Here is a 41,551-nt window from a genome sequence, read left to right on the forward strand (position 1 = left end):
GGGCCCCGTGAAGGCGTTCATGGACCACGGGGTGGACTTCGTCGTGGAGAAGGACCTCGGCTCCCTCGTACGCGGCATGAACGCGCTCACCGGGGACGGCCTCATAGACGAGGACGCCCTGCGCCGCGAGATCACCGCCCGCGACCGGGAGATCGCCAACCCCTTCACCAAGGACCTCCAGATCACCGCGATCCGGGGCGCCCGCAGCTACCTCGGCGACAAGCTGATCCGCACGGCGACGCCCCACCGCATCCTCGACCCGAAGGCCGGGCCGCTCATCGCCGTACGGCTGAACATCCTGACCCGCAAGTCGCTCGGCGGTCTGGAGACCGACCTGTCCTCGCGCGTCCTGACCGGCGACGGCACCGTGCTGCCCGGGGTGTACGCGGCGGGGGAGGCGGCCGGCTTCGGCGGCGGCGGGGTGCACGGCTACCGCTCGCTGGAGGGCACCTTCCTGGGCGGCTGCATCTTCTCCGGCCGGGCGGCGGGCCGGGCGGCGGCGAAGGCCGTCGGCTGAGGGCGGCCGGCTGAGGGCGGCCGGCTGAGGACGGTCGGATGAGGGCGGTCGGCTGAGGGGTTCTCGGCACCGGACGCGTCCGTCCGGTGGGGTTCCGGGGGCGGAAGCGTGGACGGACGCCCCGATCCGGGCATGGGAAGAAGATGCCAGGAGTAGCCGAACCCGTCATCAACCTCGTCCGGCGCACCACGGAGCCCGTGGCGGCGCAGACCCTGCGCTCCACGGGCGCCGCGGTCATCGCCTATGCCGTGGCGACCGCGACCCTGACCGAGCCCGCCCCCCTGACCGCACCGCTGACCGCGCTGCTCGTCGTCCAGGTGACCCTCTACGCCACCGTCAACATGTCGGTCAAGCGTGTGGTGGCCGTCATCGTCGGCGTCCTCATCGCGAGCGGCTTCAGTTCCCTGGTCGGCATTTCCTGGTGGAGCCTGGGGCTGACCATCTTCACGGCGCTGATCATCGGCCGACTGGTGCGGGTGAACGAGTTCGTCCCCGAGGTGGCGATCAGCGCCATGCTGGTCCTCGGCGTCACCTCGCAGTCCGCGCGCTCCAGCATGGCCTGGGAGCGCGTGTACGAGACGCTGATCGGCGCCGGTGTGGGCCTGCTGTTCAACCTGCTGTTCGCCCCGCCCGTCTGGGTGCAGACCGCGGGCGCCTCCATCGACGGGCTGGCCCGCGAGATGGGGCGGATGTTCCGCGACCTCGGCAGCGACCTCGCCCGCCCGGTCACCGTCGCGGAGGCGGCCGACCGGCTGCACCGGGCCCGCCGTCTCGACCACGACATCGTGGAGGTGGACGCCTCCCTGCGGCAGGCCGAGGAAAGCCTCATGTACAACCCGAGGGTGCGGCAGGGGCTGCTGCACCGCGTGGTGCTGCGGACGGGCCTGGACACGCTGGAGATCTGCGCCGTCGTCGTCCGGGTGCTGTCCAGGACGCTGACCGACCTCGCCAAGGACCGGGGCGACGCACCCCAGTTCCCGGCCGAGGTCGCCGCCCACATGACGGAGCTGTTCGAGCAGATGGCGGGGGCCATCGAGAGCTTCTCGCTGCTCATCACGACCCCGGTCGCCGCCAGCGCCGAGGAGGCCGAGGACCGGCTCACCGACGCGCTCGACACCAGCCGCCGGACCCGTGACCTGGTGGCGGACATGCTGCTGGCCGCCGTCCAGGAGCACCCCCGGAAGTGGCAGCTGCACGGGGCGCTGCTCGCCGAGGTGGACCGCATCCTGGACGAGCTCGACATCGAGAAGCGCGCCGAGCGCCTGGGCCAGGAGCTCGACCGCCGTTCGGCCGTGCTGCACGAACGCTACCCCCGGCTGCTCGCGTTCCGCCGCCGCCTGGGCCTGGTGAAGGGCGGGGGGCGGGAGAAGGACACCCCTTAGCCAGGGCCTGTCCGGCGGCCCCGCGACGCCTGGCACGCACCCTCGCCGCACGCCCGGATCACCCGAGCCCGTCCAGTACGAGGGTGATCCGGGCGCACGCCGGGAAGTTGGTGTCTCCCCTGTCCGAGCGGAGCCGGGAACCCGGGGACACACCGGACGCCGCGGGCTGATCCACGAAGATCCGCAGGACAGGCCCTGGGCGTATCACCCGGTGAGGAGCTAGGCGTGTCGCCCTGTGAGGCCTGCCGCGTCGTCCGGACCGATGCGCTCGACCACCCGGAACCGCTCGGCGACGATCATCGTCTCGTCGTCCACGGTGAACTCCGGGTCGCCGAGCGCCTCGCGCATCTCCTCGCTGTGCCAGAACCGCTCGTGGCCCGCCCGCCACTCGGCGACCGACGCATAGCCCTCGCCCTCGTCCAGCGCGTGCTGGAGGTCCACGTCCGCCAGCCGCAGCACCCGTACCCCGGTCACCTCCAGTACGGCGATCTCCCGGCCGTCCGAGTCGATGAGGGCGGACCGCTCACCGACCGGAGGCAGCTCCTCCTGCTCGATCTCGTACTCCACGAGCAGTCCGGAGGTCGACACCTTCCGCCCGTCCAGGACCGCGGCGACCAGCTGGTCGCGCAGCGGCCCCGGGAAGGCGAGCAGAAAGGGCTTGAGCGCTTCACGGTTCGGCATGCCGCCAGTCTGGCACCCGGGGCCGCCCTGCCGGCCACGGCCGGGCCCGCGCCTGCCCGGCGAGACGCCCCCGGCGCACGGGCACATCGGACGAGCCGGCGCGCGGCCGGCCGGGAAGCTCAACGCCGGGCAGAAGCTGTACGCGGCCTGGATCGCCGGGGCGGTGCTGGTCATGGCGGGCACCGGGCTGCTGATGTGGTCCACCGGATTCGCCCCGCTGGTCCGGCGCACCGCCGCGGCCTTCGTCCACGACCGGCTGGCCCTGGCGGCCGGCCTGGTGCCGGCCGGCCACATCGCCCTGGCACACGCCGACCCGGAGGCACGCCGCGGCATGCGCTCCGGGTCGGTGGGCCGGGAGTGGGCCCGCCGCGAGCACCCGCTGTGGGTGCCCGGTGAGCGGGCGGGGGACCGGCTAGAGGATCAGTGACAGCAGCAGGATGAAGACCAGCGAGGCCACGGAGATGATGGTCTCCATCACCGACCAGGTCTTCACCGTCTGGCCCACGTCCATGCCGAAGTACTCCTTCACCAGCCAGAAGCCGGCGTCGTTGACATGGCTGAAGAAGAGCGAGCCCGCGCCGACGGCGAGGACCAGCAGGGCCGCGTGCGAGGTCGACATGTCGGCCGCGAGCGGGGCGACCAGGCCGGCCGCCGAGATCGTGGCCACGGTCGCCGAACCGGTCGCGAGCCGGATCGCGACGGCGATCAGCCAGCCGAGCAGCAGGGCGGGGATCGACCAGTCCTCGGAGAAGTCCAGGATCATCTGGCCCACGCCCGCGTCGATCAGCGTCTGCTTGAAGCCGCCGCCCGCGCCCACGATGAGCAGCACACCGGCGATCGGGGCGAGGGACTTCTCCACCGTGGTGGAGAGCCGCGCCCTGGTGAAGCCGGCCGCCCGGCCCAGCGTGAACATGCCGACGATGACGGCGGCGAGGAGCGCGATCAGCGGCGACCCGATCACATCGGTGACCTTCTGGAGCCCCTGCTCCGGGTCGTCCACCACGATGTCCACGAGCGCCTTGATCAGCATGAGCACGACGGGCAGCAGGATCGTGGCCAGGGTGGCACCGAAACCGGGGCGGCGCTCCAGGTCCTCGGAGGGGCGCTGCGGGATCATCTTCTCCGGCGCCTTGATGTCCACCCAGCGGGCGGCGTAACGCGAGAAGACCGGGCCGGCCAGGATCACCGTCGGGATGGCGACGACCACGCCGAGGGCCAGCGTGACGCCCAGATTGGCGTCGAGCGCGTCGATCGCGACGAGCGGGCCGGGGTGCGGCGGGATGAGGCCGTGCATCACGGACAGGCCGGCCAGGGCCGGGATGCCGATCCGCATCAGGGAGTAGTTGCCGCGCTTGGCGACCAGCAGCACGACCGGGATCAGCAGGACGATCCCGACCTCGAAGAAGAGCGGCAGGCCGATGATCGAGGCGATGAGGACCATCGCCCACGGCATGGCCCGCTTGCTCGTCCGCGCCAGGATCGTGTCCACGATCTGGTCGGCGCCGCCGGAGTCAGCGAGCAGCTTGCCCAGGATCGCCCCGAGCGCGATCAGGACGCCGACACCCGCGACGGTCGAGCCGAGGCCCGCGGTGAAACTCGCGATCGTCTTCGCCGGCGCGGCGCCGGCGAACGAGCCGAGCGCCAGCGAGCCGATGGTGAGCGCGAGGAACGCGTGCATCTTGAACTTGGTGATGAGCAGGACGATGACGGCGATGCCCGCGAGGACGGCGATGCCCAACTGCGCGTTGCCGGCCGAGGTGATCGGTTCGGCGGCGTCCGCTGCCAGCATCTCGACGCTGAGACTGGTCACGGTGGTGATCCTTAGCTGTCGAGCCGGCGCAACGCGGCGACGGCTCGCTGGGTGATTTCTTCGGGGGTGCCGGAGACGTCCACGGCGACGCCGGCCTCGTCGTCCTCCAGCGGCTGGAGGGTGGCGAACTGGGAGTCGAGGAGCGCGGTCGGCATGAAGTGGCCCTTGCGGCCCGCCATCCGCTCCCCGATCAGGAACCGGTCACCGGTCAGGTGGAGGAAGACGGCGCCCGGGGCCTCGGCGCGCAGGCGGTCCCGGTAGGAGCGCTTGAGCGCGGAGCTGCTGACGACCCCGCCGAGCCCCGCCCGGCCGTGCGCCCAGCGCCCGATCGCGTCGAGCCAGGGCCACCGGTCCGCGTCGTCCAGCGGGGTGCCGGCCGACATCTTGGCGATGTTGGCGGGGGGATGGAAGTCGTCGCCCTCGGCGTACGGGACGCCCAGTGCGTCGGCGAGCAGGGGACCGATCGTGGTCTTGCCGGTCCCTGCCACGCCCATCACCACGACGACGTGGGGGGTGCTCATAGCGGTGCCTCGCTGTCTCTTCGATGTCTCCCTCGACATCGGTCCGTCGCGCCACTGAAACCTATACGTACGACTTATTCAAGAGGATGTGACATAAACGTCGTACTTAATGGCCTCGGGGGTGGCCCCGTACCCTTGGTCCATGACCACACCTGCCCAGGGGCTCCACACGCATGTCCTGGACACCCTGGGCCTGGAGATCGCCGCCGGGGAGCACCCGCCCGGGCAGGTCTTGCGCACCGACGAGCTGGCCCAGCGCTTCGACGTCTCGCGCACGGTGGTCCGCGAGGTGATCCGGGTCCTGGAGTCCATGCACCTGGTCGAGTCCCGCCGCCGCGTCGGCGTGACCGTACGGCCGGCCGAGGCGTGGAACGTGTACGACCCCCAGGTCATCCGGTGGCGGCTGGCCGGCGCCGACCGCCCCCGCCAGCTGCGCTCCCTCACCGTGCTGCGCTCCGCGATCGAGCCGGTCGCCGCCTCGCTCGCCGCCCGCCACGCCACCCCGGAGCAGTGCGCCGAGCTGACCGAGCGGGCCCTCGGCATGGTCGCCACCTCGCGCGGCCAGCAGCTGGAGGGCTACCTCGCCCACGACATCGCCTTCCACCGCATCGTCCTCAACGCCTCCGGCAACGAGATGTTCGCGCGCCTGGGCGACGTGGTCGCCGAGGTCCTCGCGGGCCGCACCCACCACCAGGTGATGTTCGAGGACCCCGACCCGGCGGCCGTCACCCTCCACGTCCGGCTCGCCGAGGCCGTGCGCGCCGGGGACGCGGCCGCGGCCGAGCGGCTGACACGGGAGATCGCCGTCGGCGCCCTGCACGAGCTGGACGTTCTCGCGCCCTGAGGCCGCCCGCCGCCCGGCACCGCGTACCGTTGCCCGTGATCGATCCCGGCCACGAACCGGGAGCACCGGTCTCAGTGAAGAGTCGGGAAAAGGGAGTTCACGGGAATGCCGCAGCACGTACAAGGGGTCATCGCGCCGGGGAAGAACGAACCGGTCCGCGTCGAGACGATCGTCATCCCGGACCCGGGCCCCGGTGAGGCCGTGGTCAAGATCCAGGCGTGCGGCGTCTGCCACACCGACCTGCACTACAAGCAGGGCGGCATCAACGACGAGTTCCCCTTCCTCCTCGGCCACGAGGCCGCGGGTGTCGTGGAGTCCGTCGGCGAGGGCGTCACCGACGTCGCCCCGGGCGACTTCGTGATCCTCAACTGGCGCGCGGTGTGCGGTCAGTGCCGCGCCTGTCTGCGCGGGCGCCCCTGGTACTGCTTCGACACGCACAACGCGAAGCAGAAGATGACCCTTCTCGACGGCACCGAGCTGTCCCCGGCCCTGGGCATCGGCGCCTTCGCCGAGAAGACCCTCGTCGCCTCCGGCCAGTGCACCAAGGTCGACCCCGAGGTCGCCCCCGAGGTCGCCGGGCTCCTCGGCTGCGGCGTCATGGCGGGCATCGGCGCCGCGATCAACACCGGCCAGGTCGGCCGCGGCGACTCGGTCGCCGTCATCGGCTGCGGCGGCGTCGGCGACGCGGCCATCGCGGGCGCCCGGCTGGCCGGCGCGGCCCGGATCATCGCCGTGGACATCGACGACCGCAAGCTGGAGACCGCGAAGTCGATGGGGGCGACCCACACCGTCAACTCCCGCTCCGCCGACCCCGTCGAGGCCATCCGCGAGCTGACCGGCGGCAACGGCGCCGACGTCGTCATCGAGGCCGTCGGCCGCCCGGAGACGTACAAGCAGGCGTTCTACGCCCGCGACCTGGCCGGCACCGTCGTCCTCGTCGGCGTCCCCACTCCCGAAATGCAGCTCGAACTCCCGCTGCTCGACGTCTTCGGCCGCGGCGGCTCGCTCAAGTCCTCCTGGTACGGCGACTGCCTGCCGTCCCGCGACTTCCCGATGCTGGTCGACCTCCACCAGCAGGGCCGCCTCGACCTCGCCGCGTTCGTCACCGAGACCATCGGCCTCGGCGACATCGAGCAGGCGTTCGGCCGCATGCACGACGGCGACGTGCTGCGCTCCGTGGTGGTGTTCTGATGGCCGCCCGCATCGACCACCTCGTCACCTCCGGCACCTTCGCCCTCGACGGCGGCGAGTGGGACGTCGACAACAACGTCTGGATCGTCGGCGACGACACCGAGGCCGTCGTCATCGACGCCGCCCACGACGCCGCCGCCATCGAGGAAGCCCTCGGCGGCCGTACGCTGCGCGCCATCATCTGCACCCACGCGCACAACGACCACATCGACGCCGCCCCCGCGCTCGCCGACGCCACCGGCGCGCCGATTCTCCTCCACCCGGACGACCTGCCGCTGTGGAAGCAGACCCACCCGGACCGGGCCCCGAACGGCGAACTGGCCGACGGCCAGCAGATCACCGTGGCCGGCACCACGCTGACCGTCCTGCACACCCCGGGCCACGCCCCCGGCGCGGTCTGCCTGTACGCCCCCGAGCTGGCCACGGTCTTCACCGGGGACACGCTCTTCCAGGGCGGGCCCGGCGCCACCGGCCGGTCCTTCTCGTCCTTCCCGGTGATCGTGGACTCCATCCGGGACCGGCTGCTCACCCTGGACCCGGCGACCGAGGTGCGCACCGGCCACGGCGACTCCACCACCATCGGCGCGGAGGCCCCGCACCTGGACGAGTGGATCGCGAGGGGCCACTGAAGGGTTCTACCGACCCGGCCACGCGGAGAGCCGCAGCCCGCTCTCGAAGCGGCGCGGCTCTCCCGTGACCGGATCGGTGAACTCCAGCACCCGGGCCAGCAGTTGCAACGGACGCGAGAAGTCACCGGGTGCCGGGTCCGGCTCGGTGACCGGGTACACCGGATCGTTGACGAGCGGCAGCCCCAGGCTGTTCATGTGCACCCGCAGCTGGTGCGTGCGCCCGGTGGCGGGCAGCAGCCGGTAACGGCCGAGCCCGTCCCGGTGGTCCAGCAGCCCGATCCGGCTCTCGCTGTTCGGCTCGCCGGGCTCCTCCCGCGCCGCGAGCACCCCGCGCTCCTTCACGATGCGGCTGCGCACCGTACGCGGCAGGACGAGCCCGGAATCGTACGGGGCCACCGCCTCGTACTCCTTGCGCACCAGCCGGTCCCGGAACAGCGTCTGGTACGCCCCGCGCTCCCCGGGCCGCACCACGAACAGCACCAGCCCCGCCGTCAGCCGGTCCAGCCGGTGCGCGGGCTGCAGCTCCGGCAGGCCCAGATCGCGGCGGAGCCGGGCCACCGCCGTCTCCGTGATGTGCCGGCCACGCGGCATGGTCGCCAGGAAGTGCGGCTTGTCCGCGACCACCAGATGCGCGTCGCGGTACACCACCCCCACCGGGAACGGCACCGGCTCCTCCGGCGCGAAGTCGCGGTGGAACCAGAGGTAACGCCCCACCGCGTACGGCTCGTCGCCGGTGACCGGCCCCTCCGCGAAGACGAAGCGCCCCTCCGCGAGCATCGCCCCCACCCGGTCCGCACCGATCGCCCCGGCGAACCGGTCGAGGAGATGATCCCGGACCGTAGCCCACCGCCCGCCCGGATCGGCCGGCAGCCGCACCCGGACCGGATCGACACCGTCACGCTGGGAAAGCGGCGACACCGGCGCCTTCGCCCGCCCCCTCACCGGGGCCCCCGGCCCGGCACCGCAAAGCTGATGGTTCTCATGGTGCCGGGCATCCTTTCACGGAGGCGGGCCCGCTCAGGACCCGGGGAACGTCAGCTTCTGCGGGCCGCAGCCGATCCGTTCCGCCTCCGCCGCCACGTAGGCGGGAAGCAGGTCGCGGGTGAACGTGAAGCGGCTGCCCTTGCCCGCCGGGCGCAGCTGCTCCAGGACGAACATCACCGGACCGGTCTGGCAGACCGCCTTGAACACCGCCCGGTTCCCGCCCGCCTTCCCGTAACCCCGGGTGCCCTTCACGGGGGCGCCCGAGTGCAGCGCGTCCGACGAGTAGATCTCGGCCAGCACCGGGTCGGTCACCGTCGTCAGCCGCACGGCCTTCTCGTCGGAGTCGTACCCGGCCTCGCAGACCCGGGCCGGGCCGCCCTCGCCGCTGACGCGGGTCTCCCGCAGGTCCTTCCGGTACGCCGCCGGCAGGGCGAGGCCCTCAATCCCGCAGAACGCGGACGGCCGGGTGCCGTCCCACTCCACCGGCTCCGCCAGGCCGCGGGGCTCCCGGTACGTGCCGGAGCAGCCGAAGTCGTCGATGACGCCGTTGACCGCGTCGATCAGCGCCCCGGTCAGGGCCGCCCGGTCCCGCGCGGCGTACTCGGACGACATCTCGAAGTCCGCCCGGCCCATGCCGATGTCCACCACCGTGGGCCCGGTGAACTCGTCGCGCCCGGTGCACGCCTGCGGCAGCGCGATCCAGGCCCGCGAGGACGAGGCCATGCCGGGCAGCCCGTCGCCGAGCGACACCATCCCCGAGGACAGGAACTCGCGCGGCCAGTCCTGCGCGTCGGTGCCCCGCAGCCCATCCAGCCGGCGTACGTTCACCGTCACCTGGCGGCGCGCCCGGTCGCCCTCGTAGCTCGTGATGCGGCACTGGCCGTACACACCGGTGTCGCCCATCGGGTCGTCGTGCAGCGACTGCTCCTCCACCTCGGTCCTGCGGTCCCCGAACAGGGCGTCCATGGAACCGGAACCGAGCGAGTCCCAGCAGGGCGCGGACGACGAGCTCACCAGCGGCAGCGTGTCCGTGCGCCAGGCGACCGTACCCGCGCCCACCAGGGCCCCGGCCAGCGCGGCGACGGTCGCGGTCCGGACCGTACGGCTACCCAGCAGGCGGCGGACCAGCGGGGGCCGGGGGGCCTCAGGCGCCTCCGGGGCGGCCGGGATGTCGGTGTCCGTCACGGCATTCTCCTCGCTGCTCACGCGTCCTCACCGCTCCCGCATCCGATGCGCTTCCCCACGGACTCCACGAACCGGTCGAAGACCCGCTGGTCGGAGGGGCGGCCCCGGTCCTGGAGGCCGGCCTCCACCTGCCCGTAGAAGACCGTCGGCCGGCCGCCGCAGCTGCGGCGCACCAGGCCTTGTTCCGGCCCCTCCGGCATGCCCCGGAACAGGTCCACCAGACGGCTCCGGCTCGCCATCACGTAATGCGCGGACGGCTCCTCGGGCATCCGCAGCTGCTTCCACACCACCGAACACGTCTGGAGCCGGTCGGTGACCGCGCCCACCTGCTGCCTGTAGCGCGAACCTTCGCCGTAATCGAAGGTCATGCCCGGTATCCGGCAGAGCGGCGACGAGGCCGACTCCTCGTCCTCGGCCACCGTCACCATCGGGGAGCCGCCGCGCAGCGGCTGCTCCGGCGCGCACCCCGCCTTCTCCATACCGGTGTTGGCGGCGGCGAGCAGCATCCGGACCACCTCGGTGCGCGTGGCGATCGTGAACGGCATGGGGACCTTGCCGAGATGGCCGTCGCCGGTGCTCTCGCTGCGGATCGTCACCACGGACGGCGCGCCGTCCCGGTCGCAGGACGACGGCAGCACCAGCATGCCCCGGTCGGCGCCGGCCAGGCCGTCCAGCCCGTCCGGCAGCGGGGAGGCCGAGCCGTGGAAGTAGCGCGCCAGCCAGGCCCGCCGCTCCTTCGCCCCGGCGGGCACCGGCCCGTACTCCAGGGTCACCGACTCCTCGAAGGCCAGCGGCTTGTCCGAGTCGTCGTCCTCGACCGAGGAGGTGACGGACACCGTGCAGGTGCCGTGCGGACGTGCCGCCGAGGGCGCGGCGGACTCCGTGGAGCCGCGCTCGGAGCCGGACTTCTCCAACGCGTCGTCACCGAGGAAGGACGGGCCGCTGTTCTGCTTCCACGCGCCCCAGCAGTAACTGTCCCGGAACGGTCCGCTGTCCGTCGCCCACAGGACGGTGCCCGTCGCCAGCACCGCCCCGGCCACCACCCCGGCGGTGACCGAGGCCCGCCGCCTGCCGACGCCCATCACATTCCCCCTTGTGAAGCGGTAAAGGTCGCGCAAAGAGCCGATGCTACGACGTCACCGGTCACCTCGCGGAAGGGGGTCGCGGCCCCAACCCGGCACACAACGGACCCGGTTGCCGATTCCGTACGGCACCGGGCCCGCCCGGCGGTCTCAGCCCCGCGCCACCCGGAACCCGGGCAGCATGCCCGGCCGGTACGACCCCGAGCCGATGCCCTGCACCGCGTGGTCCAGCCCGCATGGACCCGGGCCCCGGCCACCAGACCCGTCAGGTGCTCCGCCGCGTCCAGCGCCTCCCCCGTCCAGCGCCGAGCCGTGAACGAGAACGGCGCCCCGCCCGCGCCCTGAAGCACCGGGTGCCCGGCACGGCGACCGCCGCCGGGTCGAGGCGTCGAATCCCGGCCGCACGATGTCCGCGCGCGGCGAGAGGTGGAAGGCCCGGCGGCCGTCGACAGCCGCCTGGCGTCGGACCCCGCGTACCAGAAGCACGGCGGCAGGCAGCCGGCGCCGGGTGACGGACTCTCGTACGGGGTGAGCGAGTCGGAGCCGGTGCGGCTCAAGCGTCTCCTCGGTCGGCGAGGCCCTCCGCAATCACGTCAGGGCCTGTCGTCAACTAGCGTCTGCAGTGCCCCGCAGGTTTGCAGACAGGCCCCGATGAGCGAAGAACCGGTTCGACGCGGGGCGTTCGGCGAGATGACCGGGCTCCTCCTTCCGAACCCTGACGGTCGCGCCCGCCGTTACGTCACCATGACGCCCCGGAGCCGTGCACCTACGCTCAGCGACGGTGTGCGCGGGTGAGGGACGGACCGGCGGAGCAAGGCCGCGCCGCCCTGACTGAGGGCGTGCTTACGCGGGAAGAGGCCGCCGGTGGGCACAGCCTCGAACGGGGCTTCGTCCGCTGGCAGACAGAGCGGTCCTTGGCCGCGCTCGGGCGCGTGGACCTGGTGTTCGTCCACAATCCCGAGCACCATGCGCACGGCCTTGACCGCGCCGTTCTGCACAGGCGGGTACGGGAAGCCTTTGCGGCGCTCGAAGAGTTCGCCCATGCGGGCAGGATCGGCGGGTACGGCGTCGCCACCTGGTCGGGCCTGACCTCCGGAGCGCTCAGCGTGCCCGAGTTGCTCACGCTCGCCCAGCAGGCGGCCGGTTCCGCCGACCACCACTTCACGGGCTTGCAGATGCCCGTCAGCCTGATCATGGATGCCCCCATCACCCAGGCTTTGAACGGCGGCGGACCGCTGGTGCAGGCGAAGGACGCGGGGCTGATCACCTTCGGCTCGGCCCCTCTGCACGGGGGCGAACTCCTCGACGCCATGACACCCGAACTGGTGAACCTCATCTGCCCCGGCCTGTCGGCCGCAGCCGCTGCCCTGCTGGCCGCTGGCTCGTGCCCTGGCCTCGATGTCGTCCTCACCTCCGCGAGCACCCGCGAGCACTGGGACGATGTGGCCAAGGCTCTGGGCTCGCCGCTGACGGCCCAGGAACTCAGGAGGGTGACGGATGAACTCGCCGGCGAATGAGGAGGTGCGGGCCGTGATGGAGGCCGCCCACGACCGGGCGGCCGGGGCGCTGGGCCTCACCTGCACGGGGCCGTTGGCGTGGGGCTTCCTCGGTGTCACTCTCGGACGCCGAGCGGGGGACCGGTGGCTACGGGTCAGCCGGACGGCGAAGAGGAACGCGGGCAGGAAGGCGGGGGAAGGCATCGTCGGCGCCTCGGAGCTGGTGCCTGACGGCGTGCCCCGCCCCCACCTGTACGCGGTGCATGACTGGACTGACGGCAAGTGGGCCTTCGAGTCGGAAGTCCTGGACTACCTCACGCAACCCATCGTGTCCCCGGACCGGGCCGACATCGACCACGACCCGGGGTTGCCGGACGAGTGGTGGGCGGACCTTCGCCAAGCCCTTGCCCTCGTCGCTGAAGCGGAGGGAGTGAAGGCCACCGTGCGGGACGGGTGGATCGAACGAGCCTTCCCCCAGTTCCTTGGTGTCCCGGCCCCCGCCCAGGTGGAGCGGGTGACCGGTCACGGTGACCTGCACGGGGGCAACCTCACCGCCGCGCCCCTGTGCCTGCTGGACTGGGAGCGGTGGGGCTTGGTGCCCTTCGGCTATGACGCGGGGCTCCTGCACGCCAACAGCCTGCTTGTGCCCGACGTAGCCGCCCGCATCCGCAAGGAGTTCGCGGCGGTCCTCGACACCCCGGCCGGCCGAATCGGGGAACTCGCGGCCTTGGCCGAGATGCTGCAAGCCGTAGCCCGTGGCTGGTATCCCGACCTTGCGCCCCGCCTGGTGGCCCGTGCGGAGGCGCTCACCGGAGTTCGCCCGCCCGTCCCTGCGCACTCCGAGGTGAGCGCCTGACTGCGCCCGTGCGCCTGTCTCAGGCGCTCTCGCTGGTGTGCCGGTGCCGGGCCCGGGGCCGGGGCAGGCCCGGGGGCTTCCCAATGGCTTGGCGCCGGCGGTGACGCTCTCTCTTGGCATGCCGGGCACTGGCTGTGGCTGGCTTGTCGTCGTCCACGACGGACCAGGAAGTCCGCTCGGCCATCGGCCACGTGGTTTTCTCACGCCACAGCGTGAGAAACAGAAAAACCCCACGTGGAGTGGGGTCTCTGCCGGTGTCCGAGGGGGGACTTGAACCCCCACGCCCGATAAAGGGCACTAGCACCTCAAGCTAGCGCGTCTGCCATTCCGCCACCCGGACCAGGTGTCTGTCTCGCGGGCCTTGCCCGTTCCGACGTGGAAAACCATAGCAAACATTGGAGGGTGCTCGATCACGGCCGGTCTCGTGGGGGCCTTGGGGGCGCGGGCCCGGCGATGGAGGATGGGAGGGAGCACCACGGCGACAGGGAAGGAACCAGCGTGAGCGAGAGCAATGCGGCCCGGAGCGGCTTGGGCGAGACCGCCGAGAACGAGGTGGTGGACCTCTGTCGTGACCTGATCCGGATCGACACCAGCAACTACGGCGACCACTCCGGGCCCGGCGAGCGGGCGGCCGCCGAGTACGTGGCGGAGAAGCTGGCCGAGGTCGGGCTGGAACCGAAGATCTTCGAGTCCCACAAGGGCCGCGCCTCCACCGTGGCGCGGATCGAGGGCGAGGACCCCTCCCGTCCGGCCCTGCTGATCCACGGCCACACCGACGTCGTCCCGGCCAACGCGGACGACTGGACGCACCACCCGTTCTCCGGCGAGATCGCGGACGGCTGCGTGTGGGGCCGGGGCGCGGTCGACATGAAGGACATGGACGCGATGACGCTCGCGGTGGTGCGCGAGCGCATGCGCAGCGGCCGCAAGCCCCCGCGCGACATCGTGCTCGCCTTCCTCGCGGACGAGGAGGCGGGCGGCACGTACGGGGCCCGCTACCTCGTGGACAAGCACCCCGGTCTGTTCGAGGGCGTCACCGAGGCGATCGGCGAGGTCGGCGGCTTCTCGTTCACCGTCAACGAGAACCTGCGGCTGTACCTCGTGGAGACGGCGCAGAAGGGCATGCACTGGATGCGGCTGACCGTGGACGGCACGGCGGGCCACGGCTCCATGACCAACGACGACAACGCGATCACCGAGCTGTGCGAGGCGGTCGGCCGGCTCGGCCGGCACACCTGGCCGGTCCGGGTGACCAAGACCGTGCGGTCCTTCCTGGACGAGCTGTCGGACGCGCTCGGCACCCCGCTCGACCCGGAGGACATGGAGGCCACGCTCGCCAAGCTGGGCGGCATCGCCAAGATGGTCGGCGCCACCCTGCGCAACTCCGCCGCCCCGACCATGCTCGGCGCCGGCTACAAGGTCAACGTGATCCCCGGACAGGCCACCGCCCACGTCGACGGGCGCTTCCTGCCGGGTTACGAGGAGGAGTTCCTGGCCGACCTCGACCGCATCCTCGGCCCGCGCGTCCGGCGCGAGGACGTGCACGGCGACAAGGCGCTGGAGACCGACTTCGACGGCGCCCTGGTGGACGCCATGCAGACCGCGCTCAAGGCCGAGGACCCGATCGCCCGCGCCGTCCCGTACATGCTCTCCGGCGGCACGGACGCCAAGTCCTTCGACGACCTGGGCATCCGCTGCTTCGGCTTCGCTCCGCTGAAGCTCCCGCCGGAGCTCGACTTCGCGGGCATGTTCCACGGCGTGGACGAGCGGGTCCCGGTCGACGGGCTGAAGTTCGGCGCCCGGGTCCTGGACCGCTTCATCGACCACAGCTGACCCGCAAGGGCGTAAATCGCCAGGATGTACGCCCATAACCGGTACGAGTGAATGGGGCGTTCGGCTCGTAGCCCCATTACTTCCTCCTCGTTACAGGGGGTGCGGTCCGCGGCTGGGACCGCGTTTGCCAACTAGGAGGAATCATGATCAAGAAGATCGTCGCCGCGGCGGCTGCCACCGGTGGTCTGGTGCTCGCGGGCGCCGGCATGGCCGTGGCCGACTCGGGTGCCCAGGGTGCCGCCATCGGCAGCCCCGGCGTCGTCTCGGGCAACGTCATCCAGGTTCCCGTCCACGTTCCCGTGAACGTGTGCGGCAACACGATCTCCGTGATCGGGCTGCTGAACCCGGCCTTCGGCAACGTCTGCGTCAACGACTGACGTTGTGCGTCAACCCGTAAGGGTTTGAGCCCGCTCGGCCCCGGACCGCACTCAACGCGCTCCGGGGCCGTCGGGTCCTTTGCCTCCGCACGGTAGTCCGGGGGTACTCCGGAAGGTAGAAGGCAGGAAACACCTATGCGACAGGTCACGCGAAACGGCCTGATCACCATGGCGGCAGCGGGTGGCGTTCTCGCCCTCGGCGGCGGCTACGCGCACGCCGACGCGGGAGCGGCCGGCGGCGCCTCGAATTCCCCGGGGGTGATTTCAGGGAATTCGGTGCAGATCCCGGTACACGTGCCGGTGAACGTCTGCGGAAACTCCGTGAGCGTCGTCGGACTGCTCAACCCGGCCGCCGGAAACGCCTGCGGAAACGGTTCGGACGGCGCGACCGCCGGCCGCCACGACTCCGCTTCGGGCACCTCCGGCAGCCACGACTCCGCGTCGGGTGCCTCCGGCAGCCACGCCGGCACCCGGGCCTCCGACGATCACGCCCGGGGGGCCAAGCAGGGCACCGGCAAGCACCGGGCCGTCCGCGGTGGCAACGGCGGCGGGGCCACCGCCCAGGGGATCACGCAGGGATCGCCCGGTGTGCTCTCGGGCAACCAGATCCAGGTGCCCATCGACATCCCCGTGAACGTCTGCGGCAACAGCATCGACGTCGTCGGCCTGCTGAACCCGGCGATCGGCAACACGTGCGAGAACGACAGCACGCCGCCGGTCGACGTTCCGGAACCCCCGGTCCGCCACGTCACGCCGCCGACGCCCGAGAAGCCCACTCCGAACACGCCGGAGCCGCAGACCGTGCCGGAGGCACCGCAGCTCGCCCACACCGGGGCGGGCGGGCTCGACCTGCTCGTCCCGGCGAGCGCGGGCCTGCTGCTGGCCGGCGCGGGCACGGTGCTCTACCGCCGCGCGAAGGCCGCCGCCTGACGGCAGCGCCGGACCGGCGAGCAGCAGTGAGGGAAACGGGCCCCGCGGATCGCGGGGCCCGTTTCGCGTGGTCGGACGGTCCGGGGCCGGTCCTTCCGGCTCACCACGTGGCCCGTAGCTGACGGATGATCCGGCGGCGCAGCCGCACGCGGCGGCTGCCGTCCCGGCGCAGCGTCAGACGGTCCAGCTCCCAGTGCCCGTACTCGGCATGGTCGGTCAACAGGCGGGCCGTGTCCTTCCGGGACACCCCGCGCGGCACGTACACATCGACGAATTCGTATTCCGGCATCGAATCCATTGTGCGGGCAAGGGCCCGGTACGGATAGCGTCTGCCCCATGTCTGATGCTGCGCAGCCCACCGCTGCCGAGGTACGCGCCGCCGCCGATGCGGTCAAAGCCGCGATCGACCACCACCTCGCGGCGGTCGAACGCCGGTCGGGGGACGAGGACCCCGCTGTCTACGACGCGTTCAACGCACTGGCCGCCGCCGCCGAGGCCTACGACGAACTCCTCTACGACCGCCACGACGAGGTGACCCCCTTCGAGATCCCCGGGGAGCAGGACGCCCTGCCGCCCTACAACGGACCCGACGAGCCGCACGCGCTCAGCGTGCTGATCCGCCGCGACTACGCGGTGGTGGAGCCCCAGCGGCTGCTGGCCCAGGCCCAGCGCCTGGCCGACGCCGACCCGGACGAACAGGAGGAGGGCGGCCCGGCGGTCGTCGGCAACAGCGTGCACGCGGCGCTGGGAGTGCTCTTCGGGGAGTACGAGGCGGACGAGATCGCCTCCCGGCACACGGAGTTCGGCCTGGAGGAGGGCGACTCCACGCTCTGGGTCGCGGCGGCGGAGGAACTCCCCGAACCGGGGGAGTGGCTGGCGGCCCCGTTCGACGACGCCGACCCCCAGCTGGTGGTCTGCCGCTTCGACGTCAGCGCGGTCTTCGACGACGACGACCTCGACGACGACCCGGAGGGACCGGGGCACCGCGCCGGCTGACCGCCGCCGCGGACCCTGTCGGACGCCCCAAGGGCCCCCGCGGACGCGCCAGGCGTCCGCAGGGGCCCTTGGGGCGCTCTCTCACCGCTCCTGGGGCTCCGGCGCCTGCTGGGATGCCCTGGACGCCTCCAGCAGGGCCCGCAGGCGCGTGGTGCGCTCCTGGGCGGGCACCTCGGCCACCGCGCGGGGCAGGGCCTGGTCGACGCCGTGCACCACGGACAGATGGCGCTCGCCCCGGCCGAACGCGGTGTAGACCCACGGCCGGCTCAGCCCGCCCGCCGCGTCGCCCGGCAGCACCACGACCGCGGCCGGCCACCGCATCCCGGCCGCCTGATGGGCGCTGAGCGCCCACGCGTGGCGCACGGACTCCGCCACCCGCTCCTGCGGTACGACGACGGGGCTCCCCGCACAGTCCAGGTGCAGCCCCTCCGCGTCCGCCGACACCACCACACCGGGCACCGTCCGCCCCGGCGCCGGGACATGGGCGACCCGGTCGCCCGGGTCGAAGCCGCCGAAGCGGCCGGGCCCCGGGTTGAGCCGCTGCTTCAGGGCCTCGTTCAGCGCCCGGGTGCCCGCCGCGCCGCCGTGGCCCACCGTGATGACCTGGGTCTCGCCGGACGGCACCCCGAGGGCGCGCGGCACCGAGTCGGCGACGAGCTGCACCGTGCGGTGCACCGCCTCGCCCGCGTCCCGGACCGGGACGATGACGACCTCCTTGCCCGGCGCCGCCACCTGGTTCAGCTCACCGACGCCGATGCCCGAGACCAGCTCGCCGATCGGGCCGGCGTCCGGGGTGCGGGAGGCGACGCGGGGGCAGGCACGGGCGGCCAGCACATCGGCGAACACCTGACCGGCGCCCGCCGAGCCCAGCACCCCCGGGTCGCCGCTGAGGACCAGGCGGACGCCGTCGGCCAGCGACTCCACCAGCATCGCGCCGGTCTCCACGTCCAGCTGGGGCGCGTCCAGCACGACGAGCAGGTCGAGGGCGAGCGCCCCCTCCTCGTCCCGCCCCGGCCCCTCGGCACCCGACAGCAGCCCGGCGAGCGTGACGGCCGCCTCCGGGGCGCCGATGTCCGCCGCGAGCCGCCGGCGCCCGTCCACGCTGTGCGCGGCGCCCAGGGCGCGCAGCCCGAGCCCCCGGGCCGCGGCGATCAGAGCGGCCGGCTCGGCCCGGGCCGCCTCGCCGCCCGTGTGCGCGACGAGGCCGTGGGCGGCGGTCGCGCGGATCAGCTCGGCGGCCGACGGGGAGGGCGCGGCGGTGGCCGCCTCCGACCAGTCCGCTTCCCCGCCGCCGTCGACCAGCCGGGCCAGCCCGTCGGCCAGGCTCTCCTCCGCCAGGGCGTAGCGGTCCAGGCCGAGGAGGACCTGGACGGGCGCGGCGGGCTCCTCCGGCTCGCCGGGCTCCTCGCCGGCCCCGCCGGCCTCCGGGCCGTCCTGGAAGACCAGCACGACGCCCTCCGCGACGGCGTGCTGCACGGCCGCGGCGGGGTCGCTCACGCCCCGGCCGGCCAGCGCCTCGCGCACCCGGTCCGCGTCCAGGGCGGTGTGGCCCCGGAGCGCGGCGCGCTCCAGGAGCCAGCCGGTCAGCGCGGCGGTGCGGCGCTCGTCGTCAGGTCCGGCCGCCGCCTTGAGCAGCGCCCGGGCGAAGCCGTCCGCCTGCTCGGGCCCGACGCCGGGCAGGGCCAGCAGCTGCCAGGGGTCCTCGCGCAGGATCTCGGCGGCCCGGTCCCCGAGCAGTGCGGCGGCGGGGCGGCCCAGCGCGGCGGGGGCCCCGCCGGCGGACAGCACGGCGGCCACGGCGGCGACGCTCTCGGCCGAGGCGGCCCGGGGCGCGGGAGCGGGCTCGGGGGCCCGGTCCCGCACCGGAGCCGGGGCGGGGGCCGTCCGCCGGGCGGGCGCCGGTGCGGGCGAGTCGTAGAACGCCGTGGCGGGCTTCTGCCCGCTCTCCACCGCCCGGACGGCCGCCAGCAGATCGGCCGCGGTCCCGCTCAGCTTCCCCCCGGCCTCGATGGGCCCGTCCTTCTCGGCCTTGCGCTTCTCGATCCGCTCCCGCAGCTCCCGCTGGGCGGCGATCTCGGCCTCGGCCTCGGACACCGCGGGGGCGCCTTCCTCACCGGCCCCGTCGCCGGTGCCCGCCGGGGCGGCCTCGGCGGCGGGGGTGCCGGCCGGGTCCGTCGCGTCGGCGGCGGCCGGGTCGGCGGCGGTGTCGGCGCCGGGGGATTCGCCCCGGGGTAGCGCGGTCACAGCGTGCTCCAGTCCTGGTCGGGATAGCGGTGCACGGGCGCCGACACATCGTCCAGCGCCTGGCAGATCTCGTCAGGAAGACTAAGCGTCTCCACTGACAACGCCTCCGCCAGCTGCTGCGCGTTGCGCGCGCCGACGATCGGTGCCGCGACGCCGGGCCGGTCGCGGACCCAGGCCAGGGCGACCTGGACGGGCGTGGTGGCCAGCCCGTCCGCCGCGGTCGCCACCGCGTCCACGATCCGGCCCGCCGCGTCGTCCAGGTACGGCTCCACGAAAGGGGCCAGCAGCTCGGACGCGCCGCGCGAGCCGGCCGGTGTGCCCGTGCGGTACTTGCCGGTCAGGACGCCCCGGCCGAGCGGCGACGAGGGCAGCAGGCCGAGGCCGAGGTCGAGCGCGGCGGGCAGCACCTCGCGTTCCACGCCGCGCTGGAGCAGCGAGTACTCCATCTGCGTCGCGGCGAGCCGGGTCCGCGCCCCGGGCGCGGCGAGCTGCCAGGTCGCGGCCTTCGCGAGCTGCCAGCCGGAGAAGCCGGACACCCCGGCGTAGCGGGCGCGCCCGGAGGACACCGCGAGGTCCAGCGCCTGGAGGGTCTCCTCCAGCGGGGTGTACGGGTCGAACGCGTGGAGCTGCCACAGGTCCACGTAATCCGTGCCCAGCCGGCTCAGCGAGGCGTCCAGGGCCGCCAGCAGGTGCCCGCGCGAGGCGTCGACCCTGCGGTACGGGTCGGCGACACTGCCCGCCTTGGTCGCGACGACCAGATCGCCCCTGGGCACCAGGCCGTCCACGAGCCGCCCGAGCAGATATTCGGCCTCGCCGCCGCCGTACACATCGGCCGTGTCCACCAGGGTGCCGCCCGCCTCCCAGAACACCTTCAGCTGCTCGGCAGCGTCGTGCTCGTCGGTGTCCCGGCCCCAGGTGAGGGTGCCGAGTCCGATCCTGGACACACGAAGGCCGGTGCGGCCCAGATGCCTCTGCTCCATGGGCGCTGAGATTACAACCGGCGTGCGGCGGCCCCCTGCCGGATCGACTTCGCGCGCGCTAGAGTCCGGAACCCAAGCACGTTACTGATCGGTAAGGGGTTCGGCCATGCGGCTCGGCATCAATCTCGGCTACTGGGGCGCGGGGATGGACGGCGACAATCTCGCCGTCGCGCAGGAGGCCGACCGGCTCGGCTACGACGTCTGCTGGGCGGCCGAGGCGTACGGCTCCGACGCGCCGACCGTGCTGGCCTGGGTGGCCGCGCAGACGGAGTCCATCGACGTCGGCTCGGCCATCCTCCAGATCCCGGCGCGCCAGCCCGCGATGGCGGCCATGACGGCGGCCACGCTCGACTCCCTGTCCGGCGGCCGGTTCCGGCTCGGCCTCGGGGTGTCCGGCCCGCAGGTCTCCGAGGGCTGGTACGGAGTCAAGTTCGACAAGCCGCTGGCCCGCACCCGGGAGTACGTGGACATCGTCCGCAAGGCGATGACCCGCGAGCGGCTCTCGTACGAGGGGGAGCACTGGACGCTCCCGCTGCCGGACGGCCCCGGCAAGCCGCTCAAGCTGACCGTGCACCCGCAGCGCGAGCACATCCCGCTCTACATCGCCGCGATCGGCCCGAAGAACCTGGAGCAGACCGGCGAGATCGCCGACGGCGCCCTGCTGATCTTCCCCTCGGCCGAGCACCTGGAGGAGACCGCGGTCGGCCATCTGCGGGCCGGCCGGGAGAAGGCCGGGAAGACGATGGAGGGCTTCGACGTCTGCCCGACCGTCCCGCTCGCCGTCGGCGACGACATCCCCGGCCTCGCGGACATGTTCCGCCCCTACACCGCGCTGTACGTCGGCGGCATGGGCAGCGCGAAGCAGAACTTCTACAACCGGCTCGCGCAGCGCATGGGGTACGAGAAGGAGGCCGCCGAGATCCAGGAGAAGTACCTTTCCGGCGACAAGAGCGGCGCGGCGGCCGCCGTACCGCACCGCCTGATCGACCAGACCACGCTGCTCGGCTCCGTGGACCGCATCGCCGAGCGCATGCAGGCGTACGCGGAGGTGGGGGTCACGACCCTGACCCTGGCGCCCGCGGGCTTCACCCTGGACGAGCGGATCGCCGCGCTCCGGGCCGGCACGGACGCCCTGGAGCGGGCCGGGCTCGCGTGACCGGAAGAGGCTCCGCGGCCGTGGTGGGGGCTCGGGGGGTCCTCCCCGCCACGGCCGTCACGGGGAACAACGCGCCCGGCGCGGCGGGGTCACGGGGCCACGCAAAAACGGTTCGCCCGTCACGGTCGCGCCTCGCGCGCGCGGCTCCCGCATCACCCGTCCGGCCCAGCCGCCGCCCGCTCCTGTTGCCCGCCTCCGCCCCACGCCGTTGACTGGCGCTCGGCGACGCCGGCACGGAGGTGGCAGTGATGCTCTCGGCAAAGAACCTGTTCCAGGAGATTCTCGACAACGACGACTCGTTCCGGCTGTTCTGCTCCATCGCGGCCAGCGGCGAGTCCCAGGGCGGCTGGGAGAACGGCCGGATCGCGGCCCTCGTCCCCGCGAGCCAGCGCCCGCTGGCCCCCAAGATCGCCCGGCACGGCGCCGACGAGGACAAGCACGGCAGGATCTTCAACGCCCTGCTCAAGAAGCGCGGCCTGCAGCCCGCGCCCGTCCCGCCGGACACCGACTACACGATGCTCCTGGAGCGCCACGGCATCGGGCTCGCGCACGAGCAGCTGGGCCGCGAGGAGCCGCTGACCGAGCGCGACATCATCACGTATCTGGCCCACAGCAGGGTCACCGAGCAGCGCGCGTCCGAGCAGATGCGGCTGCTGCACAAGTACTTCGCCGACCACCCCGAGCTCGGCCGCGCGGTCCGGATGATCTCCGACGACGAGGACAACCACCTCGCGTACTGCCACGAGGAGCTGCTGCGCTTCGCGCGGGCCGGGCACGGCCGCACGATCCAGCGCATCCTGCGCGAGTGCGCGCTCGCCGAGATCCGGATCTACCGCGACGTCAGCCTCGCCGTCATGGACCACATGGGCCGGGTGCTCGGCTGGTCCCGCGCGAAGGCCGGGGTGCTCGCCGCGGGCATCCACGCCATGTACGCCTACGAGCGCCTCGGCGGCTGGCGGCGCATGGTCAGCCTGGCACCGCCCACCCGGCGCGACGCCCTCGGCGGACCCGCGACGCCCGCGCCGGAGTACGCCTGAGGCCCGGGGCCGGGGGCGCTACAGCCAGCCGCGCCGCTTGAACTGGCGGTACAGTCCCAGCACCGCCCCCGCCATCAGCAGCAGCACCAGCGGGTAGGAGCCGACCCACCGCAGCTCCGGCATGTGCTCGAAGTTCATCCCGTAGATCCCCGCGACCATCGTCGGCACCGCGGCCATCGCCGCCCAGGCGGAGATCTTGCGCATGTCGTCGTTCTGCCGCACCCCCATCTGCGCGAGATGCGCGGACAGGATGTCGGACAGCAGCCGGTCAAGACCCTCCACCTGCTCGTTCGCCCGGGTCAGATGGTCCTGGACGTCCCGGAAGAACGGCTGCGCGTGCTCCTGGACGAACGGCACCCCCGCACTCGCCAGCCGGGCCATCGGCGCGGCCAGCGGAACGGTCGCCCGGCGGAATTCGAGGACCTGGCGCTTGAAGGTGTAGATGCGCGCCGCGGTGTTCTTGGAGTCGTCCGTACCGCTCGGCGCGAAGACCTGCGTCTCCAGCTCCTCCAGATCGACCTGGAGCTCGCCCGCCACGTCTATGTAGTGGTCCACGATGGCGTCGCTCACCGCGTACAGGACCGATGTCGGCCCGTGCCGCAGCACCTCGGGCTCGGACTCCAGGCGGCGGCGCACGGCCGCCAGCGGCGCGCCCTCGCCGTGCCGCACGGTCACCACGAATGAGTCGCCCATGAACACCATCAGCTCGTGCGTGGTGACCGTGTCGCTGTCGTGGTCGTACAGGACCGGCTTGATCACCGCGAACAGCGAGTCGTCGTACACCTCCAGCTTCGGCCGCTGGTGGGCGGAGAGGGCGTCCTCGACGGCCAGCGGGTGCAGCCCGAACTCGCTGCTGACGAGGTCGAACTCCCTCTCCGTCGGCTCGTGCAGGCCGATCCAGAGGAACGCGTCGCCGGACTCCCGCGCCTGGGCGAGGGCGTCGGAGAAGTCGGCGGGGCCCTCGGTCCGGCGTCCGTCGCGATAGATGGCGCAGTCGACAATCACGGCGCGCATTCTTCCCTGCTTCCGGCCCGGTATGCACCTTTGGCCCCGCCGGGAAACCGGGCCGCGCCCGTACGCTGGACGGCATGCCCACCCTGATCCTCGTACGCCACGGACGCTCCACCGCCAACACCGCCGGGGTGCTCGCGGGCCGGACCCCCGGCGTCGCCCTCGACGAGCGGGGCGCCGCACAGGCCGCCGCGCTCCCCGGCCGGCTGGCCGCCCTGCCGCTCGCCGCCGCCGTCAGCAGCCCCCTGCAACGCTGCCGGGAGACCCTGGAACCCCTGCTGGCCGCCCGCCCCGACCTGCCGCTGCACGTGGAGGACCGGATCAGCGAGTGCGACTACGGCGACTGGTCGGGCCGCAAGCTCGCCGAACTCACCGACGAACCGCTGATGACCGTGGTCCAGCAGCACCCCTCCGCCGCCGCGTTCCCCGGAGGCGAGTCGATGCGCGCGATGCAGGCCCGCGCCGTCGAGGCGGTACGGGACTGGAACGCGCGGATCGAGGCGGAGCACGGCGAGAACGCCGTCTACGTCATGTGCTCGCACGGCGACATCATCAAGTCCCTGGTCGCCGACGCGCTCGGCATGCACCTGGACCTCTTCCAGCGCGTCCACGCCGACCCGTGCTCGGTCACCGCGATCCGCTACACGAGGCTCCGCCCCTATCTGCTGCGCCTCGGCGACACGGGCGACCTCGCCGGACTCGCGCCCCGCGAGCCGGGCCCGGACGCCGCCGCCGGGCAGGACGCGGCGGTAGGGGGCGGCGCTGGGGCGCCGTGATCGCCGCGCGCAGTAGGGTGGACGCGCCGTAGAACGCTTTCCGAGGCTCCGGCCCACCCTCATCTGCCCGCCGACTCTCAAGGGAGACAGGACGTGTCCCGTCAGGTGTTCCTCTACGACCCCCCGGACCGCTTCGTGGCCGGCACGGTCGGGCTGCCTGGACGCCGTACGTTCTTCCTGCAGGCATCCTCAGGCGGACGTGTCACCAGCGTGGCCCTGGAGAAGACCCAGGTCGCCGCGCTCGCCGAGCGCGTGGACGAACTCCTCGACGAGGTCGTACGCCGCACCGGCGGGAACTCCCCGGTGCCCGCGGTCGCCCCGATGGACGTCACCGACACCGCGCCGCTCGACGTCCCCGTCGAGGAGGAGTTCCGCGTCGGCACCATGGCGCTCGCCTGGGACGGCGAGGAGCAGCGCATGATCGTCGAGGCGCAGGCCCTGGTCGAGCTGGACGCCGACTCCGTCGAGGACCTCGCCGAGGCCGAGGAGCGGCTGCTCCAGGACGAGGAGAACGGCCCGCCCATGCTCCGCGTCCGGCTCACCGGCGCCCAGGCCCGCGCCTTCGCCAAGCGCGCCCTGGACGTGGTCAACGCCGGCCGCCCGCCCTGCCCGCTGTGCAGCCTGCCGCTCGACCCGGAAGGACACGTATGCCCGCGCCAGAACGGATACCGCCGGGGCGCCTGATCGACGCGGAGCAGGTCGCCCTGCTGGCCGAGGGCACCCTCACCGTCCTCGGGCAGGTCTGCGGGGCGTCCAACGCGGTGCTGTACTGCTCCGTCGCCCACGAGGGCGAGGAGGCGCACTGCGTGTACAAGCCCGTGGCGGGCGAGCAGCCGCTCTGGGACTTCCCCGACGGCACCCTCGCCCAGCGCGAGGTGGCCGCCTACGAGGTCTCCGAGGCCATGGGCTGGGGGCTGATCCCGCCGACCGTGCTCCGGGACGGGCCGTACGGCCGGGGCATGTGCCAGCTGTGGATCGACGCCGAGCAACCGGGCGAGGACGAGCCCGGACTGCTCGCCCTCGTCGAGGACGAGGAGCCCGGGGAGGGCTGGAAGGCGGTCGCGTTCGCCGAGGTGGGGGAGGGGAGGACCGCCCTGCTCGTGCACGCGGACGACCCCCGGCTGCGGCGGCTCGCCGTCCTGGACGCCGTCATCAACAACGGCGACCGCAAGGGCGGCCACCTGCTGCCCGCCCCCGGCGGCCGGCTCTACGGCATCGACCACGGGGTGACCTTCAACGCCGACGACAAGCTGCGCACCCTGCTGTGGGGCTGGGCGGGCGAGCCCCTGACCGCCGAGGCCGTCGAGGTCCTGGCCCGGCTGGCCGCGGCACTGGAGCCCGGCGCCCCGCTGGTCACCCGGCTGGCCGAACTCATCACGGCGGCCGAGATCGAGGCCCTGCGGGCCCGCGTGGCCGGCCTGCGGACGACCGGGCTGCACCGGGAGCCCAGCGGCGAGTGGCCCGCCATCCCCTGGCCGCCGGTCTGACGCCGGTCCGCCCCGACGCACGCCGGGCGCGGCGGCGCAAGAGTGCCTCTTCGGTCAGATCCCCCCTCCGGTTCGTATCCGGAAGCCGCGTCCGGTTACGCTCGTGACATGCATGCCTGGCCCGCTTCTGAGGTCCCCGCCCTGCCCGGCAAGGGCCGCGACCTTCGGATTCACGACACCGCGACCGGCGGACGGATCACCCTTGACCCCGGTCCCGTCGCCCGCATCTACGTCTGCGGCATCACGCCGTACGACGCGACCCACATGGGTCATGCGGCGACCTACAACGCGTTCGACCTCGTGCAGCGCGTGTGGCTCGACACCAAGCGGCAGGTTCACTACGTCCAGAACGTGACGGACGTGGACGACCCGCTGCTGGAGCGGGCCGTGCGCGACGGACAGGACTGGACCGAGCTCGCGGAGCGCGAGACGGCCCTGTTCCGCGAGGACATGACCGCGCTCCGCATGCTCCCGCCGCGCCACTACATCGGCGCCGTCGAGGCGATACCCGGCATCGTGCCGCTCGTGGAACGCCTCCGCGACGCGGGCGCCGCCTACGAGCTCGACGGCGACATCTACTTCTCCGTCGACACCGACCCGCACTTCGGCGAGGTCTCCAACCTCGACGCCGAGGCGATGCGGCTGCTCTCGGCCGAACGCGGCGGCGACCCGGAGCGCCCCGGCAAGAAGAACCCGCTCGACCCGATGCTCTGGATGGCCGCCCGCGAGGGCGAGCCGAGCTGGGACGGCGGCTCCCTCGGCGCGGGCCGGCCCGGCTGGCACATCGAGTGCGTGGCCATCGCCCTCGACCACCTCGGCATGGGCTTCGACGTCCAGGGCGGCGGCTCCGACCTCGCCTTCCCGCACCACGAGATGGGTGCCTCGCACGCCCAGGTGCTGACCGGCGAGCACCCCTTCGCCCAGGCGTACGTGCACGCCGGCATGGTCGCCCTGGACGGCGAGAAGATGTCCAAGTCCAAGGGCAACCTCGTCTTCGTCTCCGCGTTGCGCCGCGACGGCGTGGACCCGGCCGCCATCCGCCTGGCCCTCCTCGCCCACCACTACCGCTCCGACTGGGAGTGGACCGACCAGGTGCTCGCCGACGCCGTGGCCCGCCTCGGCCGCTGGCGCGCCGCCGTCTCCCGCCCGGACGGGCTGTCCGCGGACGCCCTGGTCGAGGAGGTCCGCGCGGCCCTGGCCGACGACCTGGACGCCCCGGCCGCGCTGGCCGCCGTCGACCGCTGGGCCGAGCGGCAGGCCGCCGAGGGCGGTTCGGACGAGGGGGCGCCCGGACTCGTCTCCCGCACCGTGGACGCCCTCCTCGGTGTGGCTCTGTAGCTCCTTCCTCGTAACTCTCCGTCGTAGCAGCCGAGTTCACCGGCCCCGGACTTCTTCACGAAGTTCGGGGCCGGTTCCGTTTTGTCCATGGTCAAATGCTCGGTGCTGCGCTAAAAGCGCTCTATGCAATCATCAACGCGCATCAGATCGGCGGTAGTTGCAGCGCTGCTGGGACTCTTCGCCGTGCTCACCGGACCGGGTGCGGCCCGGGCCGCCGACGCGGCGGAACCAGCCGCCACGACGGTCGGCGACCTCACCGGCTTCTCGGCCGACGGGGCCGTGTACCGCCTGACGGCGGGGGCGGCGAAGGCCCGGGTCAGTTTCGTCTCCGAGGAGACCTTCCGTATCGAACTCGCCCCCGACGGCACCTTCGAGGACCCGGCCGGCGACGCCATCGTGCTCCCGCAGGGCACCCCGCCCCGCACCCGTTGGAAGGAGCGCGGGGACCGCTACGAGCTGTCCACCCGTAGCGTCACCCTCCGTGTCTACAAGTCGCCTCTGCGGTTCGCTCTGTACCGGGCCGACGGCGGCCGGGTCTGGTCCGAGGCGAAGGGGCTGAGCTGGGACGCCGAGCAGACCACCCAGACCCTCGCCCGAGGCGCCGACGAGCAGTTCTACGGCGCCGGCATGCAGAACGGCCGGGGCAACACCTCGCACCGGGGCAAGACCGTCGAGGTGGGCGTCGACTACAACTGGAACGACGGCGGCCACCCCAACTCGGTGCCGTTCTACCTCTCCTCGGCCGGCTACGGCGTCTTCCGCAACACCTTCGCGCCCGGCACCTACGCCTTCAACGACCCGGTGACCACCAGCGAGCAGGAGCGGCGCTTCGACGCGTACTACTTCGCCGGTGACAGCGCCAAGGACGTCATCGGGCAGTACACGAAGCTCACCGGCAAGCCGTTCCTGCCCCCGGTCTACGGCCTGGAGATGGGCGACTCCGACTGCTACCTGCACAACGCCAACCGCGGTGAGCGCCGGACCCTGGACGCCCTGAAGGTCGCCGACGGCTACGTCGAGCACGACATGCCCAACGGCTGGATGCTCGTCAACGACGGCTACGGCTGCGGCTACGAGGACCTCGCCGAGACGGCGAAGGGCCTCAAGGACCGCGGCATGGAGCTCGGCCTGTGGACCGAGGACGGCATCGACGACCTCGCGGACCAGGTGAAGGCCGGGCAGCGCGTCGCGAAGCTGGACGTCGCCTGGGTCGGCCCCGGCTACGAGTTCGCGCTCGACGGCTGCAAGGACGCCTACGCGGGCATCGAGGCCAACAGCGACGCGCGCGGCTTCACGTACGCCCCCGAGAGCTGGGCCGGCGCGCAGCGCTGCGGGGTCCAGTGGTCCGGCGACCAGTACGGCACCTGGGACTACATCCGCTGGCAGATCCCGACCTACGCGGGGGCCACGATGTCCGGCCTCGCCTACACCACGGGCGACGTGGACGGCATCTTCGGCGGCAGCGCCAAGACGTACACCCGTGACCTCCAGTGGAAGATGTTCCTGGGGACCACGATGACCATGGACGGCTGGGCGGCCGTCGACAAGCAGCCCTTCCGCTACGGCGAGCCCTACACCTCCGTCAACCGCGCCTACCTCAAGCTCAAGGAGTCGCTGCTGCCCTACCAGTACTCCTACGCCCACGAGGCGACCGAGACCGGCGTCGGCATGGTCCGCCCGCTGGTCCTGGAGTACCCGGACGACCCGAAGGCGGCGACGGACGCCGCGAAGTACGAGTTCATGTCGGGCGAGGACTTCCTCGTCGCCCCGGTCTACGAGGACAGCACCGAGCGCGACGGCATCTACCTGCCGAAGGGCACCTGGACCGACTACTGGACCGGGCGCACCTACCAGGGCCCCGTCACCCTCGACGACTACAGCGCCCCGCTGGACACCCTGCCGCTGTTCGTCAAGGGCGGGGCCAGTGTGCCGATGTGGCCGGGCATCCGCTCGTACACCGACCGCACCGCCGACTCCCCGCTGGCCTGGGACATCTATCCGCAGGGCCGCTCCTCGTTCACGCTGTACGAGGACGACGGCGTGACCCGCGAGCACCGCGACGGCGCGTACGCCACGCAGACCGCCGACGTCCGCGCACCCGCCCGGGGCTCCGGCGACGTCACCGTGGACATCGGCGCGAGCGAGGGGGAGTTCACGGGCAAGCAGAGCAGCCGCCCGTACGAGTTCACCGTGCACACCGGCTCCGAGCCGAGCGCGGTCCAGCTCAGGGGCAAGCTGCCCCGGCTCACCTCGGCCGCCGCGTACGCGAAGGCGGAGCAGGGCTGGTTCTACGACCGGGACGACCGGGGCGGCGTGGTGAAGATCAGGACCGCACCGCTGCCCACGGACCGGAAGTTCTCCGTGAAGCTCAAGCACACCAGCGCGGTCGGCGGCCGGAACTCCGCCGCCGCGGCCACCGTCACGGCCCCGCGCGGCCAGGAGGCCGGCGCGGGCGCCCCGAGCACCGTCGCCGTCGACGTCACCGCGGGCAACGCCGATGTGACGGACGCGTCCGTCACGCTCGACGTCCCCGAGGGCTGGCAGGCCGCCACCGCCGCGCCGGTGAAGCGGATACCGGCGGGCACCACCCGGCGCGTCGAGGTCGAGGTCACCCCGGCGAAGGGCGCGACGGCCGGCGAGGCGCGGCTGACCGCCCTCGCGCGCTACCGGTCGGCGGGCGAGTCCCGCACCGCCGCCGAGCGGCTCGCGGTCTCCGTCATGCCGGCCCCGCCCACCGGGGAGACCTGGGCGAGCGACATGGAGTGGCTGAACGCGGCCAACGGCTACGGCCCCGCAGAGCGCGACCGCAGCAACGGCGAGTCGGGCGCGGCCGACGGACATCCGCTCACGCTGGCCGGGAAGACCTACGAGAAGGGGATCGGCACCCACGCCGACTCCGACATCGAGGTCTACCTCGGCGGACAGTGCTCCCGGTTCACCGCGGACACCGGCATCGACGACGAGATCAACGGGTACGGCGAGGTCGCGTTCTCCGTGGAGGCCGACGGCAAGGTGCTGTGGACCTCGCCGAAGGTGACCGGGGCGTCCGGGACCGTACCGGTGGACGTGGCGCTCGACGGGGCGCGGCACGTCCACCTGAAGGTCACGGACACGAACGGGTCCAAGACCGGCGACCACGGGGACTGGGCCGCCGCGCGCTTCGTCTGCTCCTGAACGACGGGCACCCGGCACAGGAGCCGGGCGGGTTCGCACCCGCCCGGCTCCGCGCCGCGCTCAGTCCTCGCGCTCAGCCCTTGCGCTCAGTCCCTCGACGGGTCGTCGGGGCCGTCGTCGGCAGGGCCCTCGTCGGCAGGGTCCTCGTCGGCAGGGTCCTCGTCCGTACGGTCATCGGCCCCGTCGGCCGGCGGCCGTGCGGGCCCCGGCCGGCCGGGACCGCCCGGCAGGCCCGGACCGGTCTCCGGCCGGACCGGCTTGGGCGGTCGCGTCCGGCCGCTCGACGTGTCCCGGAGGTACGTCGCGTCGCCGCTCTCCGTGGCGTGGCCACCGGGCGGCTGCCCGGGGCCCGGGTCGCGCCGCCGCAGATAGCGCTCGAACTCGCGGGCGATCGCCTCGCCGCTCGCCTCGGGCAGTTCGGCGGTGTCCCGCGCCTCCTCGAGGGTCTGCACGTACTCGGCCACCTCGCTGTCCTCGGCGGCCAGTTGGTCGACGCCGACCTGCCAGGCGCGCGCGTCCTCCGGCAGTTCGCCGAGCGGGATGCGCAGCCCGAGCAGGTCCTCGAGGCGGTTCAGCAGCGCCAGCGTCGCCTTGGGGTTGGGCGGCTGCGACACATAGTGCGGCACCGCCGCCCACAGGCTCACGGCGGGCACCCCGGCATGCGTGCACGCCTCCTGGAGGATGCCGACGATGCCGGTCGGGCCCTCGTACCTGGTCTCCTCCAGGTCCATGGTGCGCGCCAGATCGGGGTCGGACGTCACCCCGCTGACCGGGACCGGGCGGGTGTGCGGGGTGTCGCCGAGCAGCGCACCGAGCACCACCACCATCTCGACGCCCAGTTCGTGCGCGAATCCCAGCAGCTCGTTGCAGAACGAGCGCCAGCGCATGGACGGTTCGATGCCCCGGACCAGGACGAGGTCGCGGGGCTTGTCCCCGCCGACGCGGACCACGGAGAGCCGGGTCGTCGGCCAGGTGATCTTGCGTGCCCCGTTGTCCATCCACACCGTCGGGCGGTTGACCTGGAAGTCGTAGTAGTCCTCGGCGTCCAGCGCCGCGAACACCTCGCCCTTCCACTCCCGGTCCAGATGCGCGACCGCTGTGGAGGCGGCGTCACCGGCGTCGTTCCACCCCTCGAACGCGGCCACCATGACCGGGTCGATCAGCTCGGGAACGCCCTCGAGCTCGATCACCCCAGCCTCCTTCCGAAGTTCCCTTGCGTACGGACCAACCTTACGGCCTGCGGCCCCCCTGACCGCAGCCCCCGTGCACGGGCGGATGGCCGCCCGGTGCAGCAGCACCCCCTCGATACATCCGAGCTGTCGGCGGAAAATCGCGCCCCTCTCTGGACTTGCGCCCTTGGGGGCGGATATACATCGGATGACCGGGACAGAGGTCCGATGTTATTTCCCCTGGGGGCGCGCATGAGTCAGACCGTCACGGATTTCGAGGTCCACGACATCCGGTTTCCGACCTCGGAACAACTGGACGGCTCGGACGCCATGAACCCCGACCCCGACTACTCGGCCGCCTACGTCGTCCTGCGGACCGACATCGCCGGCGCGGACGGCGAACCGGTCGAGGGGCACGGCTTCTGCTTCACCATCGGGCGCGGCAACGAGGTCATGGCCGCCGCGATCGAGGCACTGCGCCCCTATCTGACCGGGCGCCCCGTGCCCCGCACGGCCGCCGGACTCGGCGCCCTGTACCGGGACCTCACGCACGACTCCCAGCTGCGCTGGCTGGGGCCCGAGAAGGGCGTGATGCACATGGCGGTCGGCGCGGTGGTCAACGCCGCCTGGGACCTGGCGGCCAGGCTGGCGGGCAGACCCGTCTGGGAGTTCCTGGCCGGGATGACCCCCGAGGAGCTGGTCTCCCTCGTGGACTTCCGCTACCTCACCGACGCCCTCACCCCCGACGAGGCGCTGGCCGTCCTGCGCGCCGCCGAACCGGGCCGCGCCGAACGCGCCGCCCGGCTGCGCGCCGAGGGGTACCCCGCGTACACCACCTCGCCCGGCTGGCTCGGCCACTCCGACGACAAGCTGGTCCGGCTCGCCGAGCAGGCCGTGGCCGACGGCTTCACCCAGATCAAGCTCAAGGTCGGCGGCCGGGTCGAGGACGACGCCCGCCGGATGGCGCTCGCCCGCGAGGCCGTCGGACCCGGCGTCCGGATCGCCGTCGACGCCAACCAGCGCTGGGACGTCGCCGACGCCGTGGCGTGGCTGACCGCGCTCGCCCCGTACGACCCGCACTGGATCGAGGAGCCGACCAGCCCCGACGACGTGCTCGGCCACGCCGCCGTCCGCGCCGCGCAGCCGGTCAAGGTCGCCACCGGCGAACACGTCGCCAACCGGGTCGTGTTCAAGCAGCTCCTCCAGGCCGGGGCCGTCGACTTCGTCCAGATCGACGCCGCACGCGTCGCCGGCGTCAGCGAGAACCTGGCGGTCCTGCTGCTCGCCGCCAAGTACGGCGTCCCGGTCTGCCCGCACGCGGGCGGCGTCGGGCTCTGCGAACTCGTCCAGCACCTCGCGATGTTCGACTACGTGGCCGTCTCCGGCACCCGCGAGGACCGGGTCATCGAGTACGTCGACCACCTCCACGAGCACTTCACCGACCCCGCCGTCATCGCGAACGGCCGCTACACCGCCCCGGCCGCCCCCGGCTTCTCGGCCAGGATGCGCCCCGAGTCCATCGCCGCTCACCGCTACCCGCAGGGCCCCGTCTGGCAGGCCCGCATCGCGCAGAAGGAGGACAGCCGATGACCGGCACACAGGACTTCGAGGGGATGAACGCCCTGGTCACCGGCGGCGCGTCCGGCATCGGGGCGGCCGTCACCGCCCTGCTCCTGGAGCGCGGCGCGCGGGTCGCCGTCCTCGACCGGGACACCACCGGCGCCCCCGACCGGGCCCTCGCCGTCGAGGCCGACGTCACCGACGACGCCGCCGTGCGCGCCGGGGTGGACCGGGCCGTCGCCGAGCTGGGCCCCCTGCACACCCTCGTCTCCAACGCGGGCATCGGCGCCATCGGCACCGTCGAGGACAACGACGACACCGAGTGGGCCCGGGTCCTCGACGTCAACGTCCTCGGCATGGTCCGCGCCGCCCGGCACGCCCTGCCGCACCTGCGCCGCGCCGCCGCCGAGCGCCCCGGAGCCGTGTCCATCACCCACACCTGCTCCATCGCCGCGACCGCCGGGCTGCCCCAGCGCGCCCTGTACGGCGCGAGCAAGGGCGCGGTCCTCGCGCTCACCCTCGCCATGGCCGCCGACCACGTCCGCGAGGGCGTCCGCGTCAACTGCGTCAACCCGGGCACCGCCGACACCCCGTGGATCGGCCGTCTGCTCGATCAGGCGGACGACCCGGCCGCCGAACGGGCCGCGCTCGACGCCCGGCAGCCGCTGGGCCGGCTGGTCTCCGCCGGTGAGGTGGCCGCCGCGATCGTCTACCTCGCCAGTCCCGCCGCGGCCTCCGTGACGGGCACCGCCCTGGCCGTCGACGGCGGGATGCAGGGCCTGCGCCTGCGCCCCGCCGGCAGCTGAACCCGCCCAGGCCGCGGCGCACGGAGCGGGCGGGCCCAGAGGCAGAGCCCCGAAACGGTCACAACGCGGACCGCAACCACTGCTCCACGCTCGCCACGTGCACCGTCGCCCACGCCCGCGCGGCCTCCGCGTCGCGATCCCGCAACGCCGCCAGGATCGCCCGGTGTTCGTGCAGCGTCCGGCTCACCGCGTCCTCCTGCGTCAGCCCCCGCCACACCCGCGCCCGCGTCGTCGGCCCCGAGAGCCCGTCCAGCAGCGAGCAGAGCACGGAGTTGCCGGACGACTGGACGATGCCCCGGTGGAAGTCCAGGTCGCAGGCGACCAGGTCCTCCACCGAAGGACGCTCGCCCAGCGCGTCGAGCTGCGCGCTCAGCGCGTCCAGCTGGTCGTCGCCGATCCGGCTCGCCGCCATCGCCGTCGCGGCGGGCTCCAGAATGCGGCGCACCGCCAGGAACTCCAGCACCGTGTCGTCCCGGTGGAAGTCCACGACGAAGCTCAGCGCCTCCAGCAGCAACTGCGGGTCGAGGCTGGTCACATACGTGCCGTCGCCCTGGCGGACGTCGAGAATGCGGATCAGCGACAGGGCACGCACCGCCTCCCGCAGAGAGTTGCGGGAAAGCCCCAGCTCCGAGGCGAGTTCGCTCTCCTTGGGAAGACGATCGCCGGGCCGTAGCGCACCCGAGACGATCATTCCCTTGATCTTCTCGATGGCCTCGTCGGTGACAGCCATGGGCGACCTCCAGACATCCGATGTATCGCCCCATTATGCGGCCACGGACAAGGCCGGTACGACCGCCGGACCACCCCGTGGTCCACCGGCCGCCCGGCCCGGCCCGCCGCGCTCAGCCGCGCCGCTCGCCGAGCACCTTCTCCACCCCGGCCCGGACCTCGTCCGTCGCCAGGCCCCGGATCGTCAGCGTCGTCCGCCGCCGCAGCACGTCGTCCGCGGTCTCGGCCCACTCGTGGTCCCGGGCGTAGGCGACCTGCGCCCAGATCTCCGGCGCGTCCGGGTGGATCCGCTCGGCCAGCGCCGGATTCTCGTTGGCCAGCCGGGCGATGTCGAAGGCGAGCGAACCGTAGTGCGTGGCCAGGTGGCGCGCGGTGTCGGCGGCCATCCGGGGACCCGGCGTCCCGCCGTCCACCAGCAGCCGGTGCGCCACCGCGTTCGGGCTGGCGATCCCGGGCAGCGGCAGCTTCCTCGGCAGCCGGGCCATCGGCTCCATGTCCTCGGCCAGCGGCTGCCCCGGCAGCGCGGCCAGCTTGTTCATCACCGTACGGCCGATGTGGCGGAAGGTCGTCCACTTGCCGCCGGCCACCGACAGCATCCCGCCCCGGCCCTCCGTCACGACCGTCTCGCGCTTGGCCTTCGAGGTGGCGCCGGGCCCGCCCGGCAGCACCCGGAGACCGGCGAAGGAGTACGTGATCAGGTCCCGGGAGAGCTGCTGGTCCCGCACCGAGAACGCGGCCTCGTCCAGGATCTGCGCGGTGTCCCCTTCGGTCACCGCGACATCCGCCGGGTCACCCTCGTACGCCTCGTCCGTCGTGCCCAGCAGCAGCATGTCCTCCCACGGCAGGGCGAACGTGATGCGGTACTTGTCGATCGGCGTGGCCAGCGCGGCCTTCCACGGCCGGGTCCGCTTCAGCACCAGGTGGGCGCCCTTGGACAGGCGTATGGAGGGCGCCGCGTCCGGGTCCTCCATCTTCCGCAGGTGGTCCACCCACGGCCCGGTCGCGTTCAGCACCAGCCGGGCGGTCACCCCGAACTCCGTACCGTCCATGGAGTCCCGCAGCTCCGCCCCCGTCACCCGGCCCCGGGTGAACCGCAGCCCGGTCACCGCCGCGTGGTTCAGCACCACCGCGCCCGCGTCGACGGCCGCGCGGACCGTCATCAGCGCCATCCGCGCGTCGTTCATCTGGTCGTCGCCGTACACCGCGACCGCGCGCAGGTTCTCCGTGCGCAGCTCCGGCACGTCGCGCACCGCCCGGGCCGGGCTGATCACATGGCCGACGCCGTCGCCGAAGGCGGACAGCGCCGAGTACGCGAACACGCCCGCGCCGAGCTTGGCCGCGCCGTGCGGCCCGCCCTTGTAGACCGGCAGGTAGAAGGTGAGCGGGTTGGCCAGGTGCGGGGCGACCTGGCGTGAGACCGCACGGCGCTCGAAGTGGTTCTCCGCCACCAGCTTCACCGCACCGGTCTGCAGGTAGCGCAGACCGCCGTGCAGCAGCTTGGAGGAGGCGGAGGAGGTGGCGCCGGCGAAGTCACCGGCGTCCACCAGGGCCACCCGCAGTCCGGACTGCGCGGCGTGCCAGGCGGTGGAGATGCCCAGGATGCCGCCGCCGATCACCAGGAGGTCGTACGTCGCCTTGGAGAGCCGCTCCCGGGTCTCGGCGCGGCTCGGGAGGGAGCCGGAGGCCGGACGCGTCCCGAGTGCGGGGACGCTCTGCAGGGTGGTCATGTTGTCTACTCCTCGTCGTCGAGCCAGCCCATGGTGCGTTCCACGGCCTTGAGCCAGCTCTTGTACTCGCGGGCGCGGGTGTCCGCGTCCATGCGGGGGGTCCACTCGGCGGCGCGGCGCCAGTTGGCGCGCAGCGCGTCGGTGTCCGGCCAGAAGCCGACGGCCAGGCCGGCGGCGTAGGCGGCGCCGAGGCAGGTGGTCTCGGCGACCATCGGACGCACCACGGGCGCGTCCAGGAAGTCGGCGAGCGTCTGCATCAGCAGGTTGTTGGAGGTCATGCCGCCGTCGACCTTGAGCGAGGTCAGCTCGACGCCGGAGTCCTTGGTCATGGCGTCGCTGATCTCGCGCGTCTGCCAGGCGGTGGCCTCGAGGACGGCGCGGGCGATGTGCGCCTTGGTGACGTAACGGGTGAGACCGGCGATGACACCGCGGGCGTCCGGGCGCCAGTAAGGGGCGAACAGGCCGGAGAACGCGGGCACGAAGTACGCGCCGCCGTTGTCCTCCACCGAGGAGGCCAGGGTCTCGATCTCGGCGGCGGACTGGATCAGCCCCATCTGGTCGCGCATCCACTGGACCAGCGAACCGGTGACGGCGATCGACCCCTCCAGGGCGTACACCGCCTTCTGGTCGCCGATCCGGTAGCCGACCGTCGTCAGCAGCCCGTTGTAGGAGTTGACGGGCGTCTCGCCGGTGTTCATCAGCATGAAGGTGCCGGTGCCGTACGTGGACTTGGCCTCGCCCTCGGAGAAGCAGGTCTGGCCGAACAGCGCCGCCTGCTGGTCGCCCAGCGCGGAGGCCACCGGCACCCCGTCGAGCACCCCGCCCATGGTGGTGCCGTACACCTCGGCCGAGGACCGGATCTCGGGCAGCACGGCCGTCGGCACGCCGATGGACGAGCAGATCCTCTCGTCCCACTGCATGGTGTGCAGGTTCATCAGGAGGGTGCGTGAGGCGTTGGTGACGTCGGTGACGTGGACGCCGCCGTCGGTGCCGCCGGTCAGGTTCCAGATGACCCAGGAGTCCATGGTGCCGAAGAGGATGTCGCCGCGCTCGGCTCGCTCGCGCAGCCCCTCGACGTTGTCGAGCAGCCAGCGCACCTTCGGCCCGGCGAAGTACGAGGCGAGCGGCAGCCCGGTCTCGCGGCGGAAGCGGTCCTGGCCGACGTTGCGCCCGAGCTCCTTGCAGAGCGCGTCCGTACGGGTGTCCTGCCAGACGAGGGCGTTGTGGACGGGCTCACCGGTGTGCTTGTCCCACAGCAGGGTGGTCTCGCGCTGGTTGGTGATGCCGATCGCCTTGACGTCGGCGGCGGTGATGCCCGCCTTGGAGATCGCCCCGGCGACGACTTCCTGGACGTTCGCCCAGATCTCGGCCGCGTCATGTTCGACCCAGCCCGGCTTGGGGAAGATCTGCTCGTGCTCCTTCTGGTCGACGGAGACGATCCGCCCGTCCTTGTCGAAGACGATGCAGCGGCTGGAGGTCGTGCCTTGGTCGATGGCCGCGATGAACGGCCCGGTGCCGTGGCTGCCGGTGGTGTGTGCGTCGGTCACGGTGTGCTCCCGGAGGTCTGTGCGGTCTGGGGTGAGGGCGGGTCAGGCGAAGGCGAGGTTGTAGAGGCCGCCCGCGAGCGCGCCGCCGATCAGCGGGCCGACGACGGGGACCCACGCGTAGCCCCAGTCGGAGCCGCCCTTGTTCGGCAGCGGAAGCAGCGCGTGCACGATACGCGGACCGAGGTCGCGGACCGGGTTGATCGCGTAGCCCGTCGGCCCGCCGAGCGACAGGCCGATGCCGACGACGACCAGGGCGGTGATCAGCGCGCCCAGCGTGCCGAGCCCGTCGCCGTCGCCGTTGAGGCCCTGGGTGAGGATGGCGAGCACCAGCACCACCGTGGCGATGATCTCGGTGAGGACGTTCTGCACGGCGTTGCGGATCTCGGGGCCCGTCGAGAAGACACCGAGGACCGGGCCCGCCTGGGGGGCCGCGGCCTGGTCGACCATGCCCTCCTCACCCGAATGGGCGCGCAGGACCTCCGGATCGGTGAGATGGGCCCGGAACTGCCCGTAGTAGGTCAGCCAGACCAGCACCGCGCCGATCATCGCGCCGAGCAGTTCGGAGGCGAGGTAGAGCGGTACGTCGCTCCACTTCGTCCCGCCCTCGATGGCCAGGCCGATGGTGACGGCCGGGTTGAGATGGGCCCCCGACACGCCGCCGGCGAGATACGCGCCGGTCAGCACCGCGAAGCCCCACCCGAAGGTGATGGCGACCCAGCCGGCGTTCTGCGCCTTCGAGTGCTTGAGCGTGACGGCGGCACAGACACCGCCGCCGAGCAGGATGAGCACGGCGGTACCGATGGTCTCGCCGATGAAGATGTCGGAGCTGGACACCCGCGACTCCTTTGTCCTTCGTCCAGGAAGCCGAACCCCGGGTCCCACCGGTGGTCCGCGCCCTCGTGTGAGGGCTTGGCCGGCCCCCGGGGGGTGACTTGGCAGGGCCGACACCCCCCGGCACGGTCACACCCTAACGCGAATATCCGTTAAGTGTTCGACAATGCCGACCGGTGAACGGCAGTGTTTCTCCCGGGCGAAGGCAGCGTCAAGAGGGATGTGACGTACGAATCGATCGTTACGAAGAGGAGCCGGCCGGATACCCGGGCCGCTCAGAAGCGCCTGGCGCCCAGGTCCCGCGAGACCGCGCGGGCGCAGTCGCGGACCGCGGCGACCAGCTCCGGGCGCAGCTCGCCGTCCTCGCAGACCCGCTCCACCGCACCCGTGACGGCTATGGCCCCCACGGGCATCCGGCGCCGGTCGTGGATCGGGGCCGCCACCGCGGCGACGCCCTCCCAGGTCTCTTCCACGTCGGACCCCCACCCCCGGGCCCGTACCCCGTCGAGCACGGCCTCGAACTCCTCGGCGCCGGTCACCGTCCGGGGCGTGAACGGCTGCCGCTCCGCCTCCATCGCCTCGGTGTGCGCCACCGGGTCGTACGCGGCCAGCACCTTGCCCAGGGCCGTGGAGTGCAGCGGCTGCATGGCGCCCACCTCCAGGACCTGGCGGCTGTCGTCGGGCCGGAAGACGTGGTGGACGATGAGCACGCCCTGCTGGTGCAGTACGCCGAGATGGACGCTCTCGCCGCTGGACCGGGCCAGGTCGTCCGTCCAGACCAGGGCCCGGGCCCGCAGCTCGTGGACGTCGAGATAGCTGTTGCCCAGGCGCAGCAGCTCCGCGCCCAGCTGGTAGCGGCCGGAGGCGGCGTCCTGCTCCACGAAGCCCTCGTGCTGGAGGGTGCGCAGGATGCCGTGCGCGGTGCCCTTGGCCAGGCCCAGTGAGGAGGCGATGTCGGACAGCCCGAGCCGCCGCTCGCCGCCTGCCAGCAGGCGCAGCACCGCGGCCGCGCGCTCCAGCGACTGGATGTTCTTGGCCATCGCGCCGTACTCCTCCACCTTGTTCGACAATGCTGAACACTATCGGTCCATGTCGACCTTTGCTCGGTCGTGGGGGAAGTCCGCAGCACCCTTCGACACCGGAACCCCCGTCATCAGGATGCCGTCCGGCTCGTGGGACAGAGTGACTGCCCAGGTCGCGGCCCGGCTACCCTGGCCGGGTGCGCCTTCCACCGAAGACGCAAAGCCGACAGCCGTCGCATCCCAGGGAGTACATCCATGGCCTCGTCGCCGACCCCTTCCGCCGACAGCCGGAACCGAGCCGCAGCCCTCCGTGAGGCGCTCGCCACCCGCGTGGTGGTGGCCGACGGTGCCATGGGCACCATGCTCCAGGCGCAGGACCCCACGCTCGCGGACTTCGAGAACCTCGAAGGCTGCAACGAGATCCTCAACATCACCCGGCCGGACATCGTGCGCTCCGTGCACGAGGCGTACTTCGCCGTCGGCGTCGACTGCGTCGAGACCAACACCTTCGGCGCGAACACGGCGGCCCTCGGCGAGTACGACATCCCCGAGCGGGTCCGGGAGCTGTCCGAGGCCGGTGCGCGCATCGCCCGCGAGGTCGCCGACGAGTACACCGCTTCCACCGGTGAGCAGCGCTGGGTCCTCGGCTCCATGGGCCCGGGCACCAAGCTGCCGACCCTCGGCCACATCCCGTACGCCACCGTCCGCGACGGCTTCCAGGCGAACGCCGAGGGCCTGATCGCCGGCGGCGCCGACGCGCTGATCGTGGAGACGACGCAGGACCTCCTCCAGACCAAGGCCGCCGTCCTCGGCGCCCGCCGCGCCCTCGACGCCCTCGGCAGCGACCTCCCGCTGCTGTGCTCGCTGGCCTTCGAGACGACCGGCACCATGCTCCTGGGCTCCGAGATCGGCGCGGCCCTGACCGCCCTGGAGCCCCTCGGCATCGACATGATCGGCCTGAACTGCTCGACCGGTCCCGCCGAGATGAGCGAGCACCTGCGCTACCTCACCCGGCACTCCCGCATCCCGCTGCTCTGCATGCCCAACGCCGGACTGCCGGTCCTCACCAAGGACGGCGCCCACTTCCCGCTCGACGCCGAGGGGCTGGCCGACGCGCAGGAGACGTTCGTCCAGGAGTACGGCCTCTCGCTGGTCGGCGGCTGCTGCGGTACGACCCCGGAGCACCTGCGCCAGGTGGTCGAGCGCGTACGCGGCACGGTCCCGGCCGCCCGCGACCCGCGCCCCGAGCCGGGCGCCGCCTCGCTCTACCAGTCCATCCCCTTCCGCCAGGACACGGCGTACCTGGCGATCGGTGAGCGTACGAACGCCAACGGGTCCAAGAAGTTCCGCGAGGCCATGCTCGAAGGCCGCTGGGACGACTGCGTGGAGATGGCCCGCGACCAGATCCGCGAGGGCGCGCACATGCTCGACCTGTGCGTCGACTACGTGGGCCGCGACGGCGTCGCCGACATGGAGGAGCTGGCCGGCCGGTTCGCCACCGCTTCCACCCTGCCGATCGTGCTGGACTCCACGGAACTGCCCGTGCTCCGGGCCGGCCTGGAGAAGCTGGGTGGCCGCGCGGTCCTCAACTCGGTCAACTACGAGGACGGGGACGGGCCCGAGTCGCGTTTCGCGAAGGTCAC

General features: G+C 72.7%; 37 protein-coding genes, 1 tRNA gene and 1 pseudogene (1 of these 39 only partly in view). 22 read left to right on the plus strand and 17 right to left on the minus strand.

Annotated features, from left to right (window positions below; genetic code table 11):
* Together FKN01_RS22025 and FKN01_RS22030 are read left to right on the plus strand one after the other, a co-directional pair.
* Nucleotides 1-517: the final stretch of an FAD-binding dehydrogenase gene (locus tag FKN01_RS22025; protein ID WP_143623273.1), read on the plus strand. It extends 1,139 nt beyond the left edge of the window; 517 of the gene's 1,656 nt are visible here — the last part of the coding sequence; its start codon lies beyond the left edge, outside the window; the stop codon is at nt 515-517.
* 143 nt (nt 518-660) lie between these two features.
* The gene (locus tag FKN01_RS22030; RefSeq protein WP_143623276.1) at nt 661-1,899 is read left to right on the plus strand and encodes an aromatic acid exporter family protein; all 1,239 of its coding nucleotides are present in this window, start codon (nt 661-663) and stop codon (nt 1,897-1,899) included.
* 219 nt (nt 1,900-2,118) lie between these two features.
* Here the strand turns inward: FKN01_RS22030 and FKN01_RS22035 are convergent, their stop codons facing one another.
* Entirely contained in the window at nt 2,119-2,580 is a 462-nt protein-coding gene (locus tag FKN01_RS22035) for an ASCH domain-containing protein (RefSeq protein ID WP_143623278.1), read from the minus strand.
* A gap of 91 nt (nt 2,581-2,671) precedes the next feature.
* Between FKN01_RS22035 and FKN01_RS22040 the strand changes: the two are divergent.
* Nucleotides 2,672-3,007: pseudogene (locus tag FKN01_RS22040) on the plus strand (formate dehydrogenase); the annotation flags it as partial.
* Here the strand turns inward: FKN01_RS22040 and FKN01_RS22045 are convergent.
* A complete protein-coding gene (locus FKN01_RS22045; RefSeq protein WP_143623280.1) occupies nt 2,993-4,390 on the minus strand; it encodes a GntP family permease in 1,398 nt (465 codons plus the stop codon). The pseudogene FKN01_RS22040 and the gene FKN01_RS22045 sit on opposite strands and share 15 nt — an antisense overlap.
* 11 nt (nt 4,391-4,401) lie before the next feature.
* Complete coding sequence (locus FKN01_RS22050; protein ID WP_143623282.1) at nt 4,402-4,911, minus strand: gluconokinase; 510 nt, start codon at nt 4,909-4,911, stop codon at nt 4,402-4,404.
* 142 nt (nt 4,912-5,053) lie between these two features.
* On the opposite strand from FKN01_RS22050, the gene FKN01_RS22055 reads away from it, so the two are divergent.
* From FKN01_RS22055 to FKN01_RS22065, 3 genes are all read left to right on the plus strand, one after another.
* On the plus strand, nt 5,054-5,755 hold the full coding sequence (locus FKN01_RS22055; protein WP_143623284.1) for a FadR/GntR family transcriptional regulator: 702 nt from the start codon (nt 5,054-5,056) through the stop codon (nt 5,753-5,755).
* A 105-nt stretch (nt 5,756-5,860) separates the two neighbouring features.
* Complete coding sequence (locus tag FKN01_RS22060; protein ID WP_143623286.1) at nt 5,861-6,946, plus strand: S-(hydroxymethyl)mycothiol dehydrogenase; 1,086 nt, start codon at nt 5,861-5,863, stop codon at nt 6,944-6,946.
* Nucleotides 6,946-7,575 (plus strand): MBL fold metallo-hydrolase, encoded by a 630-nt coding sequence (locus FKN01_RS22065; RefSeq protein WP_143623288.1) that lies wholly within the window; start codon nt 6,946-6,948, stop codon nt 7,573-7,575. Before FKN01_RS22060 ends, FKN01_RS22065 begins: the two co-directional genes overlap by 1 nt.
* Before the next feature lie 6 nt (nt 7,576-7,581).
* Here FKN01_RS22065 and FKN01_RS22070 read toward each other — a convergent pair whose 3' ends face one another.
* The 3 genes from FKN01_RS22070 to FKN01_RS22080 all read right to left on the minus strand — a co-directional run bounded on the left by FKN01_RS22070 (nt 7,582) and on the right by FKN01_RS22080 (nt 10,826).
* Nucleotides 7,582-8,517 carry a pseudouridine synthase gene (locus tag FKN01_RS22070; protein ID WP_143623290.1) on the minus strand — a complete coding sequence of 312 codons (936 nt, stop codon included), beginning with the start codon at nt 8,515-8,517 and terminating at the stop codon, nt 7,582-7,584.
* Between the two features lie 75 nt (nt 8,518-8,592).
* Complete coding sequence (locus FKN01_RS22075) at nt 8,593-9,744, minus strand: hypothetical protein (protein ID WP_260696973.1); 1,152 nt, start codon at nt 9,742-9,744, stop codon at nt 8,593-8,595.
* A 17-nt stretch (nt 9,745-9,761) separates the two neighbouring features.
* Entirely contained in the window at nt 9,762-10,826 is a 1,065-nt protein-coding gene (locus tag FKN01_RS22080) for a hypothetical protein (protein WP_143623294.1), read from the minus strand.
* 839 nt (nt 10,827-11,665) lie between these two features.
* Here FKN01_RS22080 and FKN01_RS22090 point away from each other — a divergent pair.
* Nucleotides 11,666-12,343: an aldo/keto reductase gene (locus FKN01_RS22090; RefSeq protein ID WP_398932945.1), complete on the plus strand. Its 678-nt coding sequence runs from the start codon at nt 11,666-11,668 to the stop codon at nt 12,341-12,343.
* Nucleotides 12,324-13,178, plus strand: coding sequence for a phosphotransferase (locus FKN01_RS22095; RefSeq protein WP_143623298.1), 855 nt, complete (start codon nt 12,324-12,326; stop codon nt 13,176-13,178). The genes FKN01_RS22090 and FKN01_RS22095 overlap by 20 nt, the downstream gene beginning before the upstream one ends.
* 255 nt (nt 13,179-13,433) lie before the next feature.
* On the opposite strand, the gene FKN01_RS22100 is transcribed toward FKN01_RS22095, so the two are convergent.
* Nucleotides 13,434-13,518, minus strand: a tRNA-Leu gene (locus FKN01_RS22100).
* A gap of 158 nt (nt 13,519-13,676) precedes the next feature.
* Between FKN01_RS22100 and FKN01_RS22105 the strand changes: the two genes are divergently transcribed.
* The 3 genes from FKN01_RS22105 (at nt 13,677) to FKN01_RS33605 (ending at nt 16,318) form a co-directional block, all read left to right on the plus strand.
* The gene (locus tag FKN01_RS22105) at nt 13,677-15,011 is read left to right on the plus strand and encodes a M20/M25/M40 family metallo-hydrolase (protein WP_143623299.1); all 1,335 of its coding nucleotides are present in this window, start codon (nt 13,677-13,679) and stop codon (nt 15,009-15,011) included.
* Between the two features lie 143 nt (nt 15,012-15,154).
* Nucleotides 15,155-15,388, plus strand: coding sequence for a chaplin ChpH (gene chpH, locus FKN01_RS22110; protein WP_143623301.1), 234 nt, complete (start codon nt 15,155-15,157; stop codon nt 15,386-15,388).
* Between the two features lie 135 nt (nt 15,389-15,523).
* Nucleotides 15,524-16,318: a chaplin gene (locus FKN01_RS33605; RefSeq protein WP_143623303.1), complete on the plus strand. Its 795-nt coding sequence runs from the start codon at nt 15,524-15,526 to the stop codon at nt 16,316-16,318.
* A gap of 100 nt (nt 16,319-16,418) precedes the next feature.
* On the opposite strand, the gene FKN01_RS22120 is transcribed toward FKN01_RS33605, so the two are convergent.
* Complete coding sequence (locus FKN01_RS22120; protein WP_018103708.1) at nt 16,419-16,607, minus strand: DUF5703 family protein; 189 nt, start codon at nt 16,605-16,607, stop codon at nt 16,419-16,421.
* Nucleotides 16,608-16,654: 47 nt separating this feature from the next.
* Between FKN01_RS22120 and FKN01_RS22125 the strand changes: the two genes are divergently transcribed.
* The gene (locus FKN01_RS22125) at nt 16,655-17,314 is read left to right on the plus strand and encodes a hypothetical protein (protein WP_143623305.1); all 660 of its coding nucleotides are present in this window, start codon (nt 16,655-16,657) and stop codon (nt 17,312-17,314) included.
* Between the two features lie 81 nt (nt 17,315-17,395).
* On the opposite strand, the gene FKN01_RS22130 is transcribed toward FKN01_RS22125, so the two are convergent.
* Nucleotides 17,396-19,558: a helix-hairpin-helix domain-containing protein gene (locus FKN01_RS22130; protein ID WP_260696975.1), complete on the minus strand. Its 2,163-nt coding sequence runs from the start codon at nt 19,556-19,558 to the stop codon at nt 17,396-17,398.
* Nucleotides 19,555-20,538, minus strand: a complete 984-nt coding sequence (locus tag FKN01_RS22135; RefSeq protein ID WP_143623309.1) for an aldo/keto reductase — start codon at nt 20,536-20,538, stop codon at nt 19,555-19,557. Before FKN01_RS22135 ends, FKN01_RS22130 begins: the two co-directional genes overlap by 4 nt.
* A gap of 106 nt (nt 20,539-20,644) precedes the next feature.
* Here FKN01_RS22135 and FKN01_RS22140 point away from each other — a divergent pair, with 106 nt between their 5' ends.
* Together FKN01_RS22140 and FKN01_RS22145 are read left to right on the plus strand one after the other, a co-directional pair.
* Nucleotides 20,645-21,694 (plus strand): LLM class F420-dependent oxidoreductase, encoded by a 1,050-nt coding sequence (locus FKN01_RS22140; protein ID WP_143623311.1) that lies wholly within the window; start codon nt 20,645-20,647, stop codon nt 21,692-21,694.
* Nucleotides 21,695-21,942: 248 nt separating this feature from the next.
* Nucleotides 21,943-22,731 carry a ferritin-like domain-containing protein gene (locus FKN01_RS22145; RefSeq protein WP_143623313.1) on the plus strand — a complete coding sequence of 263 codons (789 nt, stop codon included), beginning with the start codon at nt 21,943-21,945 and terminating at the stop codon, nt 22,729-22,731.
* Between the two features lie 18 nt (nt 22,732-22,749).
* Here the strand turns inward: FKN01_RS22145 and corA are convergent, their stop codons facing one another.
* A complete protein-coding gene (corA, locus tag FKN01_RS22150) occupies nt 22,750-23,745 on the minus strand; it encodes a magnesium/cobalt transporter CorA (protein WP_143623315.1) in 996 nt (331 codons plus the stop codon).
* A 74-nt stretch (nt 23,746-23,819) separates the two neighbouring features.
* Between corA and FKN01_RS22155 the strand changes: the two genes are divergently transcribed.
* The 5 genes from FKN01_RS22155 to FKN01_RS22175 all read left to right on the plus strand — a co-directional run bounded on the left by FKN01_RS22155 (nt 23,820) and on the right by FKN01_RS22175 (nt 30,517).
* Nucleotides 23,820-24,518 carry a histidine phosphatase family protein gene (locus FKN01_RS22155; protein ID WP_143623317.1) on the plus strand — a complete coding sequence of 233 codons (699 nt, stop codon included), beginning with the start codon at nt 23,820-23,822 and terminating at the stop codon, nt 24,516-24,518.
* Between the two features lie 93 nt (nt 24,519-24,611).
* On the plus strand, nt 24,612-25,202 hold the full coding sequence (locus FKN01_RS22160) for a DUF3090 domain-containing protein (protein WP_143623319.1): 591 nt from the start codon (nt 24,612-24,614) through the stop codon (nt 25,200-25,202).
* Nucleotides 25,166-26,005, plus strand: coding sequence for an SCO1664 family protein (locus FKN01_RS22165; protein WP_143623321.1), 840 nt, complete (start codon nt 25,166-25,168; stop codon nt 26,003-26,005). The genes FKN01_RS22160 and FKN01_RS22165 overlap by 37 nt, the downstream gene beginning before the upstream one ends.
* 108 nt (nt 26,006-26,113) lie before the next feature.
* Nucleotides 26,114-27,343: a cysteine--1-D-myo-inosityl 2-amino-2-deoxy-alpha-D-glucopyranoside ligase gene (gene mshC / locus FKN01_RS22170; protein ID WP_143623323.1), complete on the plus strand. Its 1,230-nt coding sequence runs from the start codon at nt 26,114-26,116 to the stop codon at nt 27,341-27,343.
* Between the two features lie 123 nt (nt 27,344-27,466).
* Nucleotides 27,467-30,517 carry an NPCBM/NEW2 domain-containing protein gene (locus FKN01_RS22175; RefSeq protein ID WP_143623325.1) on the plus strand — a complete coding sequence of 1,017 codons (3,051 nt, stop codon included), beginning with the start codon at nt 27,467-27,469 and terminating at the stop codon, nt 30,515-30,517.
* 86 nt (nt 30,518-30,603) lie between these two features.
* Here FKN01_RS22175 and FKN01_RS22180 read toward each other — a convergent pair whose 3' ends face one another.
* Nucleotides 30,604-31,707, minus strand: a complete 1,104-nt coding sequence (locus tag FKN01_RS22180) for a PAC2 family protein (protein ID WP_143623327.1) — start codon at nt 31,705-31,707, stop codon at nt 30,604-30,606.
* Nucleotides 31,708-31,938: 231 nt separating this feature from the next.
* On the opposite strand from FKN01_RS22180, the gene FKN01_RS22185 reads away from it, so the two are divergent.
* The gene (locus FKN01_RS22185; RefSeq protein ID WP_143623329.1) at nt 31,939-33,276 is read left to right on the plus strand and encodes an enolase C-terminal domain-like protein; all 1,338 of its coding nucleotides are present in this window, start codon (nt 31,939-31,941) and stop codon (nt 33,274-33,276) included.
* Nucleotides 33,273-34,052, plus strand: a complete 780-nt coding sequence (locus tag FKN01_RS22190; RefSeq protein ID WP_143623331.1) for an SDR family NAD(P)-dependent oxidoreductase — start codon at nt 33,273-33,275, stop codon at nt 34,050-34,052. Before FKN01_RS22185 ends, FKN01_RS22190 begins: the two co-directional genes overlap by 4 nt.
* Nucleotides 34,053-34,110: 58 nt before the next feature.
* Here the strand turns inward: FKN01_RS22190 and FKN01_RS22195 are convergent, their stop codons facing one another.
* From FKN01_RS22195 to FKN01_RS22215, 5 genes are all read right to left on the minus strand, one after another.
* Entirely contained in the window at nt 34,111-34,782 is a 672-nt protein-coding gene (locus FKN01_RS22195; protein ID WP_143623333.1) for a FadR/GntR family transcriptional regulator, read from the minus strand.
* A gap of 112 nt (nt 34,783-34,894) precedes the next feature.
* Nucleotides 34,895-36,508, minus strand: a complete 1,614-nt coding sequence (locus tag FKN01_RS22200; protein WP_143623335.1) for a glycerol-3-phosphate dehydrogenase/oxidase — start codon at nt 36,506-36,508, stop codon at nt 34,895-34,897.
* A 5-nt stretch (nt 36,509-36,513) separates the two neighbouring features.
* Nucleotides 36,514-38,055, minus strand: a complete 1,542-nt coding sequence (gene glpK / locus FKN01_RS22205; RefSeq protein ID WP_143623336.1) for a glycerol kinase GlpK — start codon at nt 38,053-38,055, stop codon at nt 36,514-36,516.
* 42 nt (nt 38,056-38,097) lie between these two features.
* The gene (locus FKN01_RS22210; RefSeq protein ID WP_143623337.1) at nt 38,098-38,889 is read right to left on the minus strand and encodes an MIP/aquaporin family protein; all 792 of its coding nucleotides are present in this window, start codon (nt 38,887-38,889) and stop codon (nt 38,098-38,100) included.
* 272 nt (nt 38,890-39,161) lie between these two features.
* Entirely contained in the window at nt 39,162-39,926 is a 765-nt protein-coding gene (locus tag FKN01_RS22215; RefSeq protein WP_185992939.1) for an IclR family transcriptional regulator, read from the minus strand.
* 237 nt (nt 39,927-40,163) lie between these two features.
* On the opposite strand from FKN01_RS22215, the gene FKN01_RS22220 reads away from it, so the two are divergent.
* Nucleotides 40,164-41,551, plus strand: a 1,388-nt coding sequence (locus FKN01_RS22220; RefSeq protein ID WP_185992938.1) for a homocysteine S-methyltransferase family protein, incomplete at its 3' end; no start/stop codon positions are given.

The organism is Streptomyces sp. 130 (genome assembly GCF_007096885.1).
In the GTDB taxonomy this organism is placed as follows: Bacteria; Actinomycetota; Actinomycetes; order Streptomycetales; family Streptomycetaceae; genus Streptomyces.

Coding starts and splice junctions, on each gene's coding strand:
- chpH (WP_143623301.1), top strand. CDS start 15,155: ATGATCAAGAAGATCGTCGCCGCGGCGGCTGCCACCGGTGGTCTGGTG.
- FKN01_RS22200 (WP_143623335.1), bottom strand. CDS start 36,508: ATGACCACCCTGCAGAGCGTCCCCGCACTCGGGACGCGTCCGGCCTCC.
- FKN01_RS22190 (WP_143623331.1), top strand. CDS start 33,273: ATGACCGGCACACAGGACTTCGAGGGGATGAACGCCCTGGTCACCGGC.
- FKN01_RS22125 (WP_143623305.1), top strand. CDS start 16,655: ATGTCTGATGCTGCGCAGCCCACCGCTGCCGAGGTACGCGCCGCCGCC.
- FKN01_RS22140 (WP_143623311.1), top strand. CDS start 20,645: ATGCGGCTCGGCATCAATCTCGGCTACTGGGGCGCGGGGATGGACGGC.
- corA (WP_143623315.1), bottom strand. CDS start 23,745: ATGCGCGCCGTGATTGTCGACTGCGCCATCTATCGCGACGGACGCCGG.
- FKN01_RS22095 (WP_143623298.1), top strand. CDS start 12,324: ATGAACTCGCCGGCGAATGAGGAGGTGCGGGCCGTGATGGAGGCCGCC.
- FKN01_RS22215 (WP_185992939.1), bottom strand. CDS start 39,926: ATGGCCAAGAACATCCAGTCGCTGGAGCGCGCGGCCGCGGTGCTGCGC.
- FKN01_RS22145 (WP_143623313.1), top strand. CDS start 21,943: ATGCTCTCGGCAAAGAACCTGTTCCAGGAGATTCTCGACAACGACGAC.
- FKN01_RS22080 (WP_143623294.1), bottom strand. CDS start 10,826: ATGGGCGTCGGCAGGCGGCGGGCCTCGGTCACCGCCGGGGTGGTGGCC.
- FKN01_RS22155 (WP_143623317.1), top strand. CDS start 23,820: ATGCCCACCCTGATCCTCGTACGCCACGGACGCTCCACCGCCAACACC.
- FKN01_RS22135 (WP_143623309.1), bottom strand. CDS start 20,538: ATGGAGCAGAGGCATCTGGGCCGCACCGGCCTTCGTGTGTCCAGGATC.
- FKN01_RS22065 (WP_143623288.1), top strand. CDS start 6,946: ATGGCCGCCCGCATCGACCACCTCGTCACCTCCGGCACCTTCGCCCTC.
- FKN01_RS22060 (WP_143623286.1), top strand. CDS start 5,861: ATGCCGCAGCACGTACAAGGGGTCATCGCGCCGGGGAAGAACGAACCG.
- FKN01_RS22165 (WP_143623321.1), top strand. CDS start 25,166: ATGCCCGCGCCAGAACGGATACCGCCGGGGCGCCTGATCGACGCGGAG.
- FKN01_RS22030 (WP_143623276.1), top strand. CDS start 661: ATGCCAGGAGTAGCCGAACCCGTCATCAACCTCGTCCGGCGCACCACG.
- FKN01_RS22120 (WP_018103708.1), bottom strand. CDS start 16,607: ATGCCGGAATACGAATTCGTCGATGTGTACGTGCCGCGCGGGGTGTCC.
- FKN01_RS22055 (WP_143623284.1), top strand. CDS start 5,054: ATGACCACACCTGCCCAGGGGCTCCACACGCATGTCCTGGACACCCTG.
- FKN01_RS22050 (WP_143623282.1), bottom strand. CDS start 4,911: ATGAGCACCCCCCACGTCGTCGTGGTGATGGGCGTGGCAGGGACCGGC.
- mshC (WP_143623323.1), top strand. CDS start 26,114: ATGCATGCCTGGCCCGCTTCTGAGGTCCCCGCCCTGCCCGGCAAGGGC.
- FKN01_RS22035 (WP_143623278.1), bottom strand. CDS start 2,580: ATGCCGAACCGTGAAGCGCTCAAGCCCTTTCTGCTCGCCTTCCCGGGG.
- FKN01_RS22195 (WP_143623333.1), bottom strand. CDS start 34,782: ATGGCTGTCACCGACGAGGCCATCGAGAAGATCAAGGGAATGATCGTC.
- FKN01_RS22175 (WP_143623325.1), top strand. CDS start 27,467: ATGCAATCATCAACGCGCATCAGATCGGCGGTAGTTGCAGCGCTGCTG.
- FKN01_RS22185 (WP_143623329.1), top strand. CDS start 31,939: ATGAGTCAGACCGTCACGGATTTCGAGGTCCACGACATCCGGTTTCCG.
- FKN01_RS33605 (WP_143623303.1), top strand. CDS start 15,524: ATGCGACAGGTCACGCGAAACGGCCTGATCACCATGGCGGCAGCGGGT.